The sequence below is a fragment of the Moritella dasanensis ArB 0140 genome (genome assembly GCF_000276805.1).
GTDB lineage: Bacteria > Pseudomonadota > Gammaproteobacteria > Enterobacterales > Moritellaceae > Moritella > Moritella dasanensis.
Genome location: NZ_AKXQ01000013.1, coordinates 1 through 57,671 on the forward strand (window position 1 = coordinate 1; position 57,671 = coordinate 57,671).

The 57,671-nt window shown below is 42.2% G+C and carries 54 protein-coding genes (1 of these 54 running past the window's edge); 34 read left to right on the forward strand and 20 right to left on the reverse strand.

Annotated features, from left to right (window positions below; translation table 11 throughout):
* Window positions 1–64 precede the first annotated feature (64 nt).
* Entirely contained in the window at window positions 65–868 is an 804-nt protein-coding gene (gene suhB / locus A923_RS0112130) for an inositol-1-monophosphatase (protein WP_017221941.1), read from the reverse strand.
* A 278-nt stretch (window positions 869–1,146) separates the two neighbouring features.
* Between suhB and trmJ the strand changes: the two genes are divergently transcribed.
* The 10 genes from trmJ to pepB all read left to right on the forward strand — a co-directional run bounded on the left by trmJ (window position 1,147) and on the right by pepB (window position 9,143).
* Window positions 1,147–1,863 carry a tRNA (cytosine(32)/uridine(32)-2'-O)-methyltransferase TrmJ gene (gene trmJ / locus A923_RS0112135; RefSeq protein ID WP_017221942.1) on the forward strand — a complete coding sequence of 239 codons (717 nt, stop codon included), beginning with the start codon at window positions 1,147–1,149 and terminating at the stop codon, window positions 1,861–1,863.
* Between the two features lie 124 nt (window positions 1,864–1,987).
* A complete protein-coding gene (locus tag A923_RS0112140) occupies window positions 1,988–2,461 on the forward strand; it encodes an Rrf2 family transcriptional regulator (RefSeq protein ID WP_017221943.1) in 474 nt (157 codons plus the stop codon).
* A 104-nt stretch (window positions 2,462–2,565) separates the two neighbouring features.
* Window positions 2,566–3,780: an IscS subfamily cysteine desulfurase gene (locus tag A923_RS0112145; protein WP_017221944.1), complete on the forward strand. Its 1,215-nt coding sequence runs from the start codon at window positions 2,566–2,568 to the stop codon at window positions 3,778–3,780.
* Between the two features lie 62 nt (window positions 3,781–3,842).
* Window positions 3,843–4,226, forward strand: a complete 384-nt coding sequence (gene iscU, locus A923_RS0112150) for a Fe-S cluster assembly scaffold IscU (RefSeq protein ID WP_017221945.1) — start codon at window positions 3,843–3,845, stop codon at window positions 4,224–4,226.
* 9 nt (window positions 4,227–4,235) lie between these two features.
* The gene (gene iscA, locus A923_RS0112155) at window positions 4,236–4,559 is read left to right on the forward strand and encodes an iron-sulfur cluster assembly protein IscA (protein ID WP_017221946.1); all 324 of its coding nucleotides are present in this window, start codon (window positions 4,236–4,238) and stop codon (window positions 4,557–4,559) included.
* 69 nt (window positions 4,560–4,628) lie between these two features.
* Window positions 4,629–5,147, forward strand: coding sequence for a co-chaperone HscB (gene hscB, locus A923_RS0112160; protein WP_017221947.1), 519 nt, complete (start codon window positions 4,629–4,631; stop codon window positions 5,145–5,147).
* A 30-nt stretch (window positions 5,148–5,177) separates the two neighbouring features.
* Complete coding sequence (gene hscA, locus A923_RS0112165) at window positions 5,178–7,037, forward strand: Fe-S protein assembly chaperone HscA (RefSeq protein WP_017221948.1); 1,860 nt, start codon at window positions 5,178–5,180, stop codon at window positions 7,035–7,037.
* A 3-nt stretch (window positions 7,038–7,040) separates the two neighbouring features.
* The gene (fdx, locus tag A923_RS0112170) at window positions 7,041–7,379 is read left to right on the forward strand and encodes an ISC system 2Fe-2S type ferredoxin (RefSeq protein ID WP_017221949.1); all 339 of its coding nucleotides are present in this window, start codon (window positions 7,041–7,043) and stop codon (window positions 7,377–7,379) included.
* 120 nt (window positions 7,380–7,499) lie between these two features.
* Window positions 7,500–7,697 (forward strand): Fe-S cluster assembly protein IscX, encoded by a 198-nt coding sequence (gene iscX / locus A923_RS0112175; protein ID WP_017221950.1) that lies wholly within the window; start codon window positions 7,500–7,502, stop codon window positions 7,695–7,697.
* Window positions 7,698–7,844: 147 nt separating this feature from the next.
* Window positions 7,845–9,143: an aminopeptidase PepB gene (pepB, locus tag A923_RS0112180; RefSeq protein ID WP_017221951.1), complete on the forward strand. Its 1,299-nt coding sequence runs from the start codon at window positions 7,845–7,847 to the stop codon at window positions 9,141–9,143.
* A gap of 176 nt (window positions 9,144–9,319) precedes the next feature.
* Here the strand turns inward: pepB and fadE are convergent, their stop codons facing one another.
* The gene (gene fadE / locus A923_RS0112185; protein ID WP_017221952.1) at window positions 9,320–11,836 is read right to left on the reverse strand and encodes an acyl-CoA dehydrogenase FadE; all 2,517 of its coding nucleotides are present in this window, start codon (window positions 11,834–11,836) and stop codon (window positions 9,320–9,322) included.
* Between the two features lie 436 nt (window positions 11,837–12,272).
* On the opposite strand from fadE, the gene lpcA reads away from it, so the two are divergent.
* Both lpcA and A923_RS0112195 read left to right on the forward strand, forming a co-directional pair.
* Complete coding sequence (lpcA, locus tag A923_RS0112190) at window positions 12,273–12,863, forward strand: D-sedoheptulose 7-phosphate isomerase (RefSeq protein WP_017221953.1); 591 nt, start codon at window positions 12,273–12,275, stop codon at window positions 12,861–12,863.
* Between the two features lie 153 nt (window positions 12,864–13,016).
* A complete protein-coding gene (locus A923_RS0112195) occupies window positions 13,017–13,793 on the forward strand; it encodes a class II glutamine amidotransferase (protein WP_017221954.1) in 777 nt (258 codons plus the stop codon).
* Window positions 13,794–13,888: 95 nt separating this feature from the next.
* Here the strand turns inward: A923_RS0112195 and purN are convergent, their stop codons facing one another.
* Both purN and purM read right to left on the reverse strand, forming a co-directional pair.
* On the reverse strand, window positions 13,889–14,536 hold the full coding sequence (purN, locus tag A923_RS0112200; RefSeq protein ID WP_017221955.1) for a phosphoribosylglycinamide formyltransferase: 648 nt from the start codon (window positions 14,534–14,536) through the stop codon (window positions 13,889–13,891).
* Window positions 14,536–15,576: a phosphoribosylformylglycinamidine cyclo-ligase gene (purM, locus tag A923_RS0112205; protein ID WP_017221956.1), complete on the reverse strand. Its 1,041-nt coding sequence runs from the start codon at window positions 15,574–15,576 to the stop codon at window positions 14,536–14,538. The genes purN and purM overlap by 1 nt, the downstream gene beginning before the upstream one ends.
* A gap of 222 nt (window positions 15,577–15,798) precedes the next feature.
* On the opposite strand from purM, the gene upp reads away from it, so the two are divergent.
* Window positions 15,799–16,425 carry a uracil phosphoribosyltransferase gene (gene upp / locus A923_RS0112210; RefSeq protein WP_017221957.1) on the forward strand — a complete coding sequence of 209 codons (627 nt, stop codon included), beginning with the start codon at window positions 15,799–15,801 and terminating at the stop codon, window positions 16,423–16,425.
* A gap of 87 nt (window positions 16,426–16,512) precedes the next feature.
* On the opposite strand, the gene A923_RS0112215 is transcribed toward upp, so the two are convergent.
* Window positions 16,513–16,629: a hypothetical protein gene (locus A923_RS0112215; RefSeq protein ID WP_017221958.1), complete on the reverse strand. Its 117-nt coding sequence runs from the start codon at window positions 16,627–16,629 to the stop codon at window positions 16,513–16,515.
* Window positions 16,630–16,833: 204 nt separating this feature from the next.
* Between A923_RS0112215 and A923_RS0112220 the strand changes: the two genes are divergently transcribed.
* Entirely contained in the window at window positions 16,834–17,880 is a 1,047-nt protein-coding gene (locus A923_RS0112220) for a DUF2066 domain-containing protein (RefSeq protein WP_017221959.1), read from the forward strand.
* A gap of 97 nt (window positions 17,881–17,977) precedes the next feature.
* Complete coding sequence (gene hda, locus A923_RS0112225) at window positions 17,978–18,691, forward strand: DnaA inactivator Hda (RefSeq protein ID WP_017221960.1); 714 nt, start codon at window positions 17,978–17,980, stop codon at window positions 18,689–18,691.
* Between the two features lie 114 nt (window positions 18,692–18,805).
* Here hda and A923_RS0112230 read toward each other — a convergent pair whose 3' ends face one another.
* From A923_RS0112230 to bepA, 3 genes are all read right to left on the reverse strand, one after another.
* Window positions 18,806–19,390 (reverse strand): DUF2069 domain-containing protein, encoded by a 585-nt coding sequence (locus A923_RS0112230; RefSeq protein ID WP_017221961.1) that lies wholly within the window; start codon window positions 19,388–19,390, stop codon window positions 18,806–18,808.
* A 13-nt stretch (window positions 19,391–19,403) separates the two neighbouring features.
* Entirely contained in the window at window positions 19,404–19,754 is a 351-nt protein-coding gene (gene arsC / locus A923_RS0112235; protein ID WP_017221962.1) for an arsenate reductase (glutaredoxin), read from the reverse strand.
* 94 nt (window positions 19,755–19,848) lie between these two features.
* Window positions 19,849–21,321 (reverse strand): beta-barrel assembly-enhancing protease, encoded by a 1,473-nt coding sequence (bepA, locus tag A923_RS0112240; protein WP_237716213.1) that lies wholly within the window; start codon window positions 21,319–21,321, stop codon window positions 19,849–19,851.
* Between the two features lie 233 nt (window positions 21,322–21,554).
* On the opposite strand from bepA, the gene A923_RS0112245 reads away from it, so the two are divergent.
* The gene (locus tag A923_RS0112245; protein ID WP_017221964.1) at window positions 21,555–22,274 is read left to right on the forward strand and encodes a YebC/PmpR family DNA-binding transcriptional regulator; all 720 of its coding nucleotides are present in this window, start codon (window positions 21,555–21,557) and stop codon (window positions 22,272–22,274) included.
* Window positions 22,275–22,426: 152 nt separating this feature from the next.
* Here A923_RS0112245 and A923_RS0112250 read toward each other — a convergent pair whose 3' ends face one another.
* On the reverse strand, window positions 22,427–22,996 hold the full coding sequence (locus A923_RS0112250; RefSeq protein WP_017221965.1) for a PhnA domain-containing protein: 570 nt from the start codon (window positions 22,994–22,996) through the stop codon (window positions 22,427–22,429).
* A gap of 207 nt (window positions 22,997–23,203) precedes the next feature.
* On the opposite strand from A923_RS0112250, the gene A923_RS0112255 reads away from it, so the two are divergent.
* Window positions 23,204–24,325 (forward strand): enoyl-CoA hydratase/isomerase family protein, encoded by a 1,122-nt coding sequence (locus tag A923_RS0112255; protein ID WP_017221966.1) that lies wholly within the window; start codon window positions 23,204–23,206, stop codon window positions 24,323–24,325.
* A gap of 210 nt (window positions 24,326–24,535) precedes the next feature.
* Window positions 24,536–25,684, forward strand: coding sequence for an L-threonine dehydrogenase (gene yiaY, locus A923_RS0112260; RefSeq protein ID WP_026006217.1), 1,149 nt, complete (start codon window positions 24,536–24,538; stop codon window positions 25,682–25,684).
* Between the two features lie 147 nt (window positions 25,685–25,831).
* Here yiaY and A923_RS0112265 read toward each other — a convergent pair whose 3' ends face one another.
* A complete protein-coding gene (locus A923_RS0112265; protein WP_017221968.1) occupies window positions 25,832–26,746 on the reverse strand; it encodes a helix-turn-helix transcriptional regulator in 915 nt (304 codons plus the stop codon).
* Window positions 26,743–27,603, reverse strand: a complete 861-nt coding sequence (locus A923_RS0112270) for a formate dehydrogenase accessory sulfurtransferase FdhD (protein WP_017221969.1) — start codon at window positions 27,601–27,603, stop codon at window positions 26,743–26,745. Before A923_RS0112270 ends, A923_RS0112265 begins: the two co-directional genes overlap by 4 nt.
* A gap of 196 nt (window positions 27,604–27,799) precedes the next feature.
* Here A923_RS0112270 and A923_RS0112275 point away from each other — a divergent pair, with 196 nt between their 5' ends.
* From A923_RS0112275 to A923_RS0112310, 8 genes are all read left to right on the forward strand, one after another.
* Window positions 27,800–28,369, forward strand: a complete 570-nt coding sequence (locus A923_RS0112275) for a DUF3305 domain-containing protein (RefSeq protein WP_017221970.1) — start codon at window positions 27,800–27,802, stop codon at window positions 28,367–28,369.
* Window positions 28,359–29,078, forward strand: coding sequence for a DUF3306 domain-containing protein (locus A923_RS0112280; RefSeq protein WP_017221971.1), 720 nt, complete (start codon window positions 28,359–28,361; stop codon window positions 29,076–29,078). Before A923_RS0112275 ends, A923_RS0112280 begins: the two co-directional genes overlap by 11 nt.
* Window positions 29,079–29,364: 286 nt before the next feature.
* Entirely contained in the window at window positions 29,365–31,089 is a 1,725-nt protein-coding gene (locus A923_RS0112285; protein ID WP_017221972.1) for a 4Fe-4S dicluster domain-containing protein, read from the forward strand.
* 9 nt (window positions 31,090–31,098) lie between these two features.
* Complete coding sequence (locus A923_RS0112290; RefSeq protein WP_017221973.1) at window positions 31,099–31,713, forward strand: TorD/DmsD family molecular chaperone; 615 nt, start codon at window positions 31,099–31,101, stop codon at window positions 31,711–31,713.
* 22 nt (window positions 31,714–31,735) lie between these two features.
* Entirely contained in the window at window positions 31,736–31,939 is a 204-nt protein-coding gene (locus tag A923_RS0112295; protein ID WP_017221974.1) for a twin-arginine translocation signal domain-containing protein, read from the forward strand.
* A 12-nt stretch (window positions 31,940–31,951) separates the two neighbouring features.
* Window positions 31,952–34,807 carry a formate dehydrogenase subunit alpha gene (locus A923_RS0112300; protein ID WP_017221975.1) on the forward strand — a complete coding sequence of 952 codons (2,856 nt, stop codon included), beginning with the start codon at window positions 31,952–31,954 and terminating at the stop codon, window positions 34,805–34,807.
* 13 nt (window positions 34,808–34,820) lie between these two features.
* Window positions 34,821–35,438 (forward strand): formate dehydrogenase FDH3 subunit beta, encoded by a 618-nt coding sequence (gene fdh3B / locus A923_RS0112305; RefSeq protein WP_017221976.1) that lies wholly within the window; start codon window positions 34,821–34,823, stop codon window positions 35,436–35,438.
* 134 nt (window positions 35,439–35,572) lie between these two features.
* The gene (locus tag A923_RS0112310; RefSeq protein ID WP_017221977.1) at window positions 35,573–36,628 is read left to right on the forward strand and encodes a formate dehydrogenase subunit gamma; all 1,056 of its coding nucleotides are present in this window, start codon (window positions 35,573–35,575) and stop codon (window positions 36,626–36,628) included.
* A gap of 121 nt (window positions 36,629–36,749) precedes the next feature.
* Here the strand turns inward: A923_RS0112310 and A923_RS0112315 are convergent, their stop codons facing one another.
* From A923_RS0112315 to A923_RS0112335, 5 genes are read right to left on the reverse strand one after another with little or no spacing between them, the layout of a single operon-like run.
* A complete protein-coding gene (locus A923_RS0112315) occupies window positions 36,750–38,570 on the reverse strand; it encodes a bifunctional molybdopterin-guanine dinucleotide biosynthesis adaptor protein MobB/molybdopterin molybdotransferase MoeA (RefSeq protein WP_017221978.1) in 1,821 nt (606 codons plus the stop codon).
* A 51-nt stretch (window positions 38,571–38,621) separates the two neighbouring features.
* Window positions 38,622–39,206, reverse strand: a complete 585-nt coding sequence (gene mobA, locus A923_RS0112320; RefSeq protein WP_017221979.1) for a molybdenum cofactor guanylyltransferase MobA — start codon at window positions 39,204–39,206, stop codon at window positions 38,622–38,624.
* Window positions 39,193–39,897 (reverse strand): ATP-binding cassette domain-containing protein, encoded by a 705-nt coding sequence (locus A923_RS0112325; RefSeq protein WP_017221980.1) that lies wholly within the window; start codon window positions 39,895–39,897, stop codon window positions 39,193–39,195. The genes mobA and A923_RS0112325 overlap by 14 nt, the downstream gene beginning before the upstream one ends.
* Window positions 39,898–39,911: 14 nt before the next feature.
* Window positions 39,912–40,613 (reverse strand): ABC transporter permease, encoded by a 702-nt coding sequence (locus A923_RS0112330; RefSeq protein ID WP_017221981.1) that lies wholly within the window; start codon window positions 40,611–40,613, stop codon window positions 39,912–39,914.
* Between the two features lie 27 nt (window positions 40,614–40,640).
* Entirely contained in the window at window positions 40,641–41,465 is an 825-nt protein-coding gene (locus A923_RS0112335; protein WP_017221982.1) for an ABC transporter substrate-binding protein, read from the reverse strand.
* 260 nt (window positions 41,466–41,725) lie between these two features.
* On the opposite strand from A923_RS0112335, the gene A923_RS0112340 reads away from it, so the two are divergent.
* The gene (locus A923_RS0112340) at window positions 41,726–43,192 is read left to right on the forward strand and encodes a sigma-54-dependent transcriptional regulator (RefSeq protein ID WP_017221983.1); all 1,467 of its coding nucleotides are present in this window, start codon (window positions 41,726–41,728) and stop codon (window positions 43,190–43,192) included.
* Window positions 43,189–45,234, forward strand: coding sequence for a sensor histidine kinase (locus tag A923_RS0112345; protein WP_017221984.1), 2,046 nt, complete (start codon window positions 43,189–43,191; stop codon window positions 45,232–45,234). The genes A923_RS0112340 and A923_RS0112345 overlap by 4 nt, the downstream gene beginning before the upstream one ends.
* Before the next feature lie 38 nt (window positions 45,235–45,272).
* Here the strand turns inward: A923_RS0112345 and A923_RS0112350 are convergent, their stop codons facing one another.
* Window positions 45,273–46,313 carry a lipid A deacylase LpxR family protein gene (locus tag A923_RS0112350; RefSeq protein ID WP_017221985.1) on the reverse strand — a complete coding sequence of 347 codons (1,041 nt, stop codon included), beginning with the start codon at window positions 46,311–46,313 and terminating at the stop codon, window positions 45,273–45,275.
* Between the two features lie 198 nt (window positions 46,314–46,511).
* On the opposite strand from A923_RS0112350, the gene A923_RS0112355 reads away from it, so the two are divergent.
* Entirely contained in the window at window positions 46,512–48,554 is a 2,043-nt protein-coding gene (locus A923_RS0112355) for a PhoX family protein (RefSeq protein WP_017221986.1), read from the forward strand.
* 122 nt (window positions 48,555–48,676) lie between these two features.
* Window positions 48,677–49,018, forward strand: coding sequence for a hypothetical protein (locus A923_RS0112360; protein WP_017221987.1), 342 nt, complete (start codon window positions 48,677–48,679; stop codon window positions 49,016–49,018).
* Here A923_RS0112360 and A923_RS0112365 read toward each other — a convergent pair.
* On the reverse strand, window positions 49,002–50,159 hold the full coding sequence (locus tag A923_RS0112365; RefSeq protein ID WP_017221988.1) for an MFS transporter: 1,158 nt from the start codon (window positions 50,157–50,159) through the stop codon (window positions 49,002–49,004). The two genes, A923_RS0112360 and A923_RS0112365, sit on opposite strands and share 17 nt — an antisense overlap.
* Window positions 50,160–50,257: 98 nt before the next feature.
* Here A923_RS0112365 and A923_RS0112370 point away from each other — a divergent pair, with 98 nt between their 5' ends.
* Together A923_RS0112370 and A923_RS0112375 are read left to right on the forward strand one after the other, a co-directional pair.
* Complete coding sequence (locus A923_RS0112370; protein WP_017221989.1) at window positions 50,258–51,052, forward strand: AraC family transcriptional regulator; 795 nt, start codon at window positions 50,258–50,260, stop codon at window positions 51,050–51,052.
* Window positions 51,039–51,284 carry a Rho-binding antiterminator gene (locus tag A923_RS0112375; protein WP_026006218.1) on the forward strand — a complete coding sequence of 82 codons (246 nt, stop codon included), beginning with the start codon at window positions 51,039–51,041 and terminating at the stop codon, window positions 51,282–51,284. The genes A923_RS0112370 and A923_RS0112375 overlap by 14 nt, the downstream gene beginning before the upstream one ends.
* A gap of 100 nt (window positions 51,285–51,384) precedes the next feature.
* On the opposite strand, the gene A923_RS0112380 is transcribed toward A923_RS0112375, so the two are convergent.
* Together A923_RS0112380 and xseA are read right to left on the reverse strand one after the other, a co-directional pair.
* Entirely contained in the window at window positions 51,385–53,367 is a 1,983-nt protein-coding gene (locus tag A923_RS0112380; protein WP_017221991.1) for a methyl-accepting chemotaxis protein, read from the reverse strand.
* A 196-nt stretch (window positions 53,368–53,563) separates the two neighbouring features.
* Window positions 53,564–54,889, reverse strand: coding sequence for an exodeoxyribonuclease VII large subunit (gene xseA / locus A923_RS0112385; RefSeq protein WP_202800842.1), 1,326 nt, complete (start codon window positions 54,887–54,889; stop codon window positions 53,564–53,566).
* A gap of 234 nt (window positions 54,890–55,123) precedes the next feature.
* Between xseA and guaB the strand changes: the two genes are divergently transcribed.
* Together guaB and guaA are read left to right on the forward strand one after the other, a co-directional pair.
* On the forward strand, window positions 55,124–56,587 hold the full coding sequence (guaB, locus tag A923_RS0112390; RefSeq protein ID WP_017221993.1) for an IMP dehydrogenase: 1,464 nt from the start codon (window positions 55,124–55,126) through the stop codon (window positions 56,585–56,587).
* 113 nt (window positions 56,588–56,700) lie between these two features.
* A protein-coding gene (guaA, locus tag A923_RS0112395; RefSeq protein WP_017221994.1) for a glutamine-hydrolyzing GMP synthase crosses the window boundary here: on the forward strand, window positions 56,701–57,671 show its 5' portion. Its footprint extends 610 nt past the window's final position; only the first 971 of its 1,581 coding nucleotides appear in the window; it begins with the start codon at window positions 56,701–56,703; its stop codon lies off the right edge, out of view.

The following is a 57,671-nucleotide window of genomic DNA, read 5'->3' on the forward strand; positions in this document are numbered from 1 at the left end:
ATATCAGTACGGGGCCTTTTTTACTTAGCTATTAAGTAAATAATCTAACGTATGAACGCGACAATTATTTAGTTAAAGATTCAGTCAGGTTAGGACGGATCTTAGCAAGCATATCTTTAAGTACACGTGGTGCTGCTGCAACTGAGTTACCAGACTTGAAGAAGTCATGGCCGCCAGCGAAATCAGTTACGATAGCGCCTGATTCAGTAGCGATTAAGTTACCTGCTGCAGTTTCCCAAGGCTTTTGACCCATGCTCCATAAACCGTCGATACGACCAGCGGCTAGGTAAGCAAGGTTTAGAGCAGGACAACCCGCTGCACGTACATCAGCACATTCAGAGAATAATGCACCGAAGATGTTCATGTAAGTTTCTTGCTGGTGCTTCATGCTGTGTGGGAAGCTAGTTGCTAAAATAGTACCAGCTAATTCTTTAGCAGTACCAGCACGTAAACGGAAACCGTTTAATTGAGCGCCTTTACCACGACAAGCTGAGAATATTTCATCACCGATAGCATCAAAGATAACTGCAACTTCAGCTTTACCTTTAACGTGTAAAGCGATAGAGATAGCGAAGTGTGGAATACCTTTAATAAAGTTAGCATTACCGTTTAGTGGGTCAATGATCCACTGGTAATCTGTGTCTGCACCAGTAGTAGCACCGCTTTCTTTTGCGATGATAGTATGCTCTGGGTAGGCTCTTTTAATCGTAGCGATAATAGCTGCTTCAGCTTCTTTTTCTACGTTAGTCACAAAATCGTTTGTGCCTTTTTGCTCTACTTTAGTCTTGCTTGGATCACCATAAGCTTTTACGATTACACTGCCTGCGTCACGCGCAGCACGGATCGCTATTGTTAGCATCGGATGCATACTATTACCACCAAATTTTTGAAAGAACGGGATTTAGGGCGCGGAGTATACCCAACTTAACGAAAAAATCCAAAGTAAATTTCATAACTTTTTATACCGTGTTTTTATTCTTAGTATATTTTTACGTTTTCACCACGGCTTATTGCATCCGCTATAGGTTAATTGTGATAGAATTCGCGACCAGTAAATTAACAATTCCAATAATAGTCTAATCCTTGCTTTAAACGACCTGTTTAAATAGCGTGTTTGACTGTTATGCATCTTTTTAGGTATTAATTATGTTAGCAAACGTAAAAGTTGTATTAGTCGGTACATCTCATCCAGGTAATATTGGTTCAGCTGCGCGCGCAATGAAAACCATGGGTTTAACACAGTTGGTGTTAGTTGCGCCGTTATGTGAAATTGATGAAAAGTCAGTGGCACTAGCTGCCGGTGCTGCAGACGTATTAAAAAATGCAACTATCGTCGATACCTTAGAAGAAGCGGTAGAAAACTGTGGTTTAGTGATCGGTACGAGTGCGCGATCACGTACGCTGCAATGGCCAATGCTAGATTCACGTGAAGCCGGTTTAAAACTCATTGAAGAAGTGCCTAATTATCCAGTAGCCCTAGTATTTGGTCGTGAGCGTATCGGTTTGACCAATGAAGAGTTACAAAAATGTACTTATCATGTGTGTGTTTCTGCTAATCCTGAATACAGCTCATTAAACTTAGCGATGGCAGTGCAGATTTTGACATACGAAACCCGTATGGCTTACCTTGCGACTAACGTGTATCCAGAACAAGATAATCCGTATCCAAAGCAAGCTGAACTGGAAATGTTCCATACTCACCTTGAAGAAACACTTTGGGATAGCGGCTTTATTAACAAAGCACACCCAGGTGTAGTGATGAATCGCTTACGTCGATTATTTACCCGTGCGCGCCCTGAAGCCGTTGAACTCAATATCTTACGTGGCGCACTCGTGTCTATTCAGCGTAATTTAAAAAAATAGTCTGATCTTGTCATTGGACTTTTAGTCGCGTCGTTATAATACCCGAGTAAATTAGTCAGGTATATACTTGACCATTTTAGTCGGGTATGTAATCATAACCCTAAATAACAGTTTAGAGGTTGCTATGCGATTGACATCGAAAGGGCGTTACGCCGTTACAGCTATGATTGATCTTGCATTGCATGCAGAACTTAAACCTGTACCACTAGCAGAGATATCCGAACGACAAAGTATTTCATTGTCGTATTTGGAACAGTTATTCTCTCGATTACGTCGAAAGAAACTGGTAGCAAGTGCGAGAGGACCTGGTGGCGGCTATAAATTAGGCATGTTACCTGGGCTTATTTCTGTTGGCATGATCATTGATGCAGTTGATGAAAATGTAAAAGCGACCAAGTGTGATTCATCTGGTGGCTGCAATGACGGGAAACGCTGTTTGACTCACTCTCTTTGGGATGATTTAAGTGAGCGAATTAGTGATTTTCTTGATAATATATCGCTTGCCGATCTGATGACAAACAATGAGATAAAGCAGATCGTCAACGAACAAGATAATGACCGTAAAATGTTAAATAAGATTGATATCAATATTATTTAACATTGGTTTAAAAATGGTTTAAAAAACACAATCGAATTATAATTATAATTATAAGATATAAACACCGTTAGCAGTTTAACCGTGTTGTATGGAGCAATGACTAGATGAAAAAACCTATTTATTTGGATTATTCTGCCACTACGCCTGTAGACCCACGTGTAGCAGAAAAAATGATGCAGTGTCTAACTATGGACGGCATCTTTGGTAACCCTGCGTCTCGTTCACACCGTTTCGGTTGGCAGGCAGAAGAAGCAGTAGACATTGCTCGTAATCAAATTGCTGATTTAGTAAATGCAGACCCACGTGAAGTTGTTATTACGTCGGGTGCAACTGAATCAAATAATCTTGCGATTAAAGGTGCTGCGCATTTTTATCACAAGAAAGGCAAGCACATTATTACAAGTAAAATTGAGCATAAAGCTGTGCTTGATACTTGTCGTCAACTTGAGCGTGAAGGTTTCGAAGTAACGTATTTAGACCCGACTTCTGAAGGTCTAATTACCGTTGAAATTCTTGAAGCTGCAATCCGTGAAGATACAACTGTTGTAAGTATCATGCACGTGAACAACGAAATCGGTGCGATTAATGATATCGCTGCATTGGGTGAACTTTGTCGTTCTAAGAAAGTTTTATTCCATGTAGATGCTGCGCAAAGTGCGGGCAAACTACCAATCGATTTCTCTGAATTGAAAGTTGATATGTTATCAGTATCGGCACATAAAATTTATGGCCCTAAAGGTATTGGTGCATTATACGTGCAACGTAAACCGCGTATCCGCTTAGAAGCGCAGATGCACGGTGGCGGTCATGAACGTGGCATGCGTAGTGGTACACTTGCAACTCACCAAATAGTGGGTATGGGTGAAGCATTCCGTATCGCTAAAGAAGAAATGCAACAAGATACAGATCATGCAGAAGCATTGCGTAAACGTTTCTGGGCTGGCATTGCAGATATCGAAGAAGTATATCTAAATGGTCACGCAGAACAACGTCTAGTTAGTAACTTGAACGTAAGCTTCAACTTTGTTGAAGGTGAGTCATTGATGATGGCACTAAAAGACCTTGCGGTTTCTTCTGGTTCAGCTTGTACATCTGCAAGTTTAGAACCGTCTTATGTACTACGTGCATTAGGCCTAAACGATGAAATGGCGCACAGCTCAATTCGTTTCTCATTCGGTCGTTTTACGACGATAGAAGAAGTGGATTACGCAACCAGCATCATTAAAGAAAACATCAGTAAATTACGTGACATGTCTCCTTTGTGGGAAATGTTTAAAGATGGTATCGATTTAAGCACTATCGAGTGGGATCACCACTAAGAAGTACTAATCGTTACCCTTTGTTTCACGCACATTTATATTCAGTTTGAAGGAGTTATATCATGGCTTATAGCGAAAAAGTAATCGACCATTATGAAAACCCACGTAACGTAGGTTCATTTGATAAAAATGATCCATCTATTGCAACTGGTATGGTTGGCGCACCAGCTTGTGGTGACGTAATGAAGTTACAACTTAAGATTAATGAAGACGGCATTATTGAAGATGCTAAATTCAAAACTTACGGTTGTGGTTCAGCAATCGCATCAAGCTCACTTGTTACCGAATGGGTAAAAGGCAAGACTATTGAGCAAGCTGGCGAAATCACCAATACTACAATTGCAGAAGAGCTAGAATTACCACCAGTGAAAATTCACTGTTCAATTCTTGCTGAAGATGCAATTAAAGCTGCAATTGATGATTACAAAAAGAAAAAAGAGTCTTAGGAGCTAAACATGGCTGTTACCTTATCTGACTCTGCTGCTGCTCGCGTAGCTAATTACCTTGAAAAACGTGGTGCAGGTGCCGGCCTACGTCTAGGTGTTAAAACATCTGGTTGCTCTGGCCTTGCTTATATCCTTGAGTTTGTTGACACTATTGATGAAAGCGATGAAGTTTTTGTTGAGAAAGGTGTCACCGTTATCATCGATAAAAAAAGCTACGTTTATCTTGATGGAATCGAATTAGATTTCGTTAAAGAAGGGCTGAATGAAGGGTTTGAATTTAACAATCCCAACATGAAAGGCGAATGCGGCTGCGGTGAAAGCTTTAGCGTGTAATATTGATATGCCCAAATAACCTCGTTATTTGGGTTTTGTTTATTTAATCTATCCATGAAAGGTCGTCAGATGAACCATTTTGAGCTGTTTGGTTTACCCGTTAATTTTGAACTAGATAGTGCCAGTTTAGCAACAACATATCGAGAACTACAACGCACACTACACCCCGATAAGTTTGCTAACGGTAGTGAACGAGAACGTTTATTAGCCGTGCAAAAATCATCTCAAGTCAATGATGCTTATTCAACGCTTAAGTCACCAATCCAACGTGCAGAATATATCCTTGCCGTTTGTCATGAAGATATTCGTGGCGAGCAACAAACCCTACAAGACCCAATGTTCCTGATGCAACAAATGGAACAGCACGAGCGTCTTGAAGATATTCCGCATGCTGCAGATCCTGAACAAGAAATTGCAGACTTCGATGATGAGTTAAGCTTATCCATCAAACAGTACCTGCAAGAATTTAGTCAATTGGTCAGTATTGAGCATTATCATGACGCGGCGAATGTAGTGCGCAAATTAAAGTTTGTTTATAAACTGCAGACACAATTAAGTACACTTGAAGATAGTTTACTTGATTACTAATCAAATAATTTAAATTTAAGAACCTAAAACATGGCATTACTTCAAATTGCTGAACCGGGTCAATCGGCAGCACCTCATGAGCATAAACTTGCAGTCGGTATCGATTTGGGTACGACTAATTCATTAGTGGCGAGTGTCCGTAGTGGCAGCGCTAAAACATTAGTGGATAATACTGGACGAGATATTCTACCGTCAGTGGTTCGTTATACTGCTGATTCAATTGTGGTTGGTGAAGATGCTGCGCAACAAGCAGTAACCGATCCTGAGAATACCATTTCTTCAGTAAAGCGTTTGATGGGTAAATCATTTTCAGACATTGATACTGCGCGTATTCCCAATGTACTTGTTGAATCAGCATCTGGCCAACCGTTAATTAAGACGGTCGCGGGTGAACTGAATCCAGTACAAGTTTCTGCAGAAATACTAAAAGCATTAGCAGCGCGTGCAACCGAGTCTTTGGCTGGTGAACTTAACGGTGTGGTTATTACTGTTCCTGCTTACTTTGATGATGCACAACGTCAAGGTACTAAAGACGCCGCAAATATAGCGGGTTTAAATGTATTACGTTTATTAAACGAACCTACGGCAGCTGCGATTGCCTATGGTTTAGATGCGGGTCAAGAAGGCGTTATTGCTGTTTATGATCTGGGTGGCGGTACTTTCGATATCTCTGTATTACGTCTCAATAAAGGCGTATTCGAAGTACTTGCAACAGGCGGTGATTCTGCACTGGGTGGTGATGATTTTGATCACCTTGTTGTAGATTGGATCACTACTGAAGCTGGTCTTGTAGGTGAGCAATCATTAGCAATGCAACGCCTGTTATTAATTCAAGCAAAACAAGCAAAACAAGCACTGACTGATAGTGACACTGTTGATATCACGCTGGCATTAGAGACTGTTAATTGGCAGGGTTCATTAAGCCGAGCAACGTTTGATGAGCTTATTCAGCCATTAGTTAAGCGTACTTTATTGGCTTGTCGTCGTTCGTTAAAAGATGCCGATATCAGTAAAGACGAAGTACTTGAAGTCGTCATGGTTGGCGGCTCTACAAGAGTACCGTTAGTGCGTGAAAAAGTCGGTGAATTCTTTGCTCAGCAGCCGCTAACAAGCATTAACCCAGATAAGGTTGTTGCGATTGGCGCTGCTATTCAAGCTGACGTATTAGTCGGTAACAAACCAGATTCAGAACTGTTATTATTAGATGTCACACCCTTGTCATTGGGTCTTGAAACGATGGGTAACCTCGTTGAAAAAGTGATCCCACGTAATACCACTATACCTGTGGCACGTGCGCAAGAGTTTACCACTTTTAAAGATGGTCAAACGGCGATGACAATCCATGTGTTGCAAGGCGAACGTGAACTGGTGAGTGATTGCCGTTCATTAGCACGTTTCTCGTTAACTGGTATTCCACCAATGGCGGCTGGTGCTGCGCACATTCGTGTGACGTTCCAAGTTGACGCTGATGGTTTATTAAGTGTCTCTGCGATGGAAAAATCATCGGGCGTCTCTGCTTCTATCCAAGTTAAACCATCGTATGGTTTAGGTGATGATGAAGTAGCAAACATGCTTAAAGATTCAATGACGTATGCGCAAGAAGATGTGACTGCGCGTATGCTAGCAGAACAACAGCTAGAAGCCGATCGTGTAATGGAAAGCCTCATTGTAGCCTTACAGCAAGACGGTAAAACCTTGTTGTCAGATGCAGAGCAAACAGCCATTGAAAACGCGATCCAAATTCTTTATAAGATCCGTCAAGGTGACGATAGAGATGCGATTGAAAAAGAAATTAAAACAGTCGATAAATTAACACAAGATTTTGCTGCTCGTCGTATGGATGCATCAATCCGTAAAGCGTTGCAGGGTCAGTCGGTAGATAAGGTCTAAGAAATGCCAAAAGTTATATTTTTACCTCATGAAGAACTATGCCCAGAAGGTCTCTCTGTAGAGGTTGAGAAAGGTGAAACGATCCTTGATATTGCACTTCGCAATAAAATCATCATTGAACATGCTTGTGAGAAATCATGTGCATGTACTACTTGTCATGTGATCGTACGTGAAGGCTTTGATTCATTAGAAGAAAGTGATGAACTTGAAGATGACATGTTAGATAAAGCATGGGGTCTTGAACCAGATTCTCGTTTAGGTTGCCAAGCAGCTGTAGCGGACAAAGATCTTGTTGTTGAGATCCCTAAGTATACGCTGAATATGGTTTCTGAAAGCCATTAATCAGCGATTGGTTTGCTGTATGATTTTGCACTTAAAGGCCGCGCATAAATAGCCTAAGACAACTAAACTGAAAGTAACAATATGTTAGTAATAACTGAATGTTACTTTTAGAGAGGTCTTATGGCATTAGCATGGTCGGATAGTAGAGATATTGCAATCGAACTTTTCGAACAATATCCGGAGCAAGATCCAGAGCAAGTCAGGTTCACCGATTTACGCAAGATGATTATAGAACTAGACGATTTTACCGATGATCCAAATCATTGCGGTGAACGCGTACTTGAAGCCGTCATGCTTGCTTGGATTGATGAATATTAATTGTTAATAACTAATACTGAATAAGCCCATCGTTAGCATTATGCTGATTATGGGCTTTTTTTTGTGCTTTAACTTGTTAATATGAAATCTAAAGTAAGTGGTATGTTCCATAAAATACTGCAAACACGTCTAAATAAAGGATATTAAATGAAGGATTTCATGAGCGTTGAGTTAACGTTAACTCCCGCTGACAGCTTCTGGGGCAAGAATGCATTAGTGAGTTTTAATGCCGGTGTTGCATCAATCCATTTGGTTGATCTTGGTGCAGACAGTGCATTACAAGTGCAGCGTGCTGCACGTAAGTTATCGAATCAAGGTATCGCTAAAGTAATCTTGCAAGGCGCGTTATGGAATACGGAATTACGTATTGCCTTTGACCAAGGTTATTACACCGCCAAAGAAACACAACAAGCCTGCTTCGGTTTAGACTCCGCGACTAGTACTGAAAAGAAAGCGTTCACCGATTTTCAAAAAGCCAGCCATTGGGTACGTAAAACCATTAATACTGATGCTGAAGAAATGTATCCTGTTAAGCTAGCGCAAAGTGCGGTAGACCTGTTATTACAACTTGCGCCAGAGTCGATCAGCTATAAAATAATTGCTGGTGAAGAATTATTAACCCATGGTTTTACCGGTATTCATACTGTCGGTCGTGGCAGTCAGCATCCGCCAGCGATGTTACAACTGGACTTCAATCCAAGTGGTGATGCCGATGCGCCAGTCGCGACAGCACTCGTGGGCAAGGGTATTACCTTTGACTCGGGCGGTTACAGCATTAAACCTTCTGATGGTATGGCTGTAATGAAGAGTGATATGGGCGGCGCTGCGACATTGACTGGCGCATTAGCATTAGCAATCAGCCAAGGGTTAAACCAGCGCGTACAGTTATTCTTATGCTGCGCAGAAAACATGATCAGCAGTAATGCCTTTAAACTTGGCGATATCATTACCTACAAAAATGATATCACTGTAGAAGTGCTTAATACCGATGCTGAAGGCCGCTTGGTTTTAGCCGATGGTTTACTTGCAGCGGAAGAGAACGCGCCACAACGTTTGATTGACGCAGCGACACTGACGGGTGCAGCTAAGATGGCGCTTGGTCGTGATTATAATGCACTGTTTGGTTTTGATCAGGACTTTGTTAATTCAGTATTAGCAAATGCCAAAGCCGAAAACGAATTTGCGTGGCAACTGCCTTTAGAAAAATGGCATCAACAACAATTACCATCAAGCTTTGCTGATATGGCGAACATCCATGCGGGTGAAGGTCGTGCAGGGGCATCTACTGCAGCGGCATTCTTATCACGCTTTGTACGCGAAGATGGCAAGGGTTGGTTACATTTAGATTTAGCGGGTTGTTATCAAAAAGCAGCTAATGATTTATGGGCTGTCGGCGCGAAAGGCCACGGTATCCGTACTTTAGCTAAAACGTTACTGGATGCTTAAGTAAGACGCTTAAACCAGGCACTCAACTATATTATTTCAAATAGACGACTTAAATTATTACCGTTTCTATTTCTATAGTTATAAAAGTGTCGAATAAAAAAATGCCACTGTCATCTATGATAACAGTGGCATTTTTGTAGCTAGCGACTAATCGCTAGCTGTTATGCAATAAACCGTTAAGCAACAGCTTCAGTTTTTGCTTTGTTTTTCTTTGCTGGTTTAGCTGTGCCATTTGCACGTGCACGCCAGTCAGCATTTAGTTGATTAACTAATGTCTTATCGGCAGCAAGGTCAATTGGATCAAAGTCATCAACGTTAATCGTACGTAGACGACCTTCCTCAGCAACTTTCAGTAACTCAGCTTCATCAGCCGTGATTTGCTTGTTAGCAAGTGCGATATCAGCAAACTTATCCAGGTAGATAAATGCTTGTTTAACACCATTCTCTTTACAAACACGGATGAAGATAGGGTCAGCAACAATGATGTCTCGCAAGGCTTTCTCTTGTAGACCGACAGGGTTACCTTCTTCTTCAGTAAGGTACATATCTGTTGCTAGACGGCTACGCGCTTCCGAAGGAACTTGTAGCAAAGCGGCAACAACATGGTCTAACTTGTCAGTTGGACGTGATAGACGTTTACCTGCAGGCAATACCATTGCACGTAGTGCGATACCAACAGCACGAACAGGGAAGTTACGTAGTAACTCATCAATTGCGTGCTCAGCTTGATATAGCGAGTCTTGTAGTGCCCAATGCACAAATGGTAAGTCATCTTTTTGACGACCTTCATCTTCAAAACGTTTTAGCGTTGCAGACGATAGATATAGTTGACTTAAGATATCACCTAAACGAGCAGAAACACGTTCTTTACGTTTAAGATCACCACCAAGTACACCCATCGAAACATCAGATAGGAATGCTAAGTTAGCACTTAAACGGTTCATTTGTTGATAGTACTGTGCCGTCTCATCTTTAAATGGTGCAGCAGAACCTTTACCATTTGTAATACCCATTACAAATGAACGGAAGAAGTTAGACATTGCAAAACCAACATGACCAAATAATGCGGCATCGAAGTCTTGTAGACCTTTCTTATGGTCGCTAAGTGCTGCAGCAGTCAATTCTGGTAATACGAACGGATGACAACGGATTGCACCTTGACCATAAATGATCAGGTTACGCGTAAGAATGTTTGCACCTTCTACCGTAATTGCAACTGGCGCCGCTTGATAGCTACGACCTGCCATGTTGTTTGGACCAAGACAAATACCTTTACCACCTGAGATGTCCATCGCATCGATTGCGCATTTTTGTGCACGGTCAGTTAAATGCATTTTTACAATCGCAGTAATTACTGACGGTTTTTCACCTAAATCAATCGCACTTGTTGTTAGTGTTGATGCTGCGCCCATCAGGTAAGCATTACCACCAATACGTGCGAGCGGCTCTTCGATACCTTCCATTTTACCAATCGCAAGTTTAAATTGACGACGAATAGCAGCATAAGAACCCATGCCTAGCGCGGCTAACTTAACGGCACCTGCAGAACAAGAAGGCAGGGTAATACCACGACCAACAGACAGGCATTCAACGAGCATGCTCCAGCCTTTACCTGCCATCGCAGGACCACCAATGATATAATCTAATGGTACAAATACTTCGTTACCTATAGTTGGACCATTTTGGAACGGTAAGTTAAGCGGGAAGTGACGACGACCGGTTTCTACACCTGGGATATCCGTCGGGATAAGCGCACAAGTAATACCGATGTCTTCTTTATCACCCAATAGACCATCTGGATCACGCAGTTTAATTGCGAGACCAAGTACTGTCGCAACTGGTGCTAAAGTAATATAACGCTTGTTCCAAGTCAGTTTCATACCCAGAACTTCTTTACCTTCAAATTCACCTTTACAGACGATACCGAAATCAGGAATACCACCTGCATCAGAACCAGCTTCAGGGCTTGTTAGTGCGAAACATGGAATTTCATCACCAATAGCTAAACGAGGAAGGTAGTAATCTTGTTGCTCTTTAGTACCATAGTGTTGTAGTAATTCACCAGGTCCTAATGAATTAGGTACACCAACTGTGCTCGCCATAACAGCGCTTGAGCCAGTTAATTTTTGCAGTACCATTGATTGTGCTAATGCTGAAAATTCTAGACCACCGTATTTTTTCTTGATGATCATAGCGAAGAAACCCTTAGTTTTAAGGAATTCCCACAACTCAGGAGGTAAGTCTGCGCGTTTATGAGTGATATCAAATTCATCAGCCATACGACATGCTTCTTCAACTGGACCGTCTAGAAAAGCACGTTCTTCAGCACTTAAAGCTGGCGCAGGTACCTTGTGTAGTTTTTCCCAATTTGGCTTACCGCTGAATAAATCAGCATCCCACCAAGTGGTACCGGCTTCTAATGCTTCAGTCTCTGTTTGAGACATTTCCGGCATTATTTTACGGAAACCTTTTAAGATTGGCGTTGTTAGATAGCCTTGACGAATACTCGTAATATTTAACGGTATCGCAATGACAGCGGTTATGATCCAAATAGCTAATGGCACATCACCGAAATATGAAACGGCTGCAAGTGCAATAAAAAATGCACCAGTAAAGGCAGCTAATGATGCTCTTTGGTAAGATAATGTACCAAATATTGCCACTAAGGCTAATAGTGAGATTGTGGTTGCCATGATTTTCTCCTTTCATTAAGCAACTAAATAGCAAAGTCAGAGGTCAGACCAGAACGCTGGTTTGAGTATTAGTTCTAGTTGATAATTATTAAATTAGCAAGTTTTTTACATCTAATTTACATAGTATTTATAGAACCTGTAGTTAAACGCTTGTTTTTAACCTATTGGGTTTACAAGTGTTCACCGATAATAGCGTTATTGAATTGCTAATTTAATTGCCTATTTACTTTTATTTTAGGTCAGTTCGGCCAAGAAATAGCACTCTAATTTACTCACTAATGGGTATTTAGTGGCTGTTAACTAAGCATTTTTTAATGCCTTAAGCTTATTTTTGGTTATGCTTAACCTTTTATTTATATGGGTGATACAGCTACATTATTTTGTGAAATAATAGTACTATTATACCCATACATTTTAGGCATAGAGGCGATAACAAATGACAAATTATCAAGGCTTAATTCAGCAAGAATTAGCCGAAGCTGCACAAGTTTTAAATGACTTTTTAGCCGATTCAAAAAACGCTGAAAACATCGAAGCTGCTGCCGCGTTATTAGCTGATTCATTTAAAGCGGGTGGTAAAGTATTATCTTGCGGTAATGGTGGCTCGCATTGCGATGCGATGCATTTTGCTGAAGAACTATCTGGTCGCTATCGTGAAAATCGTCCTGCAATGCCTGGTATTGCTATTTCTGACGTGAGTCATATGTCTTGCGTGAGTAATGACTTTGGTTATGAATATGTGTTTTCACGTTATGTTGAAGGTATTGGCCAGCAAGGGGATGTATTACTTGGTTTAAGCACCAGTGGTAATTCACAAAATGTATTAAATGCGTTTGCGGCAGCAAAAGCCAAAGGCATGAAAACGATTGCATTAACCGGTAAAGATGGCGGCAAAATGGCTGGGATCGCTGATATTGAAATTCGAGTGCCACATTTTGGTTATGCTGACCGTATTCAAGAGATCCACATTAAAGTGATTCATTTACTGATTCAGTTAGTCGAAAAAATGATGGGTTATGCTGATTAATCTAGGCCTTTTGGCTATATGTTATTGCACAAAATTACGTAATATCGTGTCATTTACCATAGACAGTTGCTTAGCAATAAGTAGAATAAAGAGATGAAATGAGTTTAGCCTTTGGGTTAATGTTGTAAGCCATAAAAGTGAAGTTATCAGTATATGTGTGAATTATTAGGTATGAGTGCAAATGTACCTACCGACATTTGTTTTAGTTTTTCTGGGCTGATGCAGCGTGGGGGTAAGACTGGACCACATTCTGATGGTTGGGGAATTACTTTTTATGAAGGCAAGGGGTGCCGGACTTTTCGTGATCCTAAGCCAAGTTGCGAATCAAAAGTCGCGCAATTAGTGAAAAACTATCCGATTAAAAGCCAAGCGGTTATTTCGCATATTCGTCAAGCTAATCGTGGTGGTGTTGCATTAGAAAATACCCATCCTTTTACCCGCGAATTTTGGGGTAAAAACTGGACCTATGCCCATAATGGTCAGTTAACTGATTATCAAGGTTTAGCGACGGGGTTTTATACACCGATTGGTGAAACGGATAGTGAATTAGCATTTTGTTGGATTTTGCAGGAAGTAGCTAAAAAATTCCCGAGTAAACCTGCTGATATGAAAGCTGTATTCCGTTTTATTGCTAGCTTATGCGATCAGCTTAGAGCATTAGGTGTGTTTAATTTATTGTTAACCGATGGCGATTTTGTATTTGCCTACTGTACCAATAATTTGCATCATATTATTCGCGAAGCGCCGTTTGGCCATGCGCAGTTGATTGATGAAAACATTGAGATTAACTTTGAGACTGAAACATCAGATTCAGATGTGGTTGCTATTATTGCCACTCAGCCGCTGACGGATAATGAAGTTTGGCACAAAATGCAGCCAGGTGAATTTTGTGTATTTTGTCGTGGTACTATTCTGTTGACGAATATTTAATTATTAACACATAGTTAATAATTAAAGCCTATAAAAAAAGCCTTTATGCAGTTATGCGATAAAGGCTTTTTATTATCTAGGCTTAATGAATTTGCTTAGTCCGTAGCGTAACCGCTTTGTGCTAATGCTTTACCATCAAGTACGGCTTTACCGTCGATCATCGCTAAACGTTCAGCGCAGAACCATTGTATAACCATCGGGTAGATCATATGTTCTTGAGTATGCACTCGTGAACTTAATTCCTCTACATCATCGTCAGTAAATACAGGTACTTTTGCTTGCAAGATAACTGGACCGGCATCTAACTCTGGCGTAACAAAGTGCACTGAAGCACCGTGTTCTTCATCGCTATTATCAATTGCACGTTGATGTGTATCTAAACCTGGATATTTAGGCAATAGAGAAGGATGTATATTCAGCATCTTGCCAGCATAATGCTGGACAAAGCTATCACTCAAAATACGCATATAGCCTGCTAACACAATAAGATCGGGTTGGTATTGATCTATTTGTGTCATTAGCTCCGCATCAAACGCGGTACGGTCAGCAAAATCACCTTGAGCCAGTGATATTGCGTCGATACCTGCTTGTTGTGCTCGCTCTAAGCCATAAGCTGTACTTTTGTTACTAAAAACAGCGGTTACTTTACCGTTAATAGAACCTTGTTCGCACTGGTCTAGAATGGTTTGTAAATTACTGCCATTACCAGAAACTAATACTACGATAGATGCTTGTTTAGACATTATTTTATCTCTACTTGTTCTTCATTTTCTGCAGCGTCTGCAATTTCACCGATTAGCCACGCATTTTCGCCGTGTTCAGTGAATATTTCCAGTGCTTTTTCAACTTGAGATGCTGGTAGCGCAATAACCATACCAACACCACAGTTAAACGTACGATACATCTCTGTACGTTCAACGTTACCTTTCTCTTGTAACCAGTTGAAAATTTCAGGCCACTGCCAGCTACTTTCATCTACGACAGCTTTAGTTAGTGCTGGTAGTACACGTGGGATATTTTCCCAGAAACCACCACCAGTAATGTGTGATAAAGCGTGAACTTCACACTCTTTCAACACAGCTAGCACAGATTTAACATAGATGTTAGTTGGCGTTAGCAGAGTATCGCCTAACGTTGAATCACCGAACGCTTGGCTTGGATCTTCTTTTGATACTTCAAGGATCTTACGGACTAAAGAATAGCCGTTTGAGTGAGGGCCACTCGATCCTAAAGCAATCAGTTTGTCACCCGCAGCAACTTTAGTACCGTCGATGATGTTTTCTTTGTCTACAATGCCAACACAGAAGCCAGCAATGTCAAAATCTTTTCCGTCGTACATACCTGGCATTTCAGCGGTTTCACCACCTGTTAATGCACAACCAGATAGTAAACAACCTTCGCCGATACCGGTAACAACAGCTGTAGCTACATCTACATCTAGCTTGCCTGTTGCATAGTAATCTAAGAAGAATAGTGGTTCAGCACCTTGTACAATAAGGTCATTCACACACATAGCAACTAAATCGATACCTACCGTATCATATTTAGCTAAATCGATAGCGAGGCGTAGTTTCGTTCCTACACCGTCTGTTCCTGCGACCAACACTGGTTCTTTATAACCAGTAGGTAATTGGCAAAGAGCGCCGAAGCCACCTAGACCACCCATAACTTCTGGGCGTTTAGTTTTTTTCGCTACACCTTTAATGCGTTCTACTAATGCATTACCTGCGTCGATATCAACGCCTGCATCTTTATAACTTAGAGAAGTATTTTGGTTGCTCACTGGATCCCTCACAAACTAATCGTATCAATTGGATTAAAAAATCGCCGCCATGTTAACAACTTTACTCACAGAATAGAAACAATATTATAGCTTGTTTGACCTGCTAATAGATTTTATTCTTAACTCAGGCTTTTCCTTGGAATAAGCTATCATTATAGTGCCATTATTGGTAATATTGCGCGTTTTTATATCGTAGTTACTTTGATTTTATTAGGAGATTCCATGAAAGTTGTTGAAGTTAAACATCCTTTAGTACGTCATAAATTGGGTTTAATGCGCGCTGCTGATATCAGCACTAAACGTTTTCGTGAACTTGCAACAGAAGTGGGTAGCCTACTTACTTATGAAGCAACGGCTGATTTAGAATTAGAACAGAAGACTATTGAAGGTTGGAATGGCGATGTTACCGTTGATCAAATCAAAGGTAAAAAAGTAACAGTTGTGCCAATTCTGCGTGCTGGTTTAGGCATGATGGATGGTGTGTTAGAACATATGCCAAGTGCACGTGTAAGTGTTGTTGGTATTTACCGTGATGAAGAAACGCTAGAAGCGATTCCTTATTTCGAAAAAATCGTTCACAGCATTGATGAACGTTTAGCGATTGTTGTTGATCCGATGTTAGCAACAGGCGGTTCTATGATCGCAACATTAGACCTGTTAGTAGCTAAAGGTTGTAAGCACATTAAAGTCCTTGTACTTGTTGCTGCACCTGAAGGTCTAAAAGCGTTAGAAGAAGCACATCCAAATATCGAGCTTTACACTGCATCTATTGACGAACGTTTAGATGAGAAAGGTTATATCGTTCCAGGTCTTGGTGACGCTGGCGATAAGATCTTCGGTACTAAATAAGTACAGTAATAAGATACTTAATTTATTGAATTGAGTAATGCAGACATCAGTTACCTTGATGTCTGCTTTTTTATTTGCTTTTGTCTTTTAATCAACTTGATTCCCCACTAAATATCCGCCCCACAGCAACAGCACATTTAGCACATAGATCTCTTCAATATTGATATTAAAGTATCGATCATTCTCATTTTGTTTATTATCCATAGATATCATCCCTTCATTTTAATCTAACTCCTTGATACTTTAGTATGGTCACTGTTTCCTTATCTCGCTAATTAGCTAATGCGATAGAATATGTTTGGACATAGCCACTGGTTTGGTTATTATTTGAGGTCTATTAATTATGCTGGCTATGTTATTATCGAAATCATCAATTTGAGTCATCACGTTACTGTTAAAAAGGATCGTATGAAGCGTTTATTTCCTGTTTTATTATCACTGTTATCTCTTCTTCCCTTAACCACGCAGGCGGTTGAGGTTGAGCAACTTTATTCAGCATCAGTTATAGCGGTTGATAATAAGTCTAACCGTGATTTACAAAAAGTGGCTTTTGCCGAAGTACTGGTTAAAGTTTCTGGTAATGCCACAATAGCGGCGGATCCGGTAATCAAAAAAGCATTGCTCAATGCCCGTGAGTATTTAGTCAAGCAAGCAGAAGAACATGTTGATGGCGAACGCTATTTACAAACTAGCTTTAATGCCAAAAAAGTAGATCGTTTATTGCGTGGCAGTGAATTTGGCGTGTGGAGTCAGAATCGTCCACAGCAAATTGTCTGGCTAGTGGTTGATGAAGATTTTAACCGCAGCGTTAGAGGCGAGACTGATACTGATTATGCTGAATTTATTGATGCGATTAAAGCGCAAGCCAATAAACGCGCGATCCCGGTTTTATTCCCGGTGATGGATCTTGATGATCAATTGCAAGTCAGCAGTAGCGATTTGTGGGGACAGTTTACAGATCCAGTCGAACTTGCTTCAGCCCGCTATGCTGCAGATAATTATATTATTGCTAAGATCATTAAGCAGAATGATGATTATAAATTAACGTGGAGCATGTATGGCCGTCGTAATAGCAATCAAGCATTCGAGGTTTGGTTAACTGGCCAAGGTCAAGGCGAGCTAGCTAACATAGGTACTGCGCTGACAGATAGCTTAGCTAATCACTTAGCTGAACGTTATAGCGTAAAAGCATCCGGTAACAATGAAGTGGTGTATTTAAATGTCGATGCTGTTACTAGTATTGCTGATTATGCCAAGTTGATTGAAATGTTTTCTGAATTATCCGCGGTCGCGCAAGTTGATCTTGAAGCTGTATCAGGATCAAGTATGCAATTAAAATTGGTATTACTTGGTACGCAGCAAGATCTATTGATGGAACTGTCGTTAGATCAACGGATCAAAAGTAGTAAAAATGTGTTTGATGACGTTAATTTTCAGTGGAACGCGATAAATTAAGCAATTTTACATTGTGTTTTTTTACTAGTCGTTCTCTATCGGCCATTGAGGTGCTACAATGGCCACACTAATCTTATGATTGTATGAAAGGGTGATATTGAACACTCCAGCACAACTTTCTTTACCAGTCCAATTGCCCGATGGTGAAACTTTCGCGAGTTTTTATCCCGGTGCTAATGTCCAGTTACTCACAGCGTTAAAAAATGCTGCTGTAGGCGACGGTGATCCATTTATTTATCTATTTGGTAACCGAAGTTCGGGCACCTCTCATTTACTTCATGCTACCTGCACTGAGTGTACTGACGCTCAGCGATCCGCGGCTTATTTACCGATGGAAATGGCGGCGATGATGTCTCCATCAGTACTCGATGGCATGGAGCATCTGGATATTGTCTGTATTGATAATATTGAATTGATCGCCGGGATCCGCGAGTGGGAAGTGGCGTTATTCAACTTTTATAATCGCTGGCTCGATAATCATGATCAAGAAAATCCAGGCTCTCTGATTGTCACCGGTAATAGCGCTGCGCGACATTTAGGGATTGAATTACCAGATCTGCTATCGCGATTAGATTGGGGCGTGAGTTACCAATTACAGTTACTTGATGATGATGGTAAGTTGGCCGCTCTGCAACTCCGAGCTGAGTTTAGAGGATTAAAGCTACCTGTTGATGTCGGTCGTTTTCTGTTAAACCGCTCATCACGCGATATGCAAACCCTTATTTCAACCTTAGATCGTTTAGACAATGCGTCAATTAGTGCACAACGTCGACTCACGATCCCATTTGTAAAAGAAACACTTTCTCTATAAATCGAATCTAATTCAATACAATACAATCAAAAAAGGGCATAGTATCGTCGATACTATGCCCTTTTTATTTACGCTAATAATGACAACATTTATGTTGTTGCCCAGCGTATTTTCTTAACCGTTATCTTTATCTCGGTGTGCTTCTTCACGCTCTTTTTCTTCAGCCATTACGACTTTTAATTTATCAAGACCTAGGCCTAATTCTTTGCCTTGCATCCGCGCATAAATACCATTACCAAACAGCATACAGTTGGCTAAGGCAAACTCTAGGACCGCAAGATAACGCTCATCAGGATCTGTATACATGATGGTTAATGAATGCATGTAATAAATCATCACCACAAAGTTACTCCAAGCTGCCGTATAAGGTTTGCCTTTGATCAATCCATAGAAGGGAAATAATAACGGCAAGATCCAAATGAAGGCTTTGGCTAATGGGTTTGACTCGTGCGCAGCTTGGCGCTCTAGCCATTTTTGTTTTTCAGCTTCGACTTGTGGTAATAGCTCAGGATTAACGTCTGCCATTGCGGTCAGTTCAGCGAGTGCTTTCGACTGCGTATGATCTTGTACTGTTTCTGGTATTAACCACAGTTGCCATACAAACATTAGAATGATGAGGCCGAAATAACCGAATAACCCTAAGGCACGGTACTGTGAAATTCTTTTTTGAGTGTCAGATGAACTTTGAATCGTTTGCATTATTTGCTCATAGTTAGAGTATTGCTAAAACATTTTCTGGAGGACGACCAATTGCAGCTTTACCGTTTGCTAGCACTATTGGGCGCTCGATTAATTTAGGTGTTGTGATCATTGCGGCAATCAATTCATCCGTAGACAAGCTTTCATTATCTAACCCAAGGGCTTTGTATTCAGCTTCTTTAATACGCATTAATTGACGTGGTGCGATTGCTAATAGAGTTAGGATCTCTTGTAATTGTGCTACCGATGGTGGTGTCTCGAGGTATTTTATTATGTTTGGTGTTACCCCTTGCGCTTCTAGTAGAGCAAGCGTTTGACGGCTTTTAGAGCAACGCGGATTGTGATAAATAGTTATATTAGTCATGCTTGGTCTATTCCTTAAAACAAGTCTTAAAACAGATCTTAAAACAAATGGGGAGCTATAGAGTCTGCATTTTGCCTTGTTTCCAGCCCTTTGGCTAGTTTTGCAATGCTTGCATCTCTTGCTTTTCTAACTCAATTTGTTCCATGTGCGCATCAATACGAGCGATATCGGCCGAGCTTGTTGCCATTGTTCGTGCAGATTGCAGCGCGTTAAGGGCTTTTGGATAATTAGCTCTGAGCTGTGCGAGATTGGCGCGTTGTACATACATTTTGACGCTATCATCGGTTTGACTCAGTAAATCAATATAAATACTTAACGCAATTATATCCGTCTCATTATGACGTAAATAATCTCGAATGAGTTTTTTTGCCGGTTCATACTGCATTGCTTGCTGCAATGCCACTGTTAAATTGATGGTGGTCACGGGGTTATTGGAATATCTATTATTGGCCTTTTGTAATCGAGCGATGGCTTCGTCATTGTTTTTGAGTGCTAAGTCGATATCGGTAAGGGTATCAAGATAAAACAGATTGTTTGGCTGGGTTTTCGCTAATTCGACAACAATTTTCTTTGCTTCTGCATTTTTGTTTAATTGTACTAATGCCAAGGCTTGGCCGTAGCGTGCGGCATCTTTTAATTTGAATGTTTTGGTTTTAAGCTGATCTTGAAAGAATTGTAGTGCTTGTTTAGGTTTTAAGACGCCATAACGGACTTGAATACGGGCTTTTGCTAATTGATAATCGAGGCTAGGTGGATAGTAGCTATTTGGGTACAGCGCAGCTCTATCGCGTGCTTCGGTAATACGGGTCGTTGGTAATGGGTGAGTGATCAACATTTGTGGTGGCGTTGAACTAAAACGATATTGCGCGGATAATTTACCAAAGAATGTCGACATAGCAGCAGGATCATAACCTGCATTCGCCATGACCTGAATACCAATACGGTCTGCTTCAAATTCATTGGCACGGGTATAGTTAATCGCTGATTGAGCGTTAATGGCCACGGTGGTCTGTAACATCGCAATACCAGCAACTGGATTAGCGATACCTAATAAGACTGCGCCAATTAAACCTGCCACGGTCAATTGGCTATTGCCTGCTTGTGCTTCTAAACTACGCGCAAGGTGGCGCTGAGTAATATGTGAGATCTCATGAGCAATAACCGATGCAAATTCAGATTCGTTATCAGCATACAAAAATAACCCTGTGTGGACTTTGACATAACCACCCAGAAAAGCCGCTGCATTGATTTCATCATCTTTGATCAGAAAAAAATTAAACGGGAAACGCACTGAATCGGTTTGGCTGATCAGTTTAGCACCCAACTCGGCAATGTACTCTTGTAACACTGGATCGCTGACCATTGGAAAAGACCCACGTGCTACTTTGATAAAAGCCGCGCCGTATTGGCGTTCTTGCTCGATAGATAAAGCGGTAACGCCAGCTGTACCGATTTCCGGAAGCTTATTAGTCGCTTGCACTGAGCTTATTAAACCCAATGCGCCGACAAATAATGCGGTACTGGTTACACGCAATATTTTTTTGAGATACATTCTTTTTAAATACAAGTGGCGACCTATGGATGAAAACTAAGTAAATCTAGTTAACATAGTAGAACATATTATTAACTGATAACAATGACAAATAGTCAGACTGCCTATAATAGGTAAAGTTCATAGGCCAGTTTGGTTAATTTTTGTTGATAACAGATAAGATATTTACGCTTTTGTGGAAAAAATGGTGCTAATCCTGTTAAAATCGACCAGTATTTATTTCAAATTTAAAATGAGAGTGAATTAAGATGGGCAGAGCATTCCAAAACCGTAAATTATCGATGGCTAAAACAGCTGGCATGAAAACTAAGATCTACTCTAAATATGGTAAAGAGATCTATGTATGCGCAAAAACGGGTGGTGGTGACCCTGACCACAACTTAAGCCTTCGCCGCATCATTGAAAAAGCGAAAAAAGATCAAGTACCTACTCATGTTATTGACCGTGCTATCGAAAAAGCAGCTGGCGCTGGCGGTGAAGATTATGTACGTGCAAGTTATGAAGGCTTTGGCCCTGGTAACAGCATGGTTATCGTTGAGTGTCTAACGGATAACGGTAAACGTACTTTCACTGATGTTCGTCAAGCATTCGTTAAGAATGGCGCGAAATTGGGTGCGCAAGGTTCTGTATCGCACATGTTTGATCATCAAGCAGTATTTGAATTCAAATTTGATGACGAAGATGCAGTATTAGAAGCATTGATGGAAGCTGAAGTTGATGTTGCTGATGTAGAGAATGAAGACGGTACGATTACTGTTTATGTTCCACATACTGAATTCTTCAAAACTAAAGTTGCATTGTCAGAAGCATTTCCGGCTATTGAATTTGATGCAGAAGACATCACATTCCTACCGCAAATTGAAACTGAAGTTGTTGGTGATGACGCAGAAATGTTCGAACGTTTTCTTGCAGCACTAAACGACAGTGATGACGTACAAGAGATTTACCACAATGCGATCGTTGCTTAATTAATCGTTAAGTTAATGCTGTGTGGTATTTAACACCGCGCATAAAAAAGGCCGATTACCGTTTCTTTATCAGAATGGGTAACCGGCCTTTTTTGATCTGATTAGTCGTCGCGTCCTTAACATGTGCTTAAGAACGAGACTGACTAAGCAAATTACATTTTTTTGCAGTATGCAGAAATAATTACCATTGCAGTACCGTTGGCACGGCCTTGAATGTGTAATGGATTATCTGTTAAACCGATATTACGTACCGCTGTACCACGTTTGATCACTAAGCTTGAACCTTTCACAGGTAAATCCTTGATGATGTTTACGTTGTCGCCAGCTTGTAAGATAGTACCGTTAGAGTCACGTGCTGGAGTATCGGTCATTGCTGCGATTAGCACGCCTTTTTCAGCCCATGCTTTTACGTCTTCTTCTAGATACATCATATCAAGAAGGTCACGTGACCAGTCTGCATCTAAACGGTTTAGCATACGGTATGCAAGTACTTGTACTGCTGGTACTTGGCTCCACATGCTGTCGTTTAGGCAACGCCAATGATTTTCATCAAGCGTTTCTGGGTTGCTAATTTGATCAAGGCAAGTACCACAAAGCATTACTGCACAGTCAGAGCTTTTTTCTGGTGATTCAGGTAGCTCATAAGCTGATAGGTTAGATTCTGCTGTGCACATTTCACATTTAGAACCACTGCGTTGTAATAACGTTGTTTCGATAGACATTGAATTAATCCTCTAGATTTTGTGGGGCTATTATGCCACAACGTGAGTATTTTGGGTATCTCACAATCCACGCCACCTTGATGTTCATCGTTAAATGCTGGCTTAAATAGCTAAATCTACTTTGCTAACGTCACAATCAGTAACTTAGCTAGTTGAATTTAGTCAGCTAACTTCGCTACACTGGTTTTTTGTTCAGTCGGAGTTTACATGGAAGCCAGCGTATTATTTGATGAATTAGCCACGGATGATGGTCATGTCATTGGTATTATTACCCTTAACAAGGCGCGTCAGTTACATGCGTTAAGTGCGGATATGTTTCCATTATTGCACCAGAAACTACTCGCTTGGCAGTCTGATCCGCGTATCGTTAGTGTGCTATTTACCAGTACTGGCGACAGAGCATTTTGCGCCGGTGGCGATGTGAAATCATTACAACAAGCGTTAGTGAATACCGATGGCAATGAAGCGAAACAACAGCTCGTCAGTGAGTATTTTGTTGCCGAGTATCAAGTTGATTATTTATTACATAACTTTGGTAAACCGCTGATAGTTTGGGGTGACGGTATTATTATGGGCGGCGGGTTAGGGCTGTTCATGGGTGCTAGTCACCGCGTTGTTACCGAGACGGCCAGAATCGCGATGCCAGAGATCACTATCGGTTTATTTCCCGATGTCGGCGCTACTTGGTTCTTAAACCGGTTACCGCATCCAGGTGTGGGGCTATTTTTAGGCTTAACAGGCGCAAGCATTAACGCTAACGACGCTAAATACCTAGGTTTGAGTGAATATTTAATCCCTGCAGCAAAATATGCAGATGTGGTTAAAGCATTAACCAGCCTTGATTGGCAAGTTGATACAGAGTTACACGATAGCCAAGTTGATCAGTTATTAATGGCGCAATATGCCGATGCAGATTTTGCCACCGGTAACTTAATTAAGCATCAAGCTTTATTTAATCAGTTGAGTCGTTATAGCGAACTGGCAGATGTGATGACCTGTATTCAAACGCAGGACAGTGCGGATGCTTGGTTACAAACTAGTATTAAAAAACTGCTGTTAGGCAGTCCTATTTCGGCACATATCTTATACCGACAGGTAAATCAATATACAGAACTGTCCCTTGCGGCCTGCTTCCAGTTGGAATTGGACTTAGCGGTGAATGTTTGTCTAAATGCAGATTTGGTCGAAGGGGTGAGGGCATTACTGGTCAATAAAGATAATCAACCACAGTGGTTATTTAAGGACACCGATGCGGTGCCGGTTAAGTTTGTTGATAATTTGTTCAGTTCGCCTTGGACAGGAGACTGCCACCCACTGCACAGCCTGTAATTAACATCTAAATTACCGAATTATGTGACAGCTATTCCAAAGTGGGTAGGAAAGCTGTGTTCATTTTATATAGGCATTTATTTTGTAGGGATAAAAGTTATAATTACCTCATAGTAGTTAGCTGGTTAAATTAGCTAGATGATTATTGCTTACAATGCATTTGCAAAGTGTATTGCAGCAACAATTATTAATTTCTTTTGGAGATATATTATGAGCACTGCATTCTTTATTCCTGCATACAATCTAATGGGCGCTGGTTGTTTAATTCAAGCAGCTGACGCGATCAAATCTCACGGTTTCAAAAAAGCATTAATCGTTACTGATAAAGTGATTAATAGCATCGGCATGGTAAAACAAGTACAAGATTTATTAACGGCACGCGATGTTGAATCTGCCGTTTTTGATGGTACTCAACCAAATCCAACCACTGCCAATGTTGCTAGTGGCCTGGAAATATTAAATGCACAAGCGTGTGATTTTGTCATCTCATTAGGTGGCGGTTCACCGCATGATTGCGCGAAAGGTATTGCACTTGTCGCTGCGAACGGTGGCAATATTGCTGACTACGAAGGTGTTGATCAATCAGAGAAAGCCCAACTACCATTAGTGGCAATTAATACCACAGCCGGTACGGCTTCTGAAATGACACGTTTCTGCATCATCACTAACGAAACGACGCATATTAAAATGGCGATTGTGGATAAAAATACCACACCGTTAATGTCAGTGAACGATCCCGAATTAATGTTAGCCAAACCTGCGTCATTAACAGCGGCAACGGGTATGGATGCATTAACGCATGCGATTGAAGCGTATGTATCAATAGCCGCGACTCCAATTACCGATGCTGTAGCGATTAAAGCCATGGAACTGATCCAAGCGAATTTACGTACAGCAGTAGAACACGGTGAAAACATCGAAGCGCGTGAGCAAATGGCTTATGCACAGTTCATGGCGGGTATGGCGTTTAATAATGCGTCACTAGGTTATGTACACGCAATGGCGCATCAATTAGGCGGTTTCTATGACTTGCCACACGGCGTATGTAATGCGGTATTACTACCGTTTGTACAAGCTTATAACGCGCAAGTTTGTCCAGCACGTCTACGTGATGTAGCTAAAGCGATGGGCGTTGATGTAACAGCAATGACACCTGAACAAGGCGCTGAAGCTGCGATTGCATCAATTAAAGAATTAGCGTTAGCGGTTGGTATTCCAACAGGGCTTACAAGCTTAAACGTAAAAGTTGAAGATATCCCTGAATTAGCTAAAAACGCATTGAACGATGCTTGTGGTTTTACTAATCCAAAACAAGCAACGCATGAAGAAATCTGCGCTATCTTTAATGCAGCGATGTAGGTTACGAAATAATTAACGATTAATGATTCATGAATAAATAAAGAGTAAAGAACTCCAGTAAGGTAATTAAGCCCAGACCGCGTTTCGATATCTGGGCTTTTTTACATCTCGCTTTTTTCATTGTTGCTAATGCTGTAAGTGGTGCTACTAGCTGGCACTCCAAACTTGTTGGCCAGTACGGCTGAAGTTATAACCTCCAAGTTGGTCGCCTTTAGCTTGGATCTCCATTGACGATAACGCCTGCAGTAATTGCTGCTGCAAAGTGCGGAAGTAAATATTCTTCGGGATCACTAATTCAAATGCTTCAGTGCTTAGTGGAATGAAGCCCAAACCAAATTCACCTGCCGTACTTTGACTAGCACAGCCAACATCCGCTTCACCACGAGCAATGCACGAGGCTAATTCTCGTTCACTGTGACAGGTTTCAGCAGCGGTAAGCATATCAACTGTGTAAGCATGATTGTGTAACCATTCCCCCAGAGCTCGCATACTGCCAGCGCCTTCTTGACGAAGTGCCCAGCGCCAGCGTGAAGTAAGTAATTCGGTTAAGTTTAACGAACGAGAATTAACTAAATCAGCGAGTTCTTTACTCACCACTAAGCCTTGTTGACGTTCAAAGGCATGGATCAGCACCCAGTTTTTATGTCCTGGATATTGCTGCAATAAAGCTGGATGACGCAAGGCTGCTTCTTCCGCATGACCCCAATGGATCGCGCATATATCCACATGGCCTTTACTGAGCATGGCTAAACCTTGGCGTGTACCAGTCGAGGTATAACCAACCAATGCTGTACTGCCCAGTTTCTGCGCCATTTTACCGACGACCAACTGTAACAGTGGATCATCGGAACCTGCGATAAGTAAACGGTCGTTAAGCACGCCGTTATGACAAGACTCCAGTAACCACTTATCTAACATAGCTTTGGGAAATAACCATTTACCCGTTACTTTTGTTGCAGGCAAATGACCATCATTCGCCAAGGTGTAGACCTTTTTTTCATTCAGATCTAAATATTCCGCGACTTGCTTTACGTTCATGAACGCGGGAGGATTTTCGCTCATGCAGTCTTACCGACAATGGTTTGTACTTCTGCGTCTGGACCTTTTACATCTAAGATCAAGTTCGCCATACCGTTATACACTTGGAAGCGATTACCTTTAGCACGCGCGACCATAGTAATGCCTAATTTTTTCGCTAAATCGTAGCCCATTTGCGTTGCACCAGAGCGCGATAGCAATACTGGAATACCCATTTGCGCGACTTTAATCACCATCTCTGACGTGAGACGACCAGTTGTATAAAAGATCTTGTCTTCACCCGTTTGGCCTTTTAACCACATTTCACCGGCCAAAGTATCAACGGCGTTGTGACGACCTACATCTTCGACAAACGACAAGATCTCGGTGTCTTTACATACCGCACAGCCATGTACCGCACCAGCGGCTTTATACGTTGCGTTGTGATGCGTTAATGCTTCTAACAAGCCATATAATTTTGATTGGCGTAATCTAGGTTGTGGCAGTATCACACCTTCTAATTTTTTCATCACGTTACCGAACATAGTGCCTTGGCCACAACCTGAAGTAACGGTTTTCTTGGTTAACTTCTCTACTAATCCATCGGTACTTTCACGCGTGATCACGGCAGCGGAATTTGTATCCCAATCAATAATCACAGATTCAATCGCGGTAATGTCTTCAATAAAGCCTTGGTTTTTTAAATAACCTAATACCAGATCTGAAGGGCGTGCGCCGAGTGTCATCACTGTCACGATTTCCACCCAATTTAAGTAGATCGTGAGCGGGTGCTCGCAGGCGATCTCTTTGGTCATGGTATCGCCATATTCATCCATGATGTCAACTGTCATGGTGTGTTCAACTGAAGAATTGGTTCTAATTATTTTTGGTAATTGCGGCATCCGAAATTCCTGCTGGTTTATATATCTATGAAGAGGTAAAGCAAAGTTCATTCCAACTTACACTTAAGCGTCGAAGTAACTTGGCTATTACTGGTTTATTTGTCATTTCTTTCTAACTTGGTCTAAATTTTGCTGAGTAGGGGAAGATTAGGTAAAAAATTCTAAATAATTATAAAAATAGAATAAAGGAGCATGTGTGCAACTACGTGATGAAGATAAACCTCTAAATAAAGGTGATGAAGATAAGCACCTAAATAAGGGTGATGAACATAAGCGCTTAGCGAAAGACGAATCAAGTTGGCCAATCGCCTTCAGTCTTCGTTCTGAAGAAAAACAAGTTGGGCGTTGGACTACTTTGTCTTGGTCTATCGAGAATGTCGAATTATATGAGCAAGCTGCTGCGATAAATGATGATGAGGTTATGAGTACTACACCCTCTAATAACGTTGTTAATACGACTCGCTATGAAAGGACACTGTACTTATACCGCGATGAACGGACTGATTACCGTTTTAACCTCAGCTCACAAGACCCTCATCTATTTATTGTTTGTGAAGTGACTGACGAGCAGTTTTCGCCATTACTGATCACCGCGGCGCAAAGTGTTGCGAGCAGTTATATGGATGGTGACTATCAAGTGTTGCACATTCAAATGCCATTACCAGTGCAAGCTTGGATGGAAGCATTCATCGGTAGAAACGGCGAACTGATTGAATTTAAAAAGAAACGTTGTAAAGACAAGAAAGGGCGTTCAAGTGGCCAGTAACTTTTTTCAACGTTGGTCAGATCGCTCATTGGCGGCAAAAGACCATGCAGAAATTGATTTAGTCGTAACGAAAGACGCTGTTGTCGAAACGGAAAATCAGGGAGCAAAGCTAACATTAAAGCGCGATGCAGAGCTGGATATTGCGCATATTTCAGCGCCTCAGGCTGAATCGGCAGCGGATTTAGATCTATCGACTCCATCGGCAGATGTTATTGATGATCAGGTGGAAGTTGAACTGACTATTGATGATGCCGATAAGGTCACCTTTGATAGTGGTGTTGCTTCATTTCTACAACATGGCGTTGATAAATCAGTAAAAAAGGCGGCGTTAGCGAAATTATTTCATGCTGATGAATTTAACTATATCAGCACTATGGATGATCATACCGAGGATTTTTCTAATATTCCTAAGCTTGATGAGAGTATCGCGAAACAGTTGCGTGGTTGGGTTAAAACAGTATTGGAAGAGCCTGAAGCTGAATTGATTGAAGACTCTGAGCTCGTTGAAGAAGGTGAGGTATTAGCCGTTACTGAAACTGATCCGGAAACTGAATCTGGAGCAATTGCAGCCCCCAATACCGCTATAGATGATGAAGCTGTTCAAGCTATCACAGTTGATAATAGCTCGGCATCTTGTTGTAGTGAAAAAAATGGTGAAGAACAAAAAAACCAGCATCAGCAACACCTTCAACAGGCGGGTGAGACATAAAGGGACAAATAACCCTAATTTAAATCGGGACATTTTGTTCCATGCACGATTGTTTATAGCGACATTATGTCCCGTTTAGGAATAAGTAAACAATCCCTCTCTGACTTTAACTCTTTATAGGTCATTTTATTCCGTTAAAAGTTGGTTCGGTTATTGCTCTATTAGCTACAGCAAAATAGCGACAGCAAAAAAGTACGAATATGAACGTACGCTAGCAGAGAGCAGCGAGTAATTACTCGCAGTTTAATCGACACCCTTATAACGGTGACGAGATACAGGAATAGCAATGTTAAAAAGTACTTTAGAAACATTTACTGATAGTAACGGTCAAGCACGCTTTGCAGCGATAGCCGATACCGTTGAATTATCGAATCTGATCCCGCCGACGGTATCTTACGAAAGTCGTGGCAACTTATTGATCATTGGTGCTTACGATATTATCACTGCACTAGCACCGCAATTTGCAACATTGAATTCAGTAACACTGCTGGCGACGTCTGCTGCAACAGATGGCGGGCCAGCGACGAACGATAGCAATACCGATGATAAAGACAAAGTATTTTTTAGTAATGAAGTAACAATTAAAGGTTACCTAGGTGCGTTCGAAGTGAACTGCCGTGTAGCGGGTAGCTTACTGAGTATCTATACCAATTTAGCGGAAGTGACCATTGGTGGTGATAGTTTCGATTTAGTCGTTGATATGAGCGCGGATAGCCTTATTCAAACTGAGATACCAGCGCCAGGTTATTACCCTGTTGGTAGCGGTAAAGCAGCGATTGCCGATGTTATTGAAACCTTACCGGAAATGCTAGGTACGTTTGATAAACCAAAATACTTTCGTTTAGACAATGATATTTGTGCACATTCATCACGTGGCGTGGGTGGTTGTACGCGTTGTGTTGATGCTTGTCCTGCAGGTGCGTTAACCAGTAATGGCCATGCTATCGAAATTAATCCGTTTTTATGCCAAGGCGTAGGGACGTGTGCTACAGCTTGTCCGACTGAAGCGATTACTTACGCATTACCAGAACCAGAAAAGACCCAGAACTTTATTTATCGCTTATTAAACAGTTATCAAATGGCGGGCGGCGAAAAGCCAACGATCTTATTCTTTGGTAATCGTGACGAACAAACGGTGGCAGAAAAATTACCGTTATTACCATCAAATGTTATTCCTATTGCTTTAGAAGAGTTGGCTACGGTTGGTGTTGATACTTGGTTTAGCGCCTTACTCTATGGTGCGCATCAAGTATTACTGGCTACTAACATCGCCTATATCCCAGCGACGATTGATCGCGTGCTTAATGATGAACTGGCCATTGCCAATACCTTCTTAACTGAGATGGGTTTTGAAGCTGGGCGTATTTGTTTGTTTGATTTAGATTCGGCAGCAGACTTTGTAGCGTTTACTCAACCGGTATTACCTGTTGTTGAGAATAAGATCGCGGTAATGGATAACGCAGTATTAGCAGAGCAACTGTCTGGCACTAAACGTGAAAAATTATTTACTGCGCTAGATAAATTATCAGCACAAAGTCCACTGCAACCGACACATTCGGTGATGCCTGAAAATGCACCTTATGGCGGCGTGGAATGTAAAACTGATGATTGTACCTTGTGTATGGGTTGCGTTGCAGTATGTCCTACAAGTGCATTACATGCTGTTGGTGATCGCCCTGGTCTACAGTTTAGAGAACAAGATTGTGTGCAGTGTGGTCTTTGTGAAAAAGCCTGCCCTGAACAAGTAATTAGTCTTAAACCGGGTCTGAATTGGGACGCGGAAAGTCGTCGAAGTGTGGTGATGATCCACGAAGAAGAGGCGGCTTGTTGTTTAAGTTGTGGTAAAGCGTTTGCACCCGCATCGATGATTGCCATGTTGACGGAAAAACTCCAAGGTCACAGCCAATTTCAAGGTGATGCTATTCGCCGTTTATCTATGTGTGAAGACTGTCGTGTTCGCGATATTTTTTCAGATATGGCTGACGATCCACTACGTCAGTTAAACGTGTAGGGCTACATTATGGGATCACAAAATATGTCACAGTCATTTACTGAAGATGCAGCACTACGCATCGATATTTACAGCTTACTTGCACACTTATTACGTAAAGCACCGGATGCAGAGGTGATTGATTGGTTAGCCAATCTCGACGTTGATGCGCCGAATGCATTAATTCAAACCACGGGTATGTCAGCTGCTTGGCCACTATTGAAGTTGGCCGCACAAAAAACCTTATTAACAGCCGCGGAAGATGAATATCAAGACCTGTTTATTGGTATCGGCCATGGTGAAATAGTCCCGTTTGGTTCTTGGTTTCTTACCGGATCATTAATGGAAATGCCGCTTGCACATTTGCGTCATGATTTGAAAAAACTGGGTTTTCAACGTGATGAATCAGTAAAAGAACCGGAAGATCATATCGCCGCCTTGTTAGAAGTGATGACCATGTTGGTGAGCGAAAGTAATCATAGCGATCAAGCTGAGTTTTTTAATCGTCATATCGACACTTGGTTTGAACGTTTTTGCCAAGATTTGAAAAAAGCGAAAAGTGCCGTTTTTTACAGCGCAGTCGCCGAATTAGCTTGGCAATTTTTAAGTATTGAAAAAATACGTTTTATCGACGTAAAAAAATAATAACGATAAAGGAGCAAACTCGATGAGTAAACAAAATAAGCCGGATGAAGACCGTCGCCAACTGTTAAAAAACATTGGTTTAGGTGTTGCAGTAGGGGCTATCGCAACGGGTGTATCCACCACTGCGAATGCGTCTGTTTATAGCCAAGAAAAGAATGATAAACAACAAAAAACAACAGGTTACCATGAAACTCAACACATTCGTGATTATTACGATACTTTGTAAGCGGAGCTCTAAATGAAATTAACTAAACGTTCCGATACGGTCAGTAAGGACGAAAAGCAACTCGGTATTTCACGCCGTGCTTTTATGCGCAACTCTTCAATCGCTGCCGCTGGTGGTGCTGTTGGTGTGGGTATGTTCGCACCGGGTATGATGAAAAAAGCTGAAGCGAAATCAGTTGATCCCGAATCGCCAGTGGAAATTAAACGTACTATCTGCTCTCACTGTTCTGTGGGTTGTGGTATCTATGCTGAAGTACAAGAAGGTGTGTGGACAGGCCAAGAACCTGCATTTGATCACCCGTTCAATGCGGGCGGTCACTGTGCTAAAGGTGCTGCATTGCGTGAGCATGGTCATGGTGCTAAACGTTTAAAATATCCAATGAAACTGGTTAACGGTAAATGGATAAAAATGAGCTGGGAAACAGCACTTGAAGAAGTCAGTCAGCAAGTGCTTAAGATCCGTGAAGAGTCTGGTCCTGATTCTGTGTACTGGTTAGGCTCAGCAAAACACAATAATGAACAGGCGTATTTGTTCCGTAAAATGGTATCGATGTGGGGCACAAATAATGTCGATCACCAAGCACGTATTTGTCATTCTACAACAGTAGCGGGCGTAGCAAATACCTGGGGTTATGGCGCGATGACTAACTCGCTAAATGACATGCATAACTGTAAATCTATCTTGTTCATTGGCTCAAACCCTGCAGAAGCGCATCCTGTTGCTATGCAGCATATCCTCATCGCCAAAGAAAAGAACAGCTGTAAAATTGTGGTTGCCGATCCTCGTCGTACCCGTACTGCAGCAAAAGCCGATCATTACGTATCACTACGTCCTGGTTCTGACGTTGCCTTCGTTTGGGGCGTGCTATATCACGTGTTTAAAAACGAATGGGAAGATAAAGAATTTATCCATCAACGTGTTTATGGTATGGAAGAAGTCCGTGCTGAAGTGGCTAAATGGACACCTGCAGAAGTTGAACGTGTATCTGGTGTGCCAGAAGCGGAAGTTTATGAAACCGCAAAACTATTATCTGAAAACCGTCCAGGTTGCGTAGTTTGGTGTATGGGTGGTACCCAGCATACGACGGGTAATAACAATACTCGTGCTTATTGTATTCTTGAACTTGCGTTAGGCAACATGGGTAAATCTGGCGGCGGTGCTAATATTTTCCGTGGTCACGATAACGTCCAGGGCGCAACCGATTTTGGTGTGTTATCAGATAACTTACCAGGTTATTACGGCTTGTCTGAAGGCGCATGGAAACATTGGGCTGGGGTATGGGATGTTGATTACGAATGGCTGAAAAACCGTTTTGATCAAAAAGACTACCGCGGCAAGCTGCCAATGAACCATGCTGGTATTCCGGTATCGCGTTGGATTGATGGCGTATTAGAAAACAAAGATAATATCGAACAGAACGATAATATCCGTGCCATGTTCTATTGGGGTCATGCGGTTAACTCACAAACTCGTGGTCCAGAAATGCGCACGGCGATGGGCAAACTGGACATGATGGTTATTGTTGACCCGTATCCAGGCGTTGCAGCGGTAATGAACGGTCGTACTGACAATGTTTACTTGCTACCAGCGACAACGCAGTTTGAAACGACTGGTTCGGTTACTGCGACCAACCGTTCAATTCAATGGCGTGATAAGGTCATTGAACCGTTATTTGAATCAAAACCTGATCATGAAATCATGTATTTATTGATGAAAAAATTAGGTCTAGCGGATCAAGTGTTCAAGCACATCGAGGTTAAAAATAACCAACCTGTGATTGAAGATATTACCCGTGAATATAACAAAGGTATGTGGACAATCGGTTATACCGGTCAAAGTCCAGAACGCTTGAAAGCACATCAGAAAAATTGGCATACATTCCATAAAACCACGCTAGAAGGCGAGGGCGGTGTAGCGAACGGTGAAACTTACGGTTTACCTTGGCCATGCTGGGGTACGCCAGAGATGAAACATCCTGGTACCCATATTCTTTATGACACATCTAAGCCTGTTGCGCTGGGTGGTGGTAACTTCCGTGCCCGTTTTGGTGTTGAACGTGATGGCGAAAGCTTACTGGCTGTTGACAGTTATTCAAAAGACTGTGAATTGGAAGGTGGCTTCCCAGAATTTAGTGCCAAACTGCTTAAGCAACTTGGCTGGTGGGATGAACTGACTGCGGATGAGAAATTAAAAGCAGAAGGTAAGAACTGGAAAACGGATGTGTCTGGTGGTATTCAACGTGTGGCTATTAAACACGGTTGTATCCCATTTGGTAACGCTAAAGCCCGTGCAGTAGTGTGGACGTTCCCTGATGCTGTGCCGATTCACCGCGAACCTTTGTATACGCCTCGTCGTGACTTAGTTGCTGATTATCCGACCTGGAATGACAGCGAAGCGATGTTCCGTTTACCAACATTATACAAATCAATCCAAGACAAAGATGTATCGGGTGAATACCCAATTATCTTAACCTCGGGTCGTTTGGTTGAATATGAAGGTGGTGGTGATGAAACTCGTTCAAATCCTTGGTTAGCAGAGTTACAGCAAGAAATGTTTGTTGAAGTTAATCCGAAAGATGCCAACGATCTAGGCTTTAGAGACGGTGAAATGGTATGGGTTGAAGGACCTGAAAAAGGCCGTATCCATGTTAAAGCGATGGTTACGCGCCGGGTTAAACCGGGTCTTGCCTTTCTACCGTTCCACTTTGGTGGTTATTTCCAAGGTGAAGATTTACGCGGCAACTACCCTGAAGGTTCAACGCCATATGTATCTGGCGAATCAGCAAATGTTGTAACAACCTATGGTTATGATCCTGTGACACAAATGCAGGAAACGAAAGTAACCCTCTGTAAAATCTTTAAAGCGTAAAGGAGTCATTCCGATGGCGAGTATGAAATTTCTGTGTGACTCGAAACGTTGTATTGAATGCAATGGTTGTGTTACCGCATGTAAGAACGAAAATGATGATGCCCTTGAATGGGGTATCCAACGCCGCCGTGTTGTTACTTTAAACGACGGTGAACCGGGTGAAAGCTCAATCTCTGTGGCATGTATGCATTGCACGGATGCACCGTGTATGGCGGTTTGTCCTGCAGATTGCTTTGAGCGTACTGAAGACGGTATCGTATTACACGACAAAGATCTATGTATCGGTTGTGGTTATTGCTTGTTTGCCTGCCCATTTGGCGCACCGCAATTTCCAAAACAGGATGCCTTTGGTGAACGTGGAAAAATGGACAAATGTACCTTTTGTGCTGGTGGACCAAATGTAGAAGATGGTTCAGCTGAAGAGAAAGAAAAATACGGCGCTAACCGTATTGCTGAAGGTAAGTTACCTATGTGTGCATCGCTTTGTTCTACTAAAGCCCTGCTTGCTGGTGATGCATCTAAGATCTCTGATGTTTATGCCGAGCGTGTTGTTGCCCGTGGTGCTAAAAATGCAGGTTGGGCAAGTACTGCTGACCTCTCTTATGACGCGAGTAAACCGCAAGAAAGCTAATCTAGGCGCGCTGGTTAATGTAAATTAACTGGCAGCTGTAATGCCGATTAGTTTTAATATAAGCATAGGCAGTTGGTTTTATGATAAGCCGCTGTCTATTTAGCGCTGTTGTGTAGACACAGTGAGGAGATTTAATGACTAAGCGAATTCAACATTGGTTCACTCTGTTAGTGAGTGTATTAATGCTGAGCTTTACCTTGTCAGCATTTGCCAGTGAAACTGCAGATGACAAGACGCGCAGTGAACGTTTAGGCGAATCGTCAGTACAAGGTGAGCTTGCGGGTTTTGCTGGCGCTGATTATTGGCGTGCAGTGCGAGATGGTCAAGAGGGTTACACGACATCAAAATCACCAGAACACGGTGTACTGATTAGTGTACCAGGCCAAGCTTGGTTTATTCTCAAAGAGAAGTGGATGTCACCATTAGGTGCATTAGCGATCTTTGGCAGTATTGGGTTAGTGGTACTGGCTTATTTCACTATTGGTCCATTAAGACTGAGTAAAGCTAAAACTGGCCGTAAGATCCAACGTTGGAGTTTGGTTGACCGGACACTGCATTGGAGTATGGCGTTTACCTTCTTGAGTCTAGCAGTAACAGGACTGGCGTTGGTATACGGTAAGCACTTTATTAAACCCATTATTCCACGTGATATTTGGGCGATGTTTATTTATGGCGCCAAGCAGTATCACAACTATGTGGGCCCCTTGTTTGCCATCTTACTGTTTACGGTGATGATCAAGTGGTGGCGTAAGAGTTTGTTTACCAAAGTCGATATCAAATGGTTCATGAAAATGGGCGGTATGGTTGGTAAACATAAAGGTTCGCACCCATCAGCTGACTTCTCTAACGGTGGTGAAAAAGCGCTGTTTTGGTTACTGATATTTTGTGGTGTGTTCATTATCTTTAGTGGTTTTGTTCTCGACTTCCCGTTGTTTGATCAAACCCGTCGTGACATGGAATTATCAAACCTAGTGCATATGCTGGCGTCGCTAGTACTGATCTGTGGTTTTGTATTCCATATCTATGTTGGTTTAGTTGGTATCGAAGCATCGTTAGAAGGCATGGTCACAGGTGAAGTTGATGAAACATGGGCGAAAGAGCACCATGATATCTGGTATGAAAAAGTGAAAGACTTACCAGAGAATCAGCCAAAAAGTGAAACATCATCAAAGTTAGATGATAAGTCATAGCTAAGCTAAGCAAAGTAAAGCAAGATCTAAGTAAGGGTAGATTAGATAGAATGTAATAGGGGAATAGTGGCGTGATGTGAGCACGCCACTATTTTATTTAATAGCGGTTTATTTATAAGTACTAAACGCGACCCTGTAGTGGTACTACACGCACCAAATCCCCAATTTCTGCATTTGCCTGTTCAGGTAATACTTCAACCAAACAATTCGCTTCACTCATCGAACGTAAGATGCCTGAGCCTTGCTGTCCGGTACTTTTTACCGTTAAACGACCATTAGCATCAAAACTAAAAATACCACGGGTATACTCTGTACGGTTAGGACGAGAGCGGAACTTTTCTGTCGCAACTGCATTGAACACTTGTGGCTGCCAATTATCCATACCTTGTAGTTTGCGGATCACAGGTTCGACAAATTGTAAAAACACCACCATTACGGCAACTGGATTGCCCGGTAAACCGAAAAACGGCGTGTCATCAATGTGGCCAAAGGCAAGCGGACGACCTGGACGCATATTAATACGCCAAAAGTTAATTTGTCCGAGCTTGGCTAATACTGTCTTAATGTAATCAGCATCGCCAACCGAGACACCACCAGAAGATAAGATTAAATCAGCTTGCTGGGCACCTTGCTCTAAGGTCATTTCCAATGCAGCTTCATTGTCTTCGATAATACCTAAGTCAATCACCTCACAACCCGCTTGCGTTAACATCGCGTGTAAAGTGTAACGGTTGGAATCGTAGATACAGTTATTCTTTTGCGCTTCACCTGGATGTTGAACTTCATCACCGGTGGAAAAAATCGCCACGCGAATCGCTCTTTTTACCGATACTTGATTGATCCCCAGTGAGGCTATCATGCCTAACTCTGGTGCGGTGATCTTGCTATTCGCAGCAACGGCTGTTTGGCCTAATGCTAAATCTTCACCTGCTTGGCGTACATTCTGGCCAGCGTTAATTGCAGCCATGTTTAGATTAAAGCGAACTATGTTGTCGATTTGCTCTGCTTGCTCACGCATCACGACTGTATCTGCGTACTCAGGTACCGCAGCCCCCGTCATGATGCGGACTGCTTGGCCTTTTTCGAGTGGTAAGTCGTAACTGTGACCAGCCATCACATGAGCAACAACCGTATAGTCTTCACGTTCTAAATCATCACCGCGAATGGCATAACCATCCATTGCTGAATTGGTGTGTTGTGGAACATTGACGGGCGATAAAATATCACGTGCGACAATTTGACCCAAAGCCGCTTTTAAATCAACGGTCTGCGCTTGTTCAATTGGTACAATATGACCAAGAATACGCTCACGACCTTCGGCAACAGACAACATGCCTTGTGGTGTTAGATCGCCGCACTGCAAGCCTTGTGATTGTGATGCTGCGCTGGTATCAACTTCACCTTGAATAAAGCGCACCACAAAATCGGTGATCTGTTCAAGATTATTAATATCGAGTAGGGGGAGTGACGCTTTTTCTGCTAAAGCTGCAGATCCCGACACGGGAACAGCTACATTGGCAGCCACGGCAATAATATTATCGTCAGTTGGGTGCAACCAAGGTTTGCCGACTTCGCTACGGTGTAATTCAATTTTAGGGAAACTGAGCTTTTTAAAGCCTTCAACCAAAATAAGGTCGAGTTGGGTTTGATCTAATTGCGCGATTAAATGCGGTAAGGTAGCTTCCTCATCAGGTGTTTCGGTGACTAATGCACGGCGACAACGTGATGAGATCAGCATTTGGCTCGCGCCTGCTTTACGCAAGCGATGGCTGTCTTTACCTGGTTGGTCAATATCAAAATCATGGTGTGCATGTTTAATCACAGCAACACGAATACCACGCGCGACTAGCTTAGGTAACATGGCTTCAAGTAGTGTTGTTTTACCTGTACCACTGAAGGCTGCAAAGCCAAGTAAAGGCAGTGACGCGTGTATTTTACTCATGATGCTTACTCATTGTTATTGACTCATTGTTGGTGATTTATTATGGGTAACTTATTGCTGTCCAAATTGGGCTAGTTCCACAGGGGTATTTAAATTAACGAAGGCATTTGGCTGATCGCTAAAGTCCACTGTAAGCATATTACATTGACGATATAATAGGATGATTTTACGATCGCCATTATCTAAAAATGCTTCTAACTTAGGTAAAATACGACGGTGTAACAGCGTTACTACGGGTTGAATATGTTCACCATCATGGGCAACGAGGATATCGGTATCGGCTTGGCAAGCTGCGGCCATTCGCGCGACTAAATCATGCGGTAGTTGTGGGCAATCACAAGGTACAAAGCCAATCCATTCAGCATCCGCTAAATGTAAAATCGCGGCATGCATGCCACCCAGTGGACCGGGGTAACCTTGTAATTGATCGCCAAATACCACGCCATATTGGCCGTAACTGTCTTGGTTGCGATTGGCGTTAATGGCTATATGAGTTGTCTGCGGCGCGAGGGTATCGATAACATGTTCAATCATGGCTTTACCCGCTAATTGCACTAAGCCTTTATCATTGCCACCCATGCGGCTAGCTTGCCCGCCTGCTAAAATCACCCAATTTGTTTGTTCAGCCGAAAGCATAGTTATCCTTATCTTTTTTAATGAGCTGTAAATCTGCTCGTTCGATTAGTTTGCTATTGCTAATGCACCATTGACGGCGACAAAGTGCGGTAAGTGCATTTTGCTGGTGGCTGGTGATGACTAAAGTTGAGCCGCGCTCGAGTAAATCTTTGGCTAACACCACTTGGCGTTCGATGGATTCTTTATCCATACTGGCACTTGATTCATCCATTAACAGCACGCTAGGTTTTAGTACCCATGCTCTGGCCATTGCCACACGTTGGCGTTCGCCACCTGACAATACCGAAATATGTTCATTAGCTAAGGTCTCTAACCCTACCATACGTAAGGCAGTTATCGCTTCACTTCGTTGTTCTTGGCGGCCTTTTAGGGCGAATTTTAAACCATAACAGACATTATCCAATACGCTGCCATCAAACATATACGGTGTTTGGTGCATATAGATAACGCCATTTTTGCCATTACTTTTAAATAACCGTGCAAACCAGCTTTGGTTCTGTAGGTTGACAGTACCTGTGGTTGGGCTTTGTAAACCGGATAATATTTTTAGCAGGGTGGTTTTACCCACGCCGTTACCGCCAGTAAGGTAAATCGCTTCTTGCGGGCCGAATTTAAGGTGAGGTATGTGAAAAAGCAGCCGATCTTTAAAGCGAATCGAGATATCTTCTGCTTGAATTGTAATTTGCGACATGACCTTACCTCAGCCTAATTGGTACGCAAGTGGGCTTTACCACGGGCGATAGATAATAAGAAATTAAGTCCTAGGGCTAAGATTAATAACACCATGCCTAGGGCTACCCCTTGTGCAAATGCGCCTTTTGAACTTTCGAGGGCGATTGCTGTGGGGATATTACGGGTCGAATTGAGAATATTACCGCCGACCATCATTGAACAGCCAACTTCGGTAATAATACGACTAAATGCGGCGATAACAGCAGCAAGTAGCGGGAATCGACATTCCCACATCAAACTTAATAATGCGCGGGGTAAACTTGCCCCCAATGTCAGTGCCGTTTCCCAAGCGCGGCGATCACTGTTTTGAAATGCCGCGTGCATCATTGACACTAAAATGGGAAAGCACACCATCATCTGTCCCAATATCATCGCTTTTTGGGTGAATAGCATTTGCCAATCACCTAGCGGACCAGCGCGAGACAGCGTCATGTAAAGTAACAAACCAATCACCACGGTAGGGATGGATTGGCAGGTATTAAATAAAGACAGTATTAACCAACGCCCAGGGAATTTTCCGTAGGCGAGGGCAAAGGCGATCACTAATGCTGGTACGAGTACCAAGGTGATCGCCAGCAAAGACACTGAGAATGACACACCGACAATTCCCCACAGTGCCATATCGCCACTGAAGAGAAGTTGTACTGCGTCTTGGGTCGTTTGCCAGATATTCATTCGTTATCTAAGTTACTCGTTCGTTGATTAAGACTTGGCATTAGCGACAAATAATTGCTCGCCACCACGTTTATAACTGTTGATCATAGTCTGTGCTTTTGGATTAACTAACCAATCGCTAAAAATCTTTGCACCTTGATAGTTGATGCTTGGGTAACGGCTTGGATTCACTAAGATAACTTGGTACGGGTTAAATAAACGTTTGTCACCTTGCACTACAATCTGCAGGTCTAGTTTGGCTTGGTAAGCTAACCAAGTACCACGGTCTGTTAATGTATATGCTTGTAATTCCGATGCCATGTTCAGTGTTGGCCCCATGCCTTGGCCTACGGCTTTGTAGCCTGAAAAGGTCGGTTCCATTTTAGTTTGTGCCCACAGACCCAATTCTTTTTTATTCGTACCAGAATCATCACCACGCGAAATGAAGGTCGCGTTGTAAGAAGCTATACCAGCTAATGCCTTCACTACATCTTTATCCGCATTGATTTTTGCAGGATCATTTTTTGGACCAACTAATACGAAGTCGTTATACATTAATTTACGTGGCAGTACGCCGTAACCAGCTGCCACGAATTTCGCTTCTGCATTCGCAGCGTGCGTCATCACCAAATCAACATCGCCATTTTGACCCATACGTAATGATTTACCGGTGCCAGCAGCAAGTACGTCGACTGTATAACCTGTGTCTTTTTTGAATTCTGGTAATAAGAAGTCAAGCAGTCCTGAATGATAAGTACTCGTAGTCGTCGCCAAACGGATCTTCATGTCGTCAGCGGCATGAACACCAGCTGTTGTTGCAAGTGCGAGTAGCGTAAGTAATGTTTGGATACATGTCATCGGTTTTACAGTCATTAGGTCTTCCTGACGTTTAAGTTAGCTATAAGAAAAGTTAGTTGAAAAATCACAGTATTTGTCGTTATAAAGCAAATTAGATGCCAAATTAAAATACAAACCATATAAAACACCAGAAATACCAATAAGTGGTTAATTTAAAAGGTAAATAATATTTTTATTAAATTGAGTGAAAATAAAGGCTTGAAACAGTTTTGACTTTGTTAGTCGATATGAGACAAAATGTCGCAACTTAAAAATTACGGTAGTTATTTATATTTATGTCTGAATTTACTTCTTCTCCCTCTTGGGCTGCAGTCTCTGTACTTGTTGTTGATGATGAACCGGGTATGCGCGCGATCTTAAAGAAAGCCTTAAGCAAAAAATTTGCGCAAGTTGATACCGCCGGTAGCATCGAGGAAGGGGAAGAGCTGCGTAAACGTTGTCATTTCGATTTATTGATTGTCGATATCAATTTACCCGGTCGTTCAGGTATTGAGTGGCACGAAGCATTTGATCCGCAAACGCGCCGCAGCGATGTGATCTTCATGACCGGTTATGCCGATTTAGATACTGCGATTAAAGCTTTGCGTGCAGGCGCATCAGATTTTATTTTAAAACCGTTTAACCTCGAACAAATGATGCAATCGGTGAGTCGTTGTATCGAGCGCCGTTTAGTTGAACGTCAGAACTTTGCGCTGCAGCGTGATATTGAACGTACCTTCCCGATTGATATTATTGGTGACGCCAGCAAAACATTAGCGATGAAAAAACTGATCACCCAAATTGCGCCATCTATGGCTGCGGTATTAGTCGAAGGTGAATCTGGCACAGGTAAAGAATTAGTCGCGCGAGCATTGCATCAGTTGAGCTTACGTAATGGTCCTTTTGTACCGTTAAACTGCGGTTCTATTGCCCCCGACTTATTAGAAAGTGAATTATTTGGTCATACTCAAGGTGCGTTTACGGGGGCTAAGAAAAGCCGTGAAGGGTTATTTCGCGTCGCTAATGGCGGTACGCTATTTTTGGATGAAATTGGTGAAATGCCACTGGCCATGCAATCATCGTTATTACGGGTATTGGAGCAAAAGGCCATTCGCCCAGTGGGTGGTGAACGTGAGATCCCCGTCGATGTGCGTATTGTTGCGGCGACTAACCGTAATTTAAAACAAGAAGTCGATGCCGGTCGTTTTCGTCAAGATCTGTATTATCGCTTAAACGTATTAACAGTTGAGTTACCACCGTTACGTGATCGCGTTGAAGATATTCCGGCATTGGCGCATCACTTTACCCTGAAATTATCCAATGACTTGGGCATGAAAGGGGTAAGCTGGACACATGAAGATATAAAAGCCATGCAGGCATATGACTGGCCAGGTAATATTCGTGAATTACGTAATATGATGGAGCGTTGTATTTTGTTAGGCAAACCACCTGCGGAATATTGGCGCGAGTTACAAGGTGATACCGTGCCGTTAGCAAGAGCGACTATTGCTCAGTTTGATCAAGCCAGTATCGATGAAGCGAATCTTGAAAGCCCGTGTCACTGTTCATCTGTGGGGGATGGGGATGAAGAACAATATTGTTATCCAACGGCCTGGACATTAAAACAAGTTGAAAAAGCACATATCATGCAGGTTGTTGATTCTAATGAAGGAAATAAATCAGCAGCGGCGCGTAAGCTTGGCGTAGCACGTAAAACGTTAGAGCGTAAATATAAAGAATGGATTGATGAAGCGGCCTTATGAAAATGAAGCAATTTATACTGTTATGGATTAAACGTTTTCGAACCATGGTGCGTTACCGCTTGTTGGTATTAACCTCGGTACCCATTATTCTGACGTTATTTGCGCTGTTCGCACTGGCTATGTATTGGACGGTGACGTACACCTGGCAAAACGCCTTAATGAATGTAAAAGCTGACCGGACTGTGGCACATAATAGTATTGCGCTGTTGCAGAAAGAGCAGCGCCTGCAGCTTACATCGTTGTCATCCTCGTACGAATTTCAGCACTTATTACGGACAGATAAAGCCAAATTACCGACGTGGGTTAATCAGCAGACAGAGAGTCATAACTTGGATTTTGTGGTTTTGCATCCGGCCTCAGATTTGGATACTTTCCCACTGGTGAATCAACTGTCGTTACTGGCGGGTAAAGCACAAACATTTTTACAAGTATTAAACAGTGGGCAGTTGTTTGCGCTGAACAAAAATCTGCCAATCAATGCGCAAATTCCGTTATTACGTGAAAATAAGTTAGAGTCAAAAGGACTGGTTAGTCGTAATTTACTGCCGATATTTGATCGTAATAAGCAACTGCTGTGGATCTTAGATGGCGGCATATTATTAAATAATAGTACTTCACTGGTTGATCGTATTCGTGATCTTGTCTACACCCCTGGTACATTGCCGCAGGGTAGTATAGGAACTGTGACGCTATTTATGGATGATATACGGGTGAGTACTAACGTGCCCTTAGACAGCGATAAAGTTAATGGTCGCGCTATTGGCACCCGGGTTTCTGCAGAGGTGAAACAACAAGTCCTTGTTGATGGAGACGAGTGGGTCGGTCGTGCTTTTGTTTATGACAATTGGTATATCTCGGCTTATGAACCACTACGAGATTATGACGGTAATGTCATCGGCATGTTGTATACCGGTTATTTAGAATGGCCCTTAGTTGAAACCTTTCTAACTAACATTGCCGAGTTTAGCATTGGTATTATTGCGGTATTATTACTCTCGGGTGGCTTGGTATATCGTGGTGCACGGGATTTATTTCGACCGATAGAAAAGATCCATAATGTTGTTAGAGTGGTGCCGCTAGGACTTAATCGTCGTATTGGCGATCTGGGGTTATGTAAAGATCATGAATTAGCGGCGTTTGGTCAGCAATTTGATTCCATGCTCGATCAATTAGAACAACGCAATGATGTGATTAAACAAGCGTCGGTGGAACTGGAAGATAAAGTGCGTACGCGTACTCAAAGTTTACATGATAAAACCCAAGAGTTAGAACAGTACATTAAGTTGTTAAACCAAACGCGAAGTAAACTCGTCATGAGTGAAAAGCTGGCAGCGCTGGGTGAACTCACTGCTGGTATTGCCCATGAAATTAATAATCCGACCGCGGTTATTTTAGGTAACGTGGAGTTGTTGCAACTCGAGTTAGGCGATGACAGCTTACGGGTGAGCGAAGAACTGGAAGCAATACATGAACAAATAGATCGTATCCGTAATATTACCCGCAGTTTACTGCAATACAGCCGCCAAGGTGGCGTGCAAGATGAGGTCACTTGGCAGCATTTAAACCTAATCGTTAAAGAAAGTCTGACCTTGGTTCGTTCTGGCACCAAATCCGCCAATGTACAAATTGAATCGCAACTCGACGCCAAGTGCTGCGTGGAAGTAAACCGTCATCAATTGCTGCAAGTGTTAGTTAATTTACAGATGAATGGGGTGCATGCCATGGATGACAAAGGCATGCTGAAAATTAAAACTGAAGATTGGTTGGATGATAAAGGCAATATAATTGGCGCTGCTGTACATATTAGCGATCATGGTTGTGGTATTAGCGAGGACAATTTAGCGCGTATTTTCAATCCGTTTTTTACGACGCGTCGTAGCGGTACTGGTTTAGGGTTATCGGTGAGCCAAACCATTATTAGCGAAGTAGGCGGTAAGATCACAGTGCAATCAGATCTGGGCATCGGTTCGACATTTTCGATTTACTTACTTGAAAAAGCCGTTGTGCATAATGAACTATTATTACCTGTTGAGGTGTACTAACGGGTCAATGCTTAACTTAGAAAAAACTTAGAAAAAACTTATAAAAAAGCAAACAGAGCAAGGGCTGAAGTACCGTATAACGCCGTCTGAGCTTGTTCATAATCTGGCGTTTTAGCGGTAAAGGTTAGGCTTAGACCAACATGTCGGTTATACCATGTTGCGCCTAATACTGCGCTTGATTGCCAGTTTTCAAGTGTCGACGGGTAATTTTCTGGATCGGGGATATTAGGCCGTTTACCTTCAATGGTTATGTCGTTAAATCGGTAACGGCCTTCAACGCCGGTAAATACAAACCAAGCTGAACTTGACGCGCCAATCATGCCAGGGCGAAAGGGATGTTCGGTTGAAATACCTGCCGCGCCCATATTAGCAGCAAGATCTGTACCCCAGCGAAACATCATGCCGGTTGCTACATCACTTCTAAATCCTCCCACATTAATTTCGGTAATATTAGATATTTCAAACTCGGTATTATTAAAAGAAGTATGAGCAGAGTCATCATTATCAAATAAGGCATTACGGCTAAAGTTAACGTGAGTGAGGTAGCCAATACTACCTACCACGTCATCTTCTATTTGATATTCCCAGCCTTTTGGTTCATCAGACCCAGTCATTTTATGGACAATCTTTTGGGCTTGGTCTGCAAATGAACTTTCACCTGTGGCGCCAAGTGTGAGGTTAAATCGTTGTACTTGTTGTGGGTTAAGGCTAATGAAATTAAATTCACCATAGAAGTAACCAGCATAAGGCCGATCGTTAGCGACTGGTTCTGTCGACTCAATGTCTGAGGGGGTCCACATTTTATGACCCAGCGTGAACTCAAACTTATCTAGAGAAGGCTTCTCCCATATGGATAGACTCAAATACGTCAGCATCGACGGTGTGCTTATTGCGCTGGAAGTATAAGAGATAAAAATACCGTTACTGTAGTCTTGGTCAACACCAAAAGTACCATCATTATCGAGGGCTAATGTAATGGTTGGCTGCTCAGACGCCACCACACTTGATGAGGTCGCAGCTATTAATGCACAGAGACAGAGTAACGGAAAGAGTAATGGGAAGAGAGTGCGTAACTTCATTTTATCACCATCATTAATAACGTACTCTTAACCATAGCAGCGTATATGCCAACGTGAGGGATATAACCATGGCTCAGCGTTGATTGTGTGTGGCATTCAATAAAAATTTATAAAAACTGTCACATTTCTGAAATAGAATATACACACTAGGTTGTTATTTTATAGCGGTCTTAAATTATAACCTAAGTAGATAAAAGCATGAGCAAAGATACATTTGACCCAACGAAATATAATAACAGTAACAACGAACCCTTCGCAGCGGTAATGGAGAGAGAATTATCTCGCCGTAGTATATTAAGAGCCGGAATGGGGATGGCTGCTGTTGGCATGTTAAGCGGTGTGGGTCTGGCAGGTTGTTCGAGTTCAGCAACGAGCTCAATGACTCACTCTGCGGGTTCAACAGGCGCTAAAGTTAAATTAGGTTTCGATTCTATTGCTGGCGCCAAGTTAGATGCTGTTGTTGTACCGAAAGGTTACAGTGCACAAGTGCTGGCTCCTTGGGGAACACCATTGAACGATCTTGCGCAAGAATGGCGCACAGATGGTGCTAACACCGCGCTTGATCAAGCGAATTCACTCGGTATGCATCATGACGGCATGCACTACTTCCCGTTAAATGGTAGTTCTACCGATGGCTTATTATGTATTAATCACGAATACATAGACCAAAAAGCGTTACACCCAACAGGTCCTACTAAAGACAGTAATAGCCTACGTACAATCCTTGATGAAGTACGTAAAGAAATTAATGCGCATGGTGTTACTGTGGTAAGGGTTCAGCAAACCAATGGTATGTGGGATGTGGTTAAAAATGATAGTCATAATCGCCGCTTTACTGGTGCTACGACTATGAATATTAGTGGCCCTGTTGCTAATAAAGCGCTACTTGAAACGCCTTTCTCTCCCGCTGGCGATAAAGTCAGAGGCACGTTAAATAACTGTGGTAATGGCTACACACCATGGGGTACTTACTTGACCTGCGAAGAAAACTGGCCTGGATATTTTGTTAATACCGGCACGCAGACCGCAGATCAATCACGTATCGGTATTGATGCTAATAACACGCGTTATGGTTGGGATGATTTAGCCGGAAATGCAGCTGAGATTGATGATGAATTTAAGCGTTTCGATATCACTGAAATGGGCAAAGATGCCACTGAAGATTACCGTAATGAAGCCAATGGCCACGGTTATATCGTTGAAATTAATCCGTATGATAATAGCACTAGCGCGGTAAAACGTACTGCACTGGGTCGCTTCCGTCATGAAGGTTGTGTGTTTGGCCAAGTTGTTGAAGGCAAGCCTATCGTATTTTATTCTGGTCACGATTCGCGCTTCGAATATATTTATAAATTTGTATCTGATGTTAACTGGCATGCTGCTGACGCAGGGCGTGATGATCGCTTAGCGGTTGGTGCTAAATACATGGATCAAGGTACGTTGTTCGTCGCTAGATTCGATGATAATGGCGTTGGTGTATGGCTGCCATTAACAATGGACAGTACGACGACTCAAGGTGGCACACTTGCTGATACCTTCTCAAGTTTGGCGGGTATTATTCTTAATACCGCAGGCGCAGCAGATTTAGTCGGTGCAACGCCAATGGATCGTCCAGAATGGGCAGCGGTAGATCCAGTGAATGGTGCGGTTTACATGACCTTAACTAATAACACTAAGCGTACTACAGAAACTAACGCTGCTAACCCAAGATTGAATAACAGCACGGGTCATATTATCCGTTGGCAAGAAGGCGATAATGCTACGCAATTTAGCTGGGATATCTTCGTGTTTGGTGCTGCTGAAGATGCATCTCCAGAAGTGAATATTTCAGGATTGGCTGAACTAAACCAATTCGCCAGCCCTGATGGTTTAGCGTTCGATGCTCGTGGCATTATGTGGATGCAAACCGATAACGGCGCACCTGAATTAACGGAATATACCAATGATCAGATGTTGGCTGTGGTGCCTAGTCAGTTAACGACTGATTCCGGCGAACTCGATACCATCAACAGCAGCAATCAAACAGAATTAAAACGTTTCTTCGTTGGCCCTAATGGTGCTGAAGTCACGGGATTAGCCTTTAGTCCTGCGCAGACGGATCTGTTCTTGAATGTTCAGCATCCAGCTAACTGGCCGTATAGCAATGATGCGACGATGGCGACTCCGAGTCATAAAGCGGTTAGACCGCGCGCGGCAACGGTGATTATTCGTAAAAATGATGGCGGTGAAGTTGGGATTTAATTAACGGGCTACTTCAAAGTACACTTTGCATAACCAGCCTTCGGGCTGGTTTTATTGTTTATAGCGCCTGATTTACGGTAGGATAGCGCTATAAAAATTGACAGTCTAACCGCGGGCAGAACATGACTAAAACAGAAAAGAAGATTGATAATAATTTATGTAAAATCCTTACCGATGTTTGTGAAACGGCAAAGGACGACATTCAGGGTTTTCAATGGTTAACACATCAGGTTAATTACGCTAATTTCCCGGCATCATTAAAGCTGACATGCGTGTTTGATAGCAATGCTGATATTGCCCAATTGACAGCTTCGAAGCAAGATTTGCGTTTGCAGGGGCTGTTAACGCAGGCACTTATGTCGATGGATGTGAAACTAAAAAATCCCAATAAACAGATCAAATTTGATAGTGAAGAAAACTGTGCTCGTGATAATGGCGGCAACTGGACTAAACGTTTAGCTTAGTGGCCGTTTTATGCACTGCTCGGTTAAGCTGAACAGTGCAGATTAAGATGATGACAGCCGCGAGGACCAGTACTAAGCCTAGGTTGTTTAATATTCCTGTGACCGCCAATCCCGCCCCTAAAAGTAAATAATACAACAAGCCAAATACTGCGCCTGCAGATCCAGCGACATCTTTATATTTTGCTAAGGCATGCGCAAGAATATTCGGAATGGCAATACCATAACTCATTACCACAATTAGCATCGGTGCTAACAACCAAACGCTGTCTTGCAGTGTATAAACTCCGATACTGCCACAAAATACTAAAGCACAGGCTAAACCTAGTAATGACTGTGATGTGTATTTCACTTGCAGCAAACGTTTGTTAAGCAAACTGCCGAGTAAACTACCACAGGCTAATGCGATGCCGGTGTAACCAAATTCAATCGAGCTAAAATCGAGTTTGCTAAAGATAAATGGCGCGAGTGAGTAATAGCTAAATAACACTAGGTTAAACAGGGCGACCAAAATAGAATTGTAACGAATGTCACTGTCTTTCAGCATACGCATGAGTAAAGTCATGAGATTCACTTTAACTATCTTGTCAGGGCGCGTTTCAGGCAACGCTTTAAGTGTCACTAAGAGTAATAATATAGCCAGTATAAGTAACACTGAAAACACCCCTATATGACCAGCGTACTCAACGATAAAGCCACCCGATATTAAACCGATGACGGGACTCAGTGAGATCCCCATACCCATTAGCGTAAACACTTTAACTAAATCATGACCGTTATAGCTGTCTCGTAGCATGGTTTGAGTTACGACAGAACCAACTGCAGCGCCAAATGCAGATGTAAATCGAGCCATCATCACCATATTGAAATCCGTAGCCATTAACGCCAATATAGACCCTAAGCCGTACGTGCATAAACCAATTAACATCGCTGGTCGACGGCCAATCAGATCGGCGATGCGTCCCCAAAAGATGACACCCAATGCAAATGCGCTAAAGTAGATAGATAAGGTTTGCGTCGCGGTATGAATACTGACATCAAAACTGTTTGCAAGGTGTGGCAATACCGGACTGTAGATGGTTTCGACAATTTGTGGAAACATCATTAAAGCCAATATAAGGCCGATGTGTGGTTTTTTGTTCATGCCATGTTCTCTCTGTATTATTAATATGTCGGCATTATAGTTATGATGGGGCATTCGTATTACAAACATTAGAACAGTTAATATCAAAAAGAGGACAAATGGCGGCTATTGCAGAAGGGCAGCAATTTAATGTCGATAGCTTATCCAATCAAGTGATAGGTATCGCGACCGAGGTTGGTCAGCATGACTCTGGTATGCACAAGCATAATAAAGGCCAGTTATTATATGCCCCCGCAGGTTGTATCAGTATTACTCTCGATGGCATGCAATCGGTATTACCACCGACACGTGCAGCTTGGATCCCCGCTGGGATGATGCACTGCGCACGTATGCGTAATGTGGTGTCGTATCGTTCGTTATATTTCAGTGCCGATCTGGCTGCGTTATTACCGACGACTATGTGCATTGTCGAAGTGAATATCTTATTACAAGCACTGATTGAACGTATGGCATTTTGGCCGTGGGATAAAGCGGAACTAGAACAAGCTAATACCCTGGCATTATTTTGTGACGAACTGGCTGTGGCACCGGTGCAACAATTGCACCTACCATTACCAAAGGATCTGAGGCTACAAACATGGTTAATGGCGCTAATGGTAAATGACTTGCCTCCGCAACCATTAAACCAATTACAAACTGAAATTGGCGCTAGCGGTAAAACCATCAGTCGCATTTTCTCTCGGGAAACCGGTATGCCTTATCAAGCGTGGCGGCAGCAATGGCGGTTGCTCAATGCCATCGAGCGTTTAGCGGAAGGTCAGCGTATTTCGATGGTAGCATTCGATTTAGACTTTACCAGTGACAGTGCGTTTATTAGTTTTTTTCGTCAGCATACAGGGTCGACACCAGCGAAATACTTAAGTGATAAAACGAGGCGTTATGATGAAATGTGAGCAATATGATTATATCGAAATAGCATGCATGTATCGGTATCTTATTAAATTAACCCTAAGAACGGGTGCTGAAATTGTTGGTACTGGCATTGATACACAGCGTAATGAGGGTAGGGAAGAATGCATTAAAATGGATATTGAGGGAAAGAGTGAATTGATTGTGCTCGATAGTATTTTAACGCTAGAGGTGAAAACAGATAACCCACACTTTCAGAGCGTCACGTTTGATTAAACTCGTTTTAAAAAAGCCTTGTTTGCGATAACAAACAAGGCTGGTGTTCAGGTCATGTTAGTGACTCGTCATGTTGTGAGTATTACAGTGACGAATGCAGTTATAAATTAAACTTACCCACAACATCTTTTAACTCGGTATTCATTACCCCAAGTTCTTTTGTTGTCGTTGCTGTATGTTCAGCATTACTTGAGAGTTCGCTAACGATGAGTTTTATCTCACTCATGTTACGCGTGACTTCATTACTCACTGTACTCTGTTCTTCTGCAGCTGAAGCTATTTGGATCGTTAGCTCGCTGATAGTGGCAATCGCTACTTCCATACTATCAAGATCTTGATTTACCTCTTGAGTATCTGTGGCCGTTGTTACACAACGTTCTTTGGTTTTATCCATCGCGGTCACCACGGCATTTACACCGGAATTAAGCTTTGCTAACATCGCATTAATTTCTGAAGTACTGTTTTGCGTACGCGCTGCTAATGCTCTCACTTCATCTGCAACCACGGCAAACCCACGACCTTGTTCGCCAGCACGTGCAGCTTCAATGGCGGCATTTAGCGCCAGTAAGTTAGTTTGTTCGGCAATATCACCGATCACGGTTAATACCTTACTTATTTGTTGGGTATGCTGGGCCATGCTCTCAATATTGACTACAGTGTCTTCAACATCATCCAATAATGTTTGAACATTGTTTGATGCACGTATCACCGTTAGTTTTGATTGTGAAACTGCATCGTGCATTTGCTGAGTAGAAGCGGCAGCATCAGCGGCATTGGTTGCTACAATCGTTGCTGTGGTACTCATTTCTTCCATCGCTGTTACTGCTTGTTCTGTTTCTTGTGCGTGGCTAATGACAATGTTATTGGTGATGTGAGTTTGTTCTTCTACTTGGGCGAGTGATCCCGATATTTTTATAGATGAATCATTCACCGATAACATTAAGGTATGTAAATAATTGATAAAGTTATTCACTGAATGACCAATATCACCGACTTCATCGTTTGCCTTAATCTCTACACGTGTAGTTAGATCAGCATTACCTTGTGAAAGTAAGTCGATGTTTTCACGTAATACGATAAGGCGTTGTGATAAACGCTTAAATGTAATGTAACAAAAACAAATGATCGCTAACATAAGTGGCAGTTGGATCGCCGCTATAATCGATAAAATAACCGACTCATTCTCATGTAAAGAACTCACTGGCACGGCTAACGCGATTGACCATGGCGTATCTGTTAATTGTTGGAAATACAATGCGTATTCTTCACCATTATCTGCAGCATAACTAATATAGTGACTGTTATTTTGATTGTTTAAATTGTTATTTACGGCATTAATAAACGCTGAGCGCGATGCCAGTGAAGCGGTTGTTTTTAATAATAACTCGCCTGACGTTGCCGCTGTATTATTCAGGATCTTGCCATCTTGTTCGACCACTAGAATATAACCGCCAAACTCTTGTTCTAAGTCTGTAGCAAGTTGATTAAAGAAACCGAGTGTGACGTCAATCGTTGCTGCACCATATAAACGCCCGTCTTTATAGATACCCATACTACAGTTAGTACGCGCTTCGGGACTTGCTGAATCTTTATAGGCTGGCGCCCAGGCACAGGTGCCTTTAGGTGCATTTTGTCCCGCTTTATGCCAAGACTGCTCAAAATAATTAGGTGATGCAGCGGTATTCCAATAATCACTGCGGATCAGTTGATTGCTATTGTCACGGTGAACAAATGAACTAAATTTACGTGTGCCTTCTTGGCGTTGCTCTGGCAATGGCCAAATACCGCCACCAAAGACGTTACTGTCGCCATACTGATCGACTAACGCTGGTAACAAAGCATCAATTTGCTCACTGGATAGTTCAGGAATAACTTGGGTAATATTTTTCTGTTGAGCTTCGACTTTATTGAGCTTTGCGAATACGTTTTCAGATACTTTTTGCAATGATGTGTGGATGATGTTTTCTGAAGATTTAAGTAACTCTGGCGAGACAAACATTTTAATACCAATGGTTGTTAACACCATTATTGCGAGCATAAATGCAATGAAATAGGAAGAGTAAATATTTTTAATTGATTTCATGTTTAGACTGCCTTGTAGTAATCATGATAGTAAGCTAACTAGTCTATCGGCAGATTAGAATAAGACGTGAGGTATTTTTATCTATTAGTCTAATGAATTATTATTTTATGGGTAAGGCTTATATGTATTAACTATTATAATATTCATGCGATTTTTACCTTGCCTAGCGCTTACCACCTCTAAGTAAGATTACTTATTAATCAATCGTAGACTGAACTTCACCATCGGTAAAGCGGGTCACTAGCTTGTCGCCTGATTTTAGTTTCGCTACCGAGGTAATGACTTGTTGTTTGTCATTTTGGGTAATGGAATAACCGCGGGTTAATGTCGCTAATGGACTGACGGTTTGCAGCTGCTGTACCAGATTTTGTAATTGATTCTGTTCTTGTTGTAAGCGGCGCTGCATGGCGCTGTGTAAACGGCTTTGCAAGTTGGCTTGTTGCTGCTGCATCGCGGTCAGCTTGTGCACGGGAGAGTGCGATTGTAAACGTCCTGTTAGCTGAGTTAAATGTAACTTCTGTTGACCGATATGGCGATTAACAGCTTGGTTTAAGCGTAAGTTAAGCTCATCAAGCTTTTGACTCTGTTGCTGTAGTTTATGCTGTGGGTGTTGGCTCATCAGCGATTGTTGTAAGTAACGCTGTTGATGTTGTTTTCTTGCTAACTGGTTTTGTATGGCTTTGTTTAAACGGTTGCTCAGATTCGTAACTTGTTGCTGTAGGTGCGCTTGGTCTTGGCTGACTAATTCAGCGGCTGCAGAAGGTGTTGGTGCGCGCATATCAGCGACGAAATCGGCGATAGTGACGTCGATCTCGTGGCCAACGGCGCTGATAATCGGCAGTTGGCTGTTAAAAATAGCGTGTGCAACGGATGCTTCATTAAAACACCATAAATCTTCCAGCGAACCACCGCCACGGCCGACAATTAACAAGTCGACCTCGTTACGTTGATTAGCAATATTAATGGCGTTAACAATGGCCGGGGCAGCCTGTGCACCTTGCACGAGTGTTGGGTAGATAATCACGGGTAAATTAGGACTACGACGTTCAAGTACGGTCAAGATATCGTGTACAGCTGCACCGGTTGCTGAGGTGATAACACCCACTTTTTTCGCATGCAGGGGGAGGGACTTTTTATGCGCTTGAGCAAAATAACCTTGTGCGTCTAACGAAGCTTTTAGTTGTTCATATTGCTGTTGCAATAAGCCATCACCGGCAGGGCTTAATGATTCAATGACTAATTGATATTCACCGCGAGGTTCATACATGGTCACGCGTACTTTGGCTAATACCTGCTGGCCGTTGGCTGGGCGAAATGTTACCCGACGGTTGTTGCCTTTGAACATCGCGCAGCGTACTTGTGAGCGACTGTCTTTGAGGGATAAATACCAATGCCCCGATGCGGGCGCAACAAAATTGGAAATTTCACCGGTTAACCACAGCGTACCCATTTCTGATTCGATCAATTGCCTAACGCTAGCATTTAAATGAGTCACGGTATAAATATTTGGATTGGTCAAAATAAGGCTCTCTCGCGTTAAGCAGTTAAAATCTGATGCACTTTTATCAGTAATCGGTATGAAATAGTATCGGAATATTGTAGCAGGTTTGCTTTTTAATAGGCATTAAGATCAAAGATAACTTCAAATAATTGAAATATAATTTGCTTTTACCCTAAACCATCCATATACTTCGTCCGCAATATTTGTACCAATTATGTCGTCCATTTTATCCCTTTACAAGGTGAGATATTGCCCATGCTAAGAATTGCCAAAGAAGCCCTTACCTTTGATGACGTACTACTTGTACCTGCTCATTCAACTGTTCTACCGAACGATGCGAACCTAAAAACTCAACTAACGAAAAAAATCTCGTTAAACATACCTATGCTTGCTGCTGCGATGGACACAGTAACTGAAGGTCGTTTAGCGATTGCGTTAGCTGAAGAAGGTGGCATTGGTTTTATTCACAAGAACATGTCAATCGAGCGTCAAGCTGCTGAAGTACGTTTAGTTAAAAAATATGTAAGTGGTATTGTTGCTGAGCCCGTTACTGTAAAACCTGATATGACTATTGCTGATGTAGCTGAACTAGCTAAGCAATATGGTTTTGCTGGCTTTCCTGTAGTAACCGAAGCCAATGACCTAGTGGGTATCATTACTGGTCGTGATGTACGTTTTGTTGATGATTTAACTGCCCTAGTTTCATCAGTAATGACACCGAAAGATCGTTTAGTGACTGTTGGACAAAAGTCTTCTCGTGAAGAAGTACTTGGCCTAATGCACAAACACCGTATTGAAAAAGTACTTGCTGTAAACGCAGACTTTAAATTGACGGGTATGATCACGGTTAAAGATTTTAAACAAGCAGAGAAAAAACCAAACGCATGTAAAGACGAATTAGGTCGTTTACGTGTAGGTGCTGCTGTAGGCGCTGGTGGTTCAACTACTGAGCGTATCGACGCATTAGTAGAAGCGGGTGTTGATGTTTTATTAATTGATTCATCACACGGCCATTCTCAAGGCGTTCTAAACCGTATTAAAGAAACACGCGCTGCATACCCAGATTTAGAAATCGTTGGTGGTAACGTAGCAACTGGCGCAGGTGCTCTAGCATTAGTAGAAGCTGGCGTTAGTTGCGTTAAAGTTGGTATCGGCCCTGGTTCAATCTGTACTACTCGTATCGTTACGGGTGTTGGTGTTCCACAGATCACAGCAATCAATGACGCTGTAACTGCATTAGAAGGTACTGGTATTCCAGTTATCGCTGATGGTGGTATCCGTTTCTCTGGTGATATCGCGAAAGCACTTGCTGCTGGTGCATCATGTGTAATGGTTGGTTCTATGTTCGCTGGTACTGAAGAAGCACCGGGTGAAGTTGAACTTTATCAAGGTCGTGCATACAAGTCATACCGTGGTATGGGTTCATTAGGCGCTATGTCTAAGGGTTCATCTGACCGTTACTTCCAATCAGAAAACGCTGCTGACAAATTAGTACCTGAAGGTATTGAAGGTCGTGTTCCTTATAAAGGCAAATTGAAAGAAATCATCCATCAACAAATGGGTGGTATTCGTTCTTCAATGGGTCTAACTGGTTGTGCAACTATCCATGACATGAACACGAAAGCTGAATTTGTTCGTATCACTGGTTCTGGTATCACAGAAAGCCATGTTCATGATGTGATCATGACTAAAGAAGCGCCAAACTACCGTTCAAACTAAGTTAGTTTTAGCAAAATAGATAGTTCGAAACTGATAATTCAAGAGGAGACAAATGTCTCCTCTTACTATTATTATAAACATAACAACTAAATATATTTACAGGAATATCTTTAATGACCACAAATATTCATGAGCAAAAAATCCTAATCTTGGACTTTGGTTCTCAATATACGCAGTTAATCGCTCGTCGTATCCGTGAAATCGGTGTTTACTGTGAATTATGGACATGGGATGTAGATGAAGCGGCAATCCGTGAATTCAATCCAAACGGTATTATCCTTGCTGGTGGCCCAGAAAGCGTAACTGAAGCGGGTTCACCTCGTGCACCTGAATATGTATTCAACGCAGGCGTACCTGTATTGGGTATCTGTTACGGTATGCAAACAATGTCTGAGCAACTTGGTGGCAAAGTCATCAAAGGTACTGGCGAAGGCGAATTTGGTTATGCACAAATCGAAATGCAAGCGCCTTCTGCGCTATTCAACTCTATCGAAGATGCAGTATCTGAATCAGGTAAAGCACTATTAGACGTATGGATGAGCCACGGTGATAAAGTTTCTGCTATTCCAGAAGGCTTTGTAACAGTTGCTAACACAGCGACTTGTCAGTTTGCTGCGATGGCAAACGAAGAAAAACGTTTTTACGGCGTTCAGTTCCACCCAGAAGTAACACATACTCGTCAAGGTGAGCGTATGCTTGCTCACTTTGCCAAAGACATTTGTGGCTGTGACGGACTTTGGACTTCAACGTCAATCATTGATGATGCGATTGCGCGTATGAAAGCGCAAATCGGCGATGATGAAGTTATCCTCGGTTTATCTGGTGGTGTTGATTCATCTGTTGTTGCTATGTTATTACAACGCGCAATTGGCGATAAGCTAACATGTGTATTCGTTGATAACGGTCTACTTCGTTTAAACGAAGGCGAGCAAGTAATGGATATGTTTGGTGATCGTTTCGGTCTGAAAATTGTTCACGTTAAAGCTGAAGATCGCTTCCTAGAGCAAATGGCTGGCGAAAACGATCCAGAAGCTAAACGTAAAATCATTGGTCGTGTATTTGTTGAAATCTTTGATGAAGAATC

What these genes read in the sequence shown, in the direction of transcription:
- suhB (WP_017221941.1), bottom strand. Translation starts at nt 868, where the DNA reads ATGCATCCGATGCTAACAATAGCGATCCGTGCTGCGCGTGACGCAGGC.
- trmJ (WP_017221942.1), top strand. Translation starts at nt 1,147, where the DNA reads ATGTTAGCAAACGTAAAAGTTGTATTAGTCGGTACATCTCATCCAGGT.
- A923_RS0112140 (WP_017221943.1), top strand. Translation starts at nt 1,988, where the DNA reads ATGCGATTGACATCGAAAGGGCGTTACGCCGTTACAGCTATGATTGAT.
- A923_RS0112145 (WP_017221944.1), top strand. Translation starts at nt 2,566, where the DNA reads ATGAAAAAACCTATTTATTTGGATTATTCTGCCACTACGCCTGTAGAC.
- iscU (WP_017221945.1), top strand. Translation starts at nt 3,843, where the DNA reads ATGGCTTATAGCGAAAAAGTAATCGACCATTATGAAAACCCACGTAAC.
- iscA (WP_017221946.1), top strand. Translation starts at nt 4,236, where the DNA reads ATGGCTGTTACCTTATCTGACTCTGCTGCTGCTCGCGTAGCTAATTAC.
- hscB (WP_017221947.1), top strand. Translation starts at nt 4,629, where the DNA reads ATGAACCATTTTGAGCTGTTTGGTTTACCCGTTAATTTTGAACTAGAT.
- hscA (WP_017221948.1), top strand. Translation starts at nt 5,178, where the DNA reads ATGGCATTACTTCAAATTGCTGAACCGGGTCAATCGGCAGCACCTCAT.
- fdx (WP_017221949.1), top strand. Translation starts at nt 7,041, where the DNA reads ATGCCAAAAGTTATATTTTTACCTCATGAAGAACTATGCCCAGAAGGT.
- iscX (WP_017221950.1), top strand. Translation starts at nt 7,500, where the DNA reads ATGGCATTAGCATGGTCGGATAGTAGAGATATTGCAATCGAACTTTTC.
- pepB (WP_017221951.1), top strand. Translation starts at nt 7,845, where the DNA reads ATGAAGGATTTCATGAGCGTTGAGTTAACGTTAACTCCCGCTGACAGC.
- fadE (WP_017221952.1), bottom strand. Translation starts at nt 11,836, where the DNA reads ATGGCAACCACAATCTCACTATTAGCCTTAGTGGCAATATTTGGTACA.
- lpcA (WP_017221953.1), top strand. Translation starts at nt 12,273, where the DNA reads ATGACAAATTATCAAGGCTTAATTCAGCAAGAATTAGCCGAAGCTGCA.
- A923_RS0112195 (WP_017221954.1), top strand. Translation starts at nt 13,017, where the DNA reads ATGTGTGAATTATTAGGTATGAGTGCAAATGTACCTACCGACATTTGT.
- purN (WP_017221955.1), bottom strand. Translation starts at nt 14,536, where the DNA reads ATGTCTAAACAAGCATCTATCGTAGTATTAGTTTCTGGTAATGGCAGT.
- upp (WP_017221957.1), top strand. Translation starts at nt 15,799, where the DNA reads ATGAAAGTTGTTGAAGTTAAACATCCTTTAGTACGTCATAAATTGGGT.
- A923_RS0112215 (WP_017221958.1), bottom strand. Translation starts at nt 16,629, where the DNA reads ATGGATAATAAACAAAATGAGAATGATCGATACTTTAATATCAATATT.
- A923_RS0112220 (WP_017221959.1), top strand. Translation starts at nt 16,834, where the DNA reads ATGAAGCGTTTATTTCCTGTTTTATTATCACTGTTATCTCTTCTTCCC.
- A923_RS0112230 (WP_017221961.1), bottom strand. Translation starts at nt 19,390, where the DNA reads ATGCAAACGATTCAAAGTTCATCTGACACTCAAAAAAGAATTTCACAG.
- arsC (WP_017221962.1), bottom strand. Translation starts at nt 19,754, where the DNA reads ATGACTAATATAACTATTTATCACAATCCGCGTTGCTCTAAAAGCCGT.
- A923_RS0112245 (WP_017221964.1), top strand. Translation starts at nt 21,555, where the DNA reads ATGGGCAGAGCATTCCAAAACCGTAAATTATCGATGGCTAAAACAGCT.
- A923_RS0112250 (WP_017221965.1), bottom strand. Translation starts at nt 22,996, where the DNA reads ATGTCTATCGAAACAACGTTATTACAACGCAGTGGTTCTAAATGTGAA.
- A923_RS0112255 (WP_017221966.1), top strand. Translation starts at nt 23,204, where the DNA reads ATGGAAGCCAGCGTATTATTTGATGAATTAGCCACGGATGATGGTCAT.
- yiaY (WP_026006217.1), top strand. Translation starts at nt 24,536, where the DNA reads ATGAGCACTGCATTCTTTATTCCTGCATACAATCTAATGGGCGCTGGT.
- A923_RS0112265 (WP_017221968.1), bottom strand. Translation starts at nt 26,746, where the DNA reads ATGAGCGAAAATCCTCCCGCGTTCATGAACGTAAAGCAAGTCGCGGAA.
- A923_RS0112270 (WP_017221969.1), bottom strand. Translation starts at nt 27,603, where the DNA reads ATGCCGCAATTACCAAAAATAATTAGAACCAATTCTTCAGTTGAACAC.
- A923_RS0112285 (WP_017221972.1), top strand. Translation starts at nt 29,365, where the DNA reads ATGTTAAAAAGTACTTTAGAAACATTTACTGATAGTAACGGTCAAGCA.
- A923_RS0112290 (WP_017221973.1), top strand. Translation starts at nt 31,099, where the DNA reads ATGGGATCACAAAATATGTCACAGTCATTTACTGAAGATGCAGCACTA.
- A923_RS0112295 (WP_017221974.1), top strand. Translation starts at nt 31,736, where the DNA reads ATGAGTAAACAAAATAAGCCGGATGAAGACCGTCGCCAACTGTTAAAA.
- A923_RS0112300 (WP_017221975.1), top strand. Translation starts at nt 31,952, where the DNA reads ATGAAATTAACTAAACGTTCCGATACGGTCAGTAAGGACGAAAAGCAA.
- fdh3B (WP_017221976.1), top strand. Translation starts at nt 34,821, where the DNA reads ATGGCGAGTATGAAATTTCTGTGTGACTCGAAACGTTGTATTGAATGC.
- A923_RS0112310 (WP_017221977.1), top strand. Translation starts at nt 35,573, where the DNA reads ATGACTAAGCGAATTCAACATTGGTTCACTCTGTTAGTGAGTGTATTA.
- A923_RS0112315 (WP_017221978.1), bottom strand. Translation starts at nt 38,570, where the DNA reads ATGAGTAAAATACACGCGTCACTGCCTTTACTTGGCTTTGCAGCCTTC.
- mobA (WP_017221979.1), bottom strand. Translation starts at nt 39,206, where the DNA reads ATGCTTTCGGCTGAACAAACAAATTGGGTGATTTTAGCAGGCGGGCAA.
- A923_RS0112325 (WP_017221980.1), bottom strand. Translation starts at nt 39,897, where the DNA reads ATGTCGCAAATTACAATTCAAGCAGAAGATATCTCGATTCGCTTTAAA.
- A923_RS0112330 (WP_017221981.1), bottom strand. Translation starts at nt 40,613, where the DNA reads ATGAATATCTGGCAAACGACCCAAGACGCAGTACAACTTCTCTTCAGT.
- A923_RS0112335 (WP_017221982.1), bottom strand. Translation starts at nt 41,465, where the DNA reads ATGACTGTAAAACCGATGACATGTATCCAAACATTACTTACGCTACTC.
- A923_RS0112340 (WP_017221983.1), top strand. Translation starts at nt 41,726, where the DNA reads ATGTCTGAATTTACTTCTTCTCCCTCTTGGGCTGCAGTCTCTGTACTT.
- A923_RS0112345 (WP_017221984.1), top strand. Translation starts at nt 43,189, where the DNA reads ATGAAAATGAAGCAATTTATACTGTTATGGATTAAACGTTTTCGAACC.
- A923_RS0112350 (WP_017221985.1), bottom strand. Translation starts at nt 46,313, where the DNA reads ATGAAGTTACGCACTCTCTTCCCATTACTCTTTCCGTTACTCTGTCTC.
- A923_RS0112355 (WP_017221986.1), top strand. Translation starts at nt 46,512, where the DNA reads ATGAGCAAAGATACATTTGACCCAACGAAATATAATAACAGTAACAAC.
- A923_RS0112360 (WP_017221987.1), top strand. Translation starts at nt 48,677, where the DNA reads ATGACTAAAACAGAAAAGAAGATTGATAATAATTTATGTAAAATCCTT.
- A923_RS0112365 (WP_017221988.1), bottom strand. Translation starts at nt 50,159, where the DNA reads ATGAACAAAAAACCACACATCGGCCTTATATTGGCTTTAATGATGTTT.
- A923_RS0112370 (WP_017221989.1), top strand. Translation starts at nt 50,258, where the DNA reads ATGGCGGCTATTGCAGAAGGGCAGCAATTTAATGTCGATAGCTTATCC.
- A923_RS0112375 (WP_026006218.1), top strand. Translation starts at nt 51,039, where the DNA reads ATGATGAAATGTGAGCAATATGATTATATCGAAATAGCATGCATGTAT.
- A923_RS0112380 (WP_017221991.1), bottom strand. Translation starts at nt 53,367, where the DNA reads ATGAAATCAATTAAAAATATTTACTCTTCCTATTTCATTGCATTTATG.
- guaB (WP_017221993.1), top strand. Translation starts at nt 55,124, where the DNA reads ATGCTAAGAATTGCCAAAGAAGCCCTTACCTTTGATGACGTACTACTT.